General features: G+C 65.6%; 53 protein-coding genes and 1 riboswitch (1 of these 54 cut by a window edge). Of the genes, 43 read left to right on the top strand and 10 right to left on the bottom strand.

What is annotated here, in order from left to right:
- On the top strand, positions 1-1,280 hold the 3' portion of the coding sequence (locus AC27VL_RS14500) for an ExeM/NucH family extracellular endonuclease (protein ID WP_488767090.1). Its footprint begins 160 nt before the window's first position; 1,280 of the gene's 1,440 nt are visible here — the last part of the coding sequence; its start codon lies off the left edge, out of view; it ends in the stop codon at positions 1,278-1,280.
- 316 nt (positions 1,281-1,596) lie between these two features.
- Here AC27VL_RS14500 and AC27VL_RS14495 read toward each other — a convergent pair whose 3' ends face one another.
- A complete protein-coding gene (locus tag AC27VL_RS14495) occupies positions 1,597-2,454 on the bottom strand; it encodes an EamA family transporter (protein ID WP_488767088.1) in 858 nt (285 codons plus the stop codon).
- 43 nt (positions 2,455-2,497) lie between these two features.
- Between AC27VL_RS14495 and AC27VL_RS14490 the strand changes: the two genes are divergently transcribed.
- The 4 genes from AC27VL_RS14490 (at position 2,498) to AC27VL_RS14475 (ending at position 8,329) form a co-directional block, all read left to right on the top strand.
- The gene (locus tag AC27VL_RS14490) at positions 2,498-3,169 is read left to right on the top strand and encodes an alpha/beta hydrolase (protein WP_100554413.1); all 672 of its coding nucleotides are present in this window, start codon (positions 2,498-2,500) and stop codon (positions 3,167-3,169) included.
- Positions 3,166-4,266, top strand: coding sequence for a cell division protein ZapE (zapE, locus tag AC27VL_RS14485; protein ID WP_191078472.1), 1,101 nt, complete (start codon positions 3,166-3,168; stop codon positions 4,264-4,266). Before AC27VL_RS14490 ends, zapE begins: the two co-directional genes overlap by 4 nt.
- Positions 4,267-4,778: 512 nt before the next feature.
- Positions 4,779-7,190 (top strand): ribonucleoside-diphosphate reductase subunit alpha, encoded by a 2,412-nt coding sequence (locus AC27VL_RS14480; protein WP_100554414.1) that lies wholly within the window; start codon positions 4,779-4,781, stop codon positions 7,188-7,190.
- A gap of 119 nt (positions 7,191-7,309) precedes the next feature.
- Entirely contained in the window at positions 7,310-8,329 is a 1,020-nt protein-coding gene (locus tag AC27VL_RS14475; protein WP_089241511.1) for a ribonucleotide-diphosphate reductase subunit beta, read from the top strand.
- Between the two features lie 77 nt (positions 8,330-8,406).
- On the opposite strand, the gene AC27VL_RS14470 is transcribed toward AC27VL_RS14475, so the two are convergent.
- Complete coding sequence (locus AC27VL_RS14470) at positions 8,407-9,042, bottom strand: LysE family translocator (protein WP_100554417.1); 636 nt, start codon at positions 9,040-9,042, stop codon at positions 8,407-8,409.
- Between the two features lie 92 nt (positions 9,043-9,134).
- Between AC27VL_RS14470 and AC27VL_RS14465 the strand changes: the two genes are divergently transcribed.
- The 3 genes from AC27VL_RS14465 (at position 9,135) to AC27VL_RS14455 (ending at position 11,613) form a co-directional block, all read left to right on the top strand.
- The gene (locus tag AC27VL_RS14465) at positions 9,135-9,545 is read left to right on the top strand and encodes an acyl-CoA thioesterase (protein ID WP_089241503.1); all 411 of its coding nucleotides are present in this window, start codon (positions 9,135-9,137) and stop codon (positions 9,543-9,545) included.
- Between the two features lie 43 nt (positions 9,546-9,588).
- Complete coding sequence (locus AC27VL_RS14460; protein ID WP_488767084.1) at positions 9,589-10,395, top strand: NAD-dependent protein deacetylase; 807 nt, start codon at positions 9,589-9,591, stop codon at positions 10,393-10,395.
- 114 nt (positions 10,396-10,509) lie between these two features.
- Positions 10,510-11,613 (top strand): NADH:flavin oxidoreductase/NADH oxidase, encoded by a 1,104-nt coding sequence (locus AC27VL_RS14455; RefSeq protein ID WP_191078470.1) that lies wholly within the window; start codon positions 10,510-10,512, stop codon positions 11,611-11,613.
- 3 nt (positions 11,614-11,616) lie between these two features.
- On the opposite strand, the gene AC27VL_RS14450 is transcribed toward AC27VL_RS14455, so the two are convergent.
- Positions 11,617-12,525, bottom strand: a complete 909-nt coding sequence (locus tag AC27VL_RS14450; protein WP_488767082.1) for a LysR family transcriptional regulator — start codon at positions 12,523-12,525, stop codon at positions 11,617-11,619.
- Between the two features lie 113 nt (positions 12,526-12,638).
- On the opposite strand from AC27VL_RS14450, the gene purU reads away from it, so the two are divergent.
- Positions 12,639-13,490, top strand: coding sequence for a formyltetrahydrofolate deformylase (gene purU / locus AC27VL_RS14445; protein WP_488767080.1), 852 nt, complete (start codon positions 12,639-12,641; stop codon positions 13,488-13,490).
- A gap of 87 nt (positions 13,491-13,577) precedes the next feature.
- On the opposite strand, the gene pncA is transcribed toward purU, so the two are convergent.
- From pncA to AC27VL_RS14425, 4 genes are all read right to left on the bottom strand, one after another.
- A complete protein-coding gene (pncA, locus tag AC27VL_RS14440; RefSeq protein WP_488767078.1) occupies positions 13,578-14,204 on the bottom strand; it encodes a bifunctional nicotinamidase/pyrazinamidase in 627 nt (208 codons plus the stop codon).
- A 57-nt stretch (positions 14,205-14,261) separates the two neighbouring features.
- Positions 14,262-14,933, bottom strand: a complete 672-nt coding sequence (locus AC27VL_RS14435; protein ID WP_191078467.1) for an epoxyqueuosine reductase QueH — start codon at positions 14,931-14,933, stop codon at positions 14,262-14,264.
- A gap of 141 nt (positions 14,934-15,074) precedes the next feature.
- Positions 15,075-15,289: riboswitch (cobalamin riboswitch) on the bottom strand.
- 113 nt (positions 15,290-15,402) lie between these two features.
- The gene (locus tag AC27VL_RS14430) at positions 15,403-16,812 is read right to left on the bottom strand and encodes a nicotinate phosphoribosyltransferase (RefSeq protein WP_488767076.1); all 1,410 of its coding nucleotides are present in this window, start codon (positions 16,810-16,812) and stop codon (positions 15,403-15,405) included.
- Between the two features lie 80 nt (positions 16,813-16,892).
- The gene (locus AC27VL_RS14425; RefSeq protein ID WP_409349575.1) at positions 16,893-17,942 is read right to left on the bottom strand and encodes a bifunctional nicotinamide-nucleotide adenylyltransferase/Nudix hydroxylase; all 1,050 of its coding nucleotides are present in this window, start codon (positions 17,940-17,942) and stop codon (positions 16,893-16,895) included.
- Between the two features lie 338 nt (positions 17,943-18,280).
- Between AC27VL_RS14425 and AC27VL_RS14420 the strand changes: the two genes are divergently transcribed.
- Positions 18,281-20,158: a patatin-like phospholipase family protein gene (locus AC27VL_RS14420; RefSeq protein WP_488767074.1), complete on the top strand. Its 1,878-nt coding sequence runs from the start codon at positions 18,281-18,283 to the stop codon at positions 20,156-20,158.
- 42 nt (positions 20,159-20,200) lie between these two features.
- Positions 20,201-20,638: a hypothetical protein gene (locus tag AC27VL_RS14415; RefSeq protein ID WP_100554428.1), complete on the top strand. Its 438-nt coding sequence runs from the start codon at positions 20,201-20,203 to the stop codon at positions 20,636-20,638.
- A 358-nt stretch (positions 20,639-20,996) separates the two neighbouring features.
- On the opposite strand, the gene AC27VL_RS14410 is transcribed toward AC27VL_RS14415, so the two are convergent.
- The gene (locus AC27VL_RS14410; protein ID WP_205405728.1) at positions 20,997-22,391 is read right to left on the bottom strand and encodes a helix-turn-helix domain-containing protein; all 1,395 of its coding nucleotides are present in this window, start codon (positions 22,389-22,391) and stop codon (positions 20,997-20,999) included.
- Between the two features lie 87 nt (positions 22,392-22,478).
- On the opposite strand from AC27VL_RS14410, the gene AC27VL_RS14405 reads away from it, so the two are divergent.
- From AC27VL_RS14405 to mmsB, 5 genes are read left to right on the top strand one after another with little or no spacing between them, the layout of a single operon-like run.
- Entirely contained in the window at positions 22,479-23,984 is a 1,506-nt protein-coding gene (locus AC27VL_RS14405) for a CoA-acylating methylmalonate-semialdehyde dehydrogenase (RefSeq protein ID WP_100554431.1), read from the top strand.
- Positions 23,985-23,999: 15 nt separating this feature from the next.
- Complete coding sequence (locus AC27VL_RS14400) at positions 24,000-25,166, top strand: acyl-CoA dehydrogenase family protein (RefSeq protein WP_100554432.1); 1,167 nt, start codon at positions 24,000-24,002, stop codon at positions 25,164-25,166.
- Positions 25,163-25,960, top strand: coding sequence for an enoyl-CoA hydratase (locus AC27VL_RS14395; protein ID WP_100554433.1), 798 nt, complete (start codon positions 25,163-25,165; stop codon positions 25,958-25,960). Before AC27VL_RS14400 ends, AC27VL_RS14395 begins: the two co-directional genes overlap by 4 nt.
- Positions 25,957-27,135, top strand: a complete 1,179-nt coding sequence (locus AC27VL_RS14390) for an enoyl-CoA hydratase/isomerase family protein (RefSeq protein WP_488767071.1) — start codon at positions 25,957-25,959, stop codon at positions 27,133-27,135. The genes AC27VL_RS14395 and AC27VL_RS14390 overlap by 4 nt, the downstream gene beginning before the upstream one ends.
- Positions 27,132-28,022 carry a 3-hydroxyisobutyrate dehydrogenase gene (mmsB, locus tag AC27VL_RS14385; RefSeq protein WP_089241468.1) on the top strand — a complete coding sequence of 297 codons (891 nt, stop codon included), beginning with the start codon at positions 27,132-27,134 and terminating at the stop codon, positions 28,020-28,022. The genes AC27VL_RS14390 and mmsB overlap by 4 nt, the downstream gene beginning before the upstream one ends.
- Before the next feature lie 148 nt (positions 28,023-28,170).
- Here the strand turns inward: mmsB and AC27VL_RS14380 are convergent, their stop codons facing one another.
- Complete coding sequence (locus AC27VL_RS14380; RefSeq protein ID WP_004153735.1) at positions 28,171-28,596, bottom strand: organic hydroperoxide resistance protein; 426 nt, start codon at positions 28,594-28,596, stop codon at positions 28,171-28,173.
- A 111-nt stretch (positions 28,597-28,707) separates the two neighbouring features.
- On the bottom strand, positions 28,708-29,664 hold the full coding sequence (locus AC27VL_RS14375; protein ID WP_488767068.1) for a cation diffusion facilitator family transporter: 957 nt from the start codon (positions 29,662-29,664) through the stop codon (positions 28,708-28,710).
- Between the two features lie 382 nt (positions 29,665-30,046).
- Here AC27VL_RS14375 and AC27VL_RS14370 point away from each other — a divergent pair, with 382 nt between their 5' ends.
- The 27 genes from AC27VL_RS14370 (at position 30,047) to AC27VL_RS14240 (ending at position 56,142) form a co-directional block, all read left to right on the top strand.
- Complete coding sequence (locus AC27VL_RS14370) at positions 30,047-30,559, top strand: head-tail connector protein (protein ID WP_488767067.1); 513 nt, start codon at positions 30,047-30,049, stop codon at positions 30,557-30,559.
- Complete coding sequence (locus tag AC27VL_RS14365; protein WP_488767065.1) at positions 30,556-30,906, top strand: head-tail adaptor protein; 351 nt, start codon at positions 30,556-30,558, stop codon at positions 30,904-30,906. Before AC27VL_RS14370 ends, AC27VL_RS14365 begins: the two co-directional genes overlap by 4 nt.
- A gap of 23 nt (positions 30,907-30,929) precedes the next feature.
- Complete coding sequence (gene gp17 / locus AC27VL_RS14360) at positions 30,930-31,286, top strand: tail completion protein gp17 (protein ID WP_100554438.1); 357 nt, start codon at positions 30,930-30,932, stop codon at positions 31,284-31,286.
- 70 nt (positions 31,287-31,356) lie between these two features.
- Entirely contained in the window at positions 31,357-32,016 is a 660-nt protein-coding gene (locus tag AC27VL_RS14355) for a phage tail protein (RefSeq protein ID WP_100554439.1), read from the top strand.
- The gene (locus AC27VL_RS14350) at positions 32,016-32,324 is read left to right on the top strand and encodes a phage tail assembly chaperone (RefSeq protein ID WP_100554440.1); all 309 of its coding nucleotides are present in this window, start codon (positions 32,016-32,018) and stop codon (positions 32,322-32,324) included. The genes AC27VL_RS14355 and AC27VL_RS14350 overlap by 1 nt, the downstream gene beginning before the upstream one ends.
- 50 nt (positions 32,325-32,374) lie before the next feature.
- A complete protein-coding gene (locus AC27VL_RS14345; RefSeq protein WP_100554523.1) occupies positions 32,375-32,632 on the top strand; it encodes a DUF1799 domain-containing protein in 258 nt (85 codons plus the stop codon).
- A gap of 77 nt (positions 32,633-32,709) precedes the next feature.
- Positions 32,710-33,849, top strand: a complete 1,140-nt coding sequence (locus AC27VL_RS14340; protein ID WP_100554441.1) for a phage tail tape measure protein — start codon at positions 32,710-32,712, stop codon at positions 33,847-33,849.
- Positions 33,846-34,175: a phage tail protein gene (locus tag AC27VL_RS14335; protein WP_100554442.1), complete on the top strand. Its 330-nt coding sequence runs from the start codon at positions 33,846-33,848 to the stop codon at positions 34,173-34,175. Before AC27VL_RS14340 ends, AC27VL_RS14335 begins: the two co-directional genes overlap by 4 nt.
- Before the next feature lie 9 nt (positions 34,176-34,184).
- Positions 34,185-35,339: a hypothetical protein gene (locus AC27VL_RS14330; RefSeq protein ID WP_191078460.1), complete on the top strand. Its 1,155-nt coding sequence runs from the start codon at positions 34,185-34,187 to the stop codon at positions 35,337-35,339.
- A gap of 71 nt (positions 35,340-35,410) precedes the next feature.
- A complete protein-coding gene (locus tag AC27VL_RS14325; protein WP_191078459.1) occupies positions 35,411-36,541 on the top strand; it encodes a hypothetical protein in 1,131 nt (376 codons plus the stop codon).
- A gap of 1 nt (position 36,542) precedes the next feature.
- Positions 36,543-36,983 carry a hypothetical protein gene (locus AC27VL_RS14320; protein WP_488767061.1) on the top strand — a complete coding sequence of 147 codons (441 nt, stop codon included), beginning with the start codon at positions 36,543-36,545 and terminating at the stop codon, positions 36,981-36,983.
- A 61-nt stretch (positions 36,984-37,044) separates the two neighbouring features.
- Positions 37,045-38,283, top strand: coding sequence for a hypothetical protein (locus AC27VL_RS14315; protein WP_488767059.1), 1,239 nt, complete (start codon positions 37,045-37,047; stop codon positions 38,281-38,283).
- Between the two features lie 78 nt (positions 38,284-38,361).
- Positions 38,362-39,498, top strand: coding sequence for a hypothetical protein (locus tag AC27VL_RS14310; protein WP_488767057.1), 1,137 nt, complete (start codon positions 38,362-38,364; stop codon positions 39,496-39,498).
- 149 nt (positions 39,499-39,647) lie between these two features.
- The gene (locus AC27VL_RS14305) at positions 39,648-40,343 is read left to right on the top strand and encodes a phage minor tail protein L (RefSeq protein WP_191078455.1); all 696 of its coding nucleotides are present in this window, start codon (positions 39,648-39,650) and stop codon (positions 40,341-40,343) included.
- 62 nt (positions 40,344-40,405) lie between these two features.
- Complete coding sequence (locus tag AC27VL_RS14300; protein WP_100554449.1) at positions 40,406-41,146, top strand: C40 family peptidase; 741 nt, start codon at positions 40,406-40,408, stop codon at positions 41,144-41,146.
- Complete coding sequence (locus tag AC27VL_RS14295) at positions 41,139-41,744, top strand: tail assembly protein (protein WP_100554450.1); 606 nt, start codon at positions 41,139-41,141, stop codon at positions 41,742-41,744. Before AC27VL_RS14300 ends, AC27VL_RS14295 begins: the two co-directional genes overlap by 8 nt.
- 92 nt (positions 41,745-41,836) lie before the next feature.
- Positions 41,837-45,229 (top strand): TipJ family phage tail tip protein, encoded by a 3,393-nt coding sequence (locus AC27VL_RS14290; protein WP_488767054.1) that lies wholly within the window; start codon positions 41,837-41,839, stop codon positions 45,227-45,229.
- Positions 45,229-45,507 carry a hypothetical protein gene (locus tag AC27VL_RS14285; RefSeq protein ID WP_100554452.1) on the top strand — a complete coding sequence of 93 codons (279 nt, stop codon included), beginning with the start codon at positions 45,229-45,231 and terminating at the stop codon, positions 45,505-45,507. The genes AC27VL_RS14290 and AC27VL_RS14285 overlap by 1 nt, the downstream gene beginning before the upstream one ends.
- 1 nt (position 45,508) lies before the next feature.
- Positions 45,509-46,186 (top strand): hypothetical protein, encoded by a 678-nt coding sequence (locus AC27VL_RS14280; RefSeq protein WP_100554453.1) that lies wholly within the window; start codon positions 45,509-45,511, stop codon positions 46,184-46,186.
- A gap of 226 nt (positions 46,187-46,412) precedes the next feature.
- Positions 46,413-47,867 carry a SulP family inorganic anion transporter gene (locus tag AC27VL_RS14275; protein WP_488767051.1) on the top strand — a complete coding sequence of 485 codons (1,455 nt, stop codon included), beginning with the start codon at positions 46,413-46,415 and terminating at the stop codon, positions 47,865-47,867.
- Positions 47,868-48,073: 206 nt separating this feature from the next.
- Positions 48,074-48,943 (top strand): DUF1311 domain-containing protein, encoded by an 870-nt coding sequence (locus tag AC27VL_RS14270; protein ID WP_100554455.1) that lies wholly within the window; start codon positions 48,074-48,076, stop codon positions 48,941-48,943.
- A 54-nt stretch (positions 48,944-48,997) separates the two neighbouring features.
- A complete protein-coding gene (locus AC27VL_RS14265; RefSeq protein ID WP_100554456.1) occupies positions 48,998-49,402 on the top strand; it encodes a lysozyme inhibitor LprI family protein in 405 nt (134 codons plus the stop codon).
- Between the two features lie 41 nt (positions 49,403-49,443).
- On the top strand, positions 49,444-52,218 hold the full coding sequence (locus AC27VL_RS14260) for a peptidoglycan-binding protein (protein ID WP_488767049.1): 2,775 nt from the start codon (positions 49,444-49,446) through the stop codon (positions 52,216-52,218).
- A gap of 108 nt (positions 52,219-52,326) precedes the next feature.
- Positions 52,327-53,358 carry a tRNA dihydrouridine(20/20a) synthase DusA gene (gene dusA, locus AC27VL_RS14255; protein WP_100554458.1) on the top strand — a complete coding sequence of 344 codons (1,032 nt, stop codon included), beginning with the start codon at positions 52,327-52,329 and terminating at the stop codon, positions 53,356-53,358.
- A gap of 212 nt (positions 53,359-53,570) precedes the next feature.
- On the top strand, positions 53,571-53,939 hold the full coding sequence (locus AC27VL_RS14250; RefSeq protein ID WP_089241452.1) for a hypothetical protein: 369 nt from the start codon (positions 53,571-53,573) through the stop codon (positions 53,937-53,939).
- Positions 53,940-54,011: 72 nt separating this feature from the next.
- The gene (locus AC27VL_RS14245; protein ID WP_004136763.1) at positions 54,012-54,695 is read left to right on the top strand and encodes a response regulator transcription factor; all 684 of its coding nucleotides are present in this window, start codon (positions 54,012-54,014) and stop codon (positions 54,693-54,695) included.
- 22 nt (positions 54,696-54,717) lie between these two features.
- Positions 54,718-56,142: an ATP-binding protein gene (locus AC27VL_RS14240; RefSeq protein ID WP_089241450.1), complete on the top strand. Its 1,425-nt coding sequence runs from the start codon at positions 54,718-54,720 to the stop codon at positions 56,140-56,142.
- Positions 56,143-56,224: the final 82 nt, after the last annotated feature.

Genomic DNA, 56,224 nt, shown 5'->3' with positions numbered 1-56,224 from the left:
GCCAGCACGTGCGCATCGCCGCGCCGCTCACCCTGGCCGGCACCGATGGCCTGGAACGCTTCGGCCAGCTCACCGTCGCCTTCGATGGCCGCCTCTGGCAGCCGACCGAAGTGGCCGTGCCCGGCAGTGCCGGTATCGAACAGGTGATGGCCGACAACCAGCGCCGCCGCTTGGTGCTGGACGACGGCAGCGATGCACGTGACCCGGCCAGCGTCGCCTATCTGCCGGGCAACCCGGTGCTGCGTACCGGCATGCAGCTGCGCAACGTGGAAGGCACCGTGCGCGTCGATGCGCAGGGCCGCCCCAGCCTGCAGGTCGACGGCACATTGAAGCTGCCGGAACTGCAGCGGCCGGCCGTGCCGAGCGTGCCCGGCAGCCTGCATATCGCCGCCTTCAACCTGGAGAACTTCTTCAATGGTGACGGCCAGGGCGGTGGATTCCCGACCCTGCGCGGCGCGCGCACGCTGGACGAGCACAAGGCGCAGGTCGGCAAGCTGGTCGCCACCGTCAACGCGCTGGGCGCCGATATCGCCGCGCTGATGGAACTGGAGAACGACGGCTACGGCCCGCAGTCGGCCATCGCTGAACTGGTAAACGCACTCAACGCCGGTCTCGCGGCCGACAAGCAGTGGGCGTTCGTCGATGCCGGTGAAGGCCCCGGCAGCAATCCGATCCGCGTCGGCATCATCTACCGCAGGAGCGAATTCAAGCCGCTCGGCAAGCCGCTGACCAAGCTCGACGGTCCCTTCGTCGAACACAGCCGTGCACCGCTGGCACAGGCGTTCCAGGGCAAGGGCGCGCCATTCATGGTGGTCGCCAACCACTTCAAGTCCAAGGGCTGCCGCGAGGCCAGCGGCGCCGACGCCGACCGCAATGACGGGCAGGGCTGCTGGAACGCCACGCGTGTGGAATCGGCCAGGCAGCTCAACACCTGGGTGCAGGCCGAAGCCGCGCGCATGAAGGTGACGGACGTGGTGCTGATGGGCGACTTCAACGCCTACGCCATGGAAGATCCGATCCGCACCCTGCACGACCTCGGCTGGCAGGATGCCTTCAAGGTAGCGAAGGTCGAACAGCCCTACAGCTACGTCTACAACGGCTATAGCGGCCGCCTCGATCACGCGCTGCTCAGCCCGACGATGGCCAAGCGCCTGCGTGGCGCTGCCGAGTGGCACAGCAACGCCGACGAGCAGGACGCCAGCGGCTACCAGGGCCGCAACGTGCAGGGCCCATGGCGCAGCTCCGACCACGACCCGCTGCTGCTGGGCTTCGACAGATAACCCGGCGCCGGGAATCTGCCTGGGTGGGTGCGGACCTTGGCCCGCACTGACCCTGCTGTTGCTTTTGATCTTCCCGTCCGCCTTCAAGCGAGCCGAGCATCGCAGGGGAATCAAGGGCGAAGAGGCGCCGATGTCTGAGCGCAGCGAGTTTGGCGCCGTCCCCTGATTCCCCGAGAAGCGCAGGGTACCGGTGCACAGCACCGGCTCGTGGTCGGCGGAGCGTTTCTTTGGTTACTTTCTTTGCGCGCAAAGAAAGTGACACCTCTCCGCGGTTGCGGAAACGATTCGCCGGGGATGGCCCGGCGCTACCGATGTCTTACCCCCAGGCGATCAAACCAATCGCCAGCACTGCCAGCGCCAGGCCGGCACGATTCCAGCGCGTGGTCGCCTCGCCGAAGGCGAACACGCCCACCAGCGCACCCAGCACCACCACGCCGATGTTCATGCCGGCGAACACGGTGGCCGGACTGTCCGGCATCGACTGGTGCGCATGCACGTAGAACAGGATGTTGCCGCCGTTGAGCAGGCCCAGCAGCGCGCCGGCACCGAGGTTGCGCCAGGCCAGGCGGCTGCGCCCACTGAAATGCCGCCACAGCTGCAGCGCCAGCATCAGCACGAAGGCCACGCTGAAACTGGCCAGCACCGCCGCCATCGACGGCGTGCCCGACAGCGCCACCTGCTTCAGCAGCACATCCACCACCGCAAAGCCGGCCCACACGCCCAGCAACCAGCCCCAGCCGCCGGCGGAAGCGGCCACTGCGGGGCCGCGTGGACGCAGGCTGATGGCCACCATCGCCAGCAGGCCCAGGCCAAGCCCGGCCAGCTTCCACGGCGTGGCGGTCTGCCCGAAGAACAGGAATGCCGCTGCCAGCGACAGCAGCAGCGACAACCGCTGCGCCACATCACTGCGGACGATGCCGGCCACCGCCACCGCGCGGCCGAGTACCAGGAAGATCGAGGGCAGCATCACCGCCAGCGCCAGCAGTGAAACCCACGGTGCATGCGGTGCGCGCAAGGCATCCAGCGGCGGCTGCAGCACCACTGCCGTCATCGTCGCGGCGACCAGATAGTTCCAGGTCACCATCTGCGCAACATCCAGCTGGCGGCGTCCGGCCACCTTCAACAACACCGAAACCAGCACACTGCAGATCACGGCCAGGGACAGGTAGAGCATGGGGCGGGCACAGGGCAGCGGCGGGGGACGCTATCATGGTGCCATGCACAAGCCCTCGTTCCCCGTCGCCCCCGGCGAAACCGCCTGCATCTCACTGGAAGGCCCGGTTGGCCCGCTGGAAGTGCTCGTCGACCTGCCCAAGGCCGATGTGCCGGTGCAGCCGATCGTGGCCGTCATCTGCCATCCGCTGTCCACCGAAGGCGGCACCCTGCACAACAAGGTGGTCACCATGACCGCCACCACCCTGCGCGAGCTGGGCATCGCCACGGTGCGCTTCAACTTCCGCAGCGTCGGTGGTTCTGCCGGTGAATTCGACCATGGCGTGGGCGAGCAGGAGGACCTGAAGGCCGTCACCGCCTGGGTCCGCCAGCAGCGTCCCGACGACCGCCTGTGGCTGGCCGGCTTCAGCTTTGGCGCGTTCGTTTCGCTGAAGGCCGCTGCCGAACTGCAGCCCGAAGCGCTGATCTCGATCGCGCCGCCGGCGGGCCGTTGGGATTTCGGCGGCATCACGCCGCCGGCGCGTTGGCTGGTGATCCAGGGCGAGCAGGATGAAATCGTCGACCCGCAGGCCGTCTACCAGTGGCTGGACACCCTCGATGCGCCGCATGAGCTGGTGCGCATGCCGGACACCAGCCACTTCTTCCACCGCAAGCTGATCGACCTGCGCGGCGCGCTCACCCACGGCGTCAAGCATTGGCTGGGCACGGCGGCATGAGCGAGGTGGAACTGACCCCGACGCAGCGCTACGCGGTCGGGGTGGAACGCGGCGATTGGCAGAACGACCCGGCCCAGCATGCGGCCCTGGCCGAGCTGGACCGGATCCACCTAGCCCTGGTGGACAGCGCCGAGGACGGCTGGCTGGACCGCCTGTCCTCGTTCTGGAAGAAACCCGAGCCGGTCAAGGGCCTGTACTTCTGGGGCGGCGTCGGCCGCGGCAAGACCTTCCTGGTCGACCTGTTCTACGACGGCCTGCCGATCAAGCAGAAGTACCGCACCCACTTCCATCGCTTCATGCGCAGCGTCCACGAGCGCCTGCGCGAGCACCAGGGCCAGAGCGACCCGCTGGCGAAGATCGCCCAGGAATGGCGCAGCAACCTGCGCGTGCTGGTGCTGGACGAGTTCTTCGTCACCGACATCGGTGATGCCATGCTGTTGGCGCGCCTGCTGGAGCGGATGTTCGCCGAGGGCGTGACCCTGGTCACCACTTCCAACACGGCGGTGGAAAACCTGTACCTCAACGGCCTGCAGCGCGAGAGCTTCCTGCCGGCCATCGGCCTGCTGCAGCGCTACTGCGTGGAGCTGTACGCCGAGGGCACCGAGGACTACCGGATGCGCGCGCTGACCCGTTCGCCGGTGTACCGCGCGCCGCTGGCCGCCGACAGCGACGCCTGGCTGGCCACGCGCTGGGGCGAACTGAGCGGCGGCCAACCGGCCAAGGCCGGCAACATCGAGATCGAGAGCCGCAAGATCCCGGTGCGCGCGCGTGGCAAGAGCATTGCCTGGTTCGACTTCGCCGCCCTGTGTGAAGGCCCGCGTGGGCCGTCGGATTACATCGAGATCGCGCACGAGTTCAACACCGTGCTGCTGGGCGGCATTCCGGCCTTCGACCGCCTGAATGAGGATGCCGCGCGCCGCTTCGTCAACCTGATCGACGAACTGTACGACCGCCACGTCAACCTGGTCTGCACCGCCAGCACCTCGCCGGTAGAGCTGTACACCGGTACACGCCTGCAGGGCGCGTTCGAGCGCACGGCCTCGCGCCTGATCGAAATGCAGAGCGCCGAGTACCTGGGCACCCCGCACCGGGCGTGAGGGGTAGTGCCGGCCGTCCACCGGCTGCCCACTGGCTGCCCACCACCTATCCACAGAGTTGTCCCTCGCCTGCATGGCCCTGTCATGTGAAGCTGTCATTGTTCCGCTGGTGGGGCGCTGATTACCGCCACCACGACGCTTTTCGGGCTTGACTGCGCAGCCCGATCCAGCAGGTCCAAAGCGTCCAAACCGGGCGCCGATGGCACGATCCTTGCGGCGCAAGGGATTGCCGAATTTCACTACATTTGGCGTTGACGGACCCCACTACCCCCACTATCTTGTGGCTGTCGGTTGTGGGGACCCCAAGCCGCCGGGTCCATGGAAGGGATCGCCGGAGCCTCCGGTGATACGCCCTCCATGCCCGCAGCGGCACCGGTCAGCACTGCCAGCAGCAGCCACAGGCGCAGGTCTCAATTCCTGCGACACCGGTCTGCCACCCTGGGGTGTCACGTCCCGGGCCGCGTCATCCGATGCACCGAGCCACCATCCATCACGCCAAGAGGACACACGCCGTGACCACCGAGACCAGCGCCACCATCGAGAAGGAAAGCGAATTCCTGTTGACGTCGCCGCCGACGTCCAACGCGATGAGTGTGACCAAGCGCAATGGCACGACCGAACTGGTGGATCTGAACAAGATCGTCCGCGCGGTGCAGCGTTCCTCTGAAGGCCTGCACGCCGTCGATCCGATGCGTGTGGCCACCCGCACCATTTCCGGCCTGTACAACGGCGCCACCACCCAGGAGCTGGATGAACTGTCCATCCGCACCGCGGCGCTGCTGATCGGCGAAGAACCCGAGTACGGCCGTCTGGCCGCGCGCCTGTTGGCCAACTTCATCGCCAAGGAAGTGTCCAACCAGGAAATCCACGCGTTCTCGCAGTCGGTGGGTCGTGGCCACGAAGTGGGCCTGATCAACGATCGCCTGCTGAACTTCGTGCAGACCAACGCACGCAAGCTCAACGATGCCATCGATATCTCGCTGGACCTGAACTTCGATTACTTCGGCCTGCGTACCCTGTACGACCGCTACCTGCTGCGCCATCCGCACACCCGCAAGGTGATCGAGACCCCGCAGCAGTTCTTCCTGCGCATCGCCAGCGCGCTGAGCGAGGACGTGCCGGAAACCCTGGCGCTGTACAAGCGCATGGGCAACCTGGACTACCTGCCGTCCAGCCCGACCCTGTTCAACTCCGGCACCACCCATGAGCAGCTGTCCTCGTGCTTCCTGCTGGACTCGCCGCAGGATTCGCTGGAATCGATCTACTCCAAGTACGGCGACATCGCCCAGCTGTCCAAGTTCTCCGGCGGCATCGGCGTCAGCTACACCCGTGTGCGTTCGCGTGGCTCGCTGATCAAGTCGACCAACGGCCATTCCAACGGCATCGTGCCGTGGCTGAAGACCATGGATTCGTCGGTGGCTGCGGTGAACCAGGGTGGCAAGCGCAAGGGCGCGGCCTGTGTGTACCTGGAAACCTGGCACGCCGACATTGAGGACTTCCTCGAGCTGCGTGACAACACCGGCGACGAATCGCGCCGTGCGCATAACCTGAACCTGGCCAACTGGATCCCGGACCTGTTCATGAAGCGTGTCGAATCGGACCAGGAATGGTCGCTGTTCGATCCGCGCGTGGTGCCCGAGTTCACCGACCTGTTCGGTGAAGCCTTCGAGGCTGCCTACCTGCAGGCCGAAGCACAGGGCAAGGCCAACCGCACCATCTCCGCACGCAAGCTGTACTCGCGGATGATGCGCACCCTGGCCGAGACCGGCAACGGCTGGATGACCTTCAAGGACAAGTGCAACCGCGCCAGCAACCAGACCCTGCGCGCCGGCAACGTGATCCACCTGTCCAACCTGTGCACCGAGATCCTGGAAGTCACCTCGGCCGAAGAGACCGCGGTGTGCAACCTGGGTTCGATCAACCTGGGCAACCACTTCGACGGCAACGGCGAGTTCGATTTCGACAAGCTGGCCGACACCGTGCGCCTGGCCGTGCGCCAGCTGGACCGCGTGATCGACCTGAACTTCTACCCGATCGAATCGGCACGTCGCGGCAACCTGCGCTGGCGTCCGGTCGGCCTGGGCTGCATGGGCCTGCAGGACGTGTTCTTCCGCAAGCGCCTTCCGTTCGATGGCGCCGAAGCCCGCGCGCTGTCGAAGAAGATTGCCGAGACCATCTACTTCCACGCGCTGGAAACCTCGGTGGAACTGGCCCAGGAACGTGGCAAGCATCCGTCCTTCGCCGACACCCGTGCGGCCAGCGGCGAGCTGCAGTTCGATGCCTGGAACGTGGTGCCGGAAGATGCCGCACGCTGGGATGCCCTGCGTGAGCGCATCAAGGAACACGGCCTGCGCAACTCGCTGATGATCGCGATTGCCCCGACCGCGACCATCGCGTCCATCGCCGGCTGCTACGAGTGCGTGGAACCGCAGGTGTCCAACCTGTTCAAGCGCGAGACCTTGTCCGGTGACTTCCTGCAGGTGAACCGTTACCTGGTGAACGAGCTGAAGAAGCTGGGCCACTGGACCCCGGAAATGCGCGATGCGATCAAGCTGGCCGACGGCTCGATCCAGGCCATCACCCAGATCCCCGAAACGCTGCGCCACGTCTATCGCACCGCGTGGGAGCTGCCGATGCGTTCGCTGATCGACATGGCCGCCGACCGTGGCGCCTTCATCGACCAGTCCGCCTCGCTCAACCTGTTCATGGAAAGCCCGAGCATCGGCGCGATGTCGTCCATGTACATGTACGCCTGGAAGCAGGGCATCAAGACCACCTACTACCTGCGTTCGCGTCCGGCCACCAAGATCGCCAAGACCACGGTCAGCCACGTGGCCAGCGTTGCACCGGAAAAGGTGTTCAGCCCGGAAGAGGCCATCGCCTGCTCGCTGGAGAACCCGGAAGCCTGCGAGGCCTGCCAGTAATACGCGGCACCGCCGCGTGGTAGTGCCGGCCGCTGGCCGGCAACCCCGGCCGATGATCATCACCCACGGTAGCGCCGGGTCATGCCCGGCCGCTCACCCAGGAATTCAAGGAAACACCCATGGCCGACAAGCCCAAGCAGATGCTGCTCGATCCCGGTTTTGAACTGACCCTGCGCCCGATGCGCTACCCGCAGTTCTATGACATGTACCGGAACGCGATCAAGAACACCTGGACGGTGGAAGAGATCAACTTCCAGATCGACATCAGCGACCTGCACAGCAAGATGTCGCCGGGCGAGCGTCACCTGATCCACCGCCTGGTCGCGTTCTTCGCCACCGGCGATTCGATCGTGTCCAACAACCTGGTGCTGAACCTGTACCAGCACTTGAACGCGCCCGAAGCGCGCATGTACCTGTCGCGCCAGTTGTATGAAGAAGCGCTGCACGTGCAGTTCTACCTGACCCTGCTGGACAACTACCTGCCGGATCCGGACGAGCGCGTCAAAGCCTTCGCCGCGGTGGAGAACATCGACTCGATCAAGAAAAAGGCCGATTTCTGCTTCAAGTGGATCGACTCGATCCAGGACCTGAAGCGCATCGAGACCCGCGACGAGCGCCGCCAGTTCCTGCTCAACCAGATCTGTTTCGCTGCGTGCATCGAAGGCCTGTTCTTCTTCGCCGCGTTCGCCTACGTGTACTACTTCCGTTCGCGCGGCCTGCTCAACGGCCTGGCCTCGGGCACCAACTGGGTGTTCCGCGACGAAAGCGCGCACATGGAATTCGCCTTCGAGTGCGTGGACGTGATCCGCGAGGAAGAGCCGGATCTGTTCGACGACAAGATGAAGCAGGATGTCTACGACATGCTGGCCGAAGCCATCGAGTGTGAAGTGCAGTTCGCCGAGGACGTGCTGTCCGGTGGCGTGGCAGGCATTTCCACCCGTGACATGCGCCAGTACCTGCAGCACTGCGCCGACAACCATTTCCATCGCCTGGGCATGGAGCGCAAGTACAACGTGCGCAACCCGCTGAGCTTCATGGAACTGCAGGACGTGCAGGAACTGACCAACTTCTTCGAACGCCGCGCCTCGGCCTACCAGGTGGGCGTGAAGGGCGAAGTCGCCTTCGACATGAACTTCTGATCGAACCGGTCAGGACTGTCGCAACGAGAAACCCCGGCCAACGCCGGGGTTTTTCGTTTCCACGGCATGGCCTGGCGCTACCGCCGCCCATCCACCGCCATGCGCACGGCCAACCCGGCCAGCACCATGCCCATGAACCACCGCTGCACCGCCTGCCAGGTGGGACGCGCAGCCAGGAAGCCGGCAATGCTGCCGGCCATCATCGCGATGATGCCGTTCACGCTCACGCTGACCAGCAGCTGGGTGGAACCCAGCACCAGCGACTGCATCAACACGCCGCCTTCGCTGTCCGGGTGCAGGAACTGCGGCAGCAGGGACAGGTACATCACCGCCACCTTCGGATTCAGCACATTGGTCAGGAAGCCCATCGCAAACAGCTTGCGCGGGCCGTCCACCGGCAGGTCGCGCACCGCGAACGGCGAGCGGCCGCCCGGCTTCAACGCCTGCCAGGCCAGGTACAGCAGGTACAGCGCGCCGCCGATGCGCAGCGCGTCGTAGGCGAACGGCACGGTCATCAGCAGCGCGGTGATGCCCAGCGCCGCGCACAGCATGTAGAAAACGAAGCCCATCGCCACCCCGCCCAGCGAAATCAGCCCGGCCACGCGGCCCTGGCAGATCGAACGCGAGATCACGTAGATCATGTTCGGCCCAGGTGTCAGCACCATGGCCAGCGAGACAAGGGCGAAGGCCAGCAGGTCGGACGTGGCGGGCATGGTGGGTTCACGCAGTGGGGGTGCCGAAGTGTAGCGCCGCCTGCACGCCACCTGCCTTAAAATCCGTCTTACCCCACACCCGAACCGCCCCCATGACCCCCATTCCCGAGACCGTGCCGCCGACCGAAGTGCGCATGGCCGAAATCGTCTTCCCCAACCACACCAACCATATGGGCACCCTGTTCGGTGGCCAGGCACTGGCATGGATGGACAAGGCCGCCTTCCTGGCCGCCGCCCGCTACTCGCGCCGCACCGTGGTGACCGCGCGCAGCGACCAGGTCGATTTCAAGCTGCCGATCCGCATCGGCCAGATGGTGGAGACCATCGGCCGCATCGTCGAGGTCGGCCGCAGCTCGATGAAGGTCGAGGTGGAGCTGATTGCCGAGGACCTGCACAGCGGCGAGCGCAAGCTGTGCACCCGCGGCCACTTCGTGATGATCGCCCTGGGCGAGGATGGCCACCCGGTGACCGTGCCGCAGCTGCCCGGCGCGCCGGCGGCCTGAGCCCGTGCTTGCGGGGGCGCCCACGCGCCCCCATCTGGCTGCCATGACCCTGCCGCTCACCGACTTCATCGACCGCGCCCAACGCCTGTTCGTGCTGACCGGCGCCGGCTGCAGCACCGCTTCGGGCATTCCCGATTACCGCGATGCCGATGGCCAGTGGAAGCGCACGCCGCCGGTGACCTACCAGGCCTTCATGGGCGAGGCCGCCACCCGCCAGCGTTACTGGGCGCGCAGCCTGCTGGGCTGGCCGCGCTTCGACCAGGCCCGGCCCAACGGCACGCATCAGGCGCTGGCCGCACTGGAGGACAGCGGCAAGCTGCAGGTACTGCTGACCCAGAACGTGGATGGCCTGCACCAGCGTGCCGGCAGCCGCAACGTGATCGACCTGCACGGCCGCCTGGATCTGGTGCGCTGCATGGGCTGCGAACGTCGCAGCGAGCGTGAGGGCTTCCAGCAGCAGTTGCTGGACGCCAACCCCGGCTGGGAATCGCTGGAGGCCGGTATCGCGCCCGACGGCGACGCCGACCTGGAAACCGACTTCTCGACGTTCGCGGTGCCGGACTGCCCGCACTGCGGCGGCCTGCTGAAGCCGGACGTGGTGTTCTTCGGCGAAAACGTGCCGCGTGAGCGTGTGGATGCCGTGCACGACCACCTGCAGCAGGCGGATGCGGTGCTGGTGGTGGGCTCCTCGCTGATGGTCTATTCCGGCTTCCGCTTCGTGCAGGCCGCAGCCAAGGCTGGCCTGCCGGTGGCCGCGCTGAACCGTGGCCGCACCCGTGCCGACGACCTGCTGCAGTTCAAGGACGAGCGCGATTGCGCCGAGGCGCTGGCCGGCTGGACCACGCGCTGAGCCAAGCATGGGCTCGGCTGCGCCTTCCCACGAAACAGCGATCTACCCACACGGTTGATCTATCGGCCGTACAGCGGTGCAATACGTCCCCCCTTTGATACACCCCCCACTGCCGTGAGCCAGCTGTTTTCGCCGATCTCCTTCGGCCCCCTGACCCTGTCCAACCGCATCGTCGTCGCGCCGATGTGCCAGTACTCCGCCGAAGACGGCCGCGCCAGCGACTGGCACGCCATGCATCTGGGCAACCTGGCGCAGTCCGGTGCGGGCCTGCTGATCCTGGAGGCCACTGCGGTCGAAGCGCGCGGCCGCATCAGCTGGGCAGACCTGGGCCTGTGGGATGACGGCACCGAAGCGGCATTGGCGCAGGTGCTGGCCAGCGTTCGCCGCTGGTCGCCGATGCCGTTGGGTGTGCAGCTGGCCCATGCCGGCCGTAAGGCCTCTACGGCGCGCCCGTGGGATGGCGGTGGCCAGCTGCCGGCCGACGATGCGCGTGGTTGGGCCACGGTCGCACCGTCGCCGCTGCCGTTCCATGCCGCCGATCCGGCGCCGCAGGAACTGGACGAGGCCGGCATCGCCGAGATCGTTGCTGCCTTCGCCGCCAGCGCGGTGCGCGCCGAGCGCCTGGGCTTCGAGCTGATCGAGATCCATGCCGCGCACGGTTATCTGCTGCACCAGTTCCTGTCGCCGCTGAGCAACCGCCGCACCGATGGCTACGGCGGCTCGCTGCCGAACCGGCTGCGGATGCTGGTGGAAGTGTTCGACGCGGTGCGTGCCGCGGTGTCGGACAAGGTGGCCGTGGGCGTGCGCATCTCCGCCAGCGACTGGGTCGAGGGCGGCTGGGACATCGTGCAGAGCGAGGCGCTGGCACAGGTGCTGGACGCGCGTGGCTGCAATTTCCTGCACGTCTCCAGTGGCGGCCTGCACGAGCGCCAGAAGATCAGCGTCGGCCCGGGCTACCAGGTGCCGTTCGCGGCGGCGATCAAGGCCAAGAAGGTGCGCATGCCGGTGATCGCGGTAGGCATGATCACCGAGCCGGAGCAGGCCGAATCGATCCTGCGCCACAACCAGGCCGATGCCATCGCGCTGGCCCGCGGCATCCTGTACGACCCGCGTTGGCCGTGGCACGCCGCTGCTGCGCTGGGTGACAGCGTGGTGCCGGCGCCGCAGTACCTGCGCTGCGAGCCGCGCGACGCACGCGGCGTGTTCAGTCCGCGCTGAGCATTACACCTGCCAGGCCGGCGGCAGGCCGGCCTGCAGGTGCTCGAACAGCGCGCGGATCTTGGCGGTGAAATCGCGGCGGTCGCTGACGCAGAAATAGACCTCCATCGGCTCCGGCTTCCAGTCGGTAGCGGGCCCGAACACCGCCTGCAGTCGCCCGTCGCGCAGGTACGGTTCGGCCACGAACGCTGCCAGCCGGGTAATGCCCGCTCCGGCAGCGGCCAGTTCGGCCAGCGCATTGATGTCATCGCAGACCATGCTCGGCGGCAGTGCTGCGTCCACGCGTTGACCGTCTTTCAGCAGGCCCCAGCGTAGTGGTCGGCCATCGGTGGGGAAGCGGTGCAGCAGGCCGCGATGGGCGGCCAGCTGCGCCGGCTCCAGCGGCATGCCGTGTGCCTGCAGGTACGCAGGCGATGCGCAGAACACGAACGGAATACGTGCCAGAGGGCGCGCCACCAGCCCGTCCTCCAGCTGCGCGCCGATGCGGATGCTTGCATCCACCGCCTCGGCACCGTGCTGCACGGCGCGATCGGTCAGGCGCAGTTCCAGCTGCAACTGCGGGTAGCGCTGCTGCAGTGAGGGCAGCAGCGGTGCCAGCACGTGCCGGCCGAACGCGCTGCTGCTGGCGATGCGAAGGGGCCCGGCCGGTTCCACGTCGCCGGTGACCATGGCCTGCGCGCGTGCCAGATCCGCTTCGAGATGCCGCACCTGTGCCAGGTACACCGTGCCGGCCTCGCTCAGCGCCAGTTGGCGCGTACTCCGGTTCAGCAGGCGCACGCCCAGGTGGGCTTCCAGGCGGTTGATGTTCTGGCCCACGGCGGTGGCGCTGATGCCAAGGGTGCGTGCCGCAGCGGCAATGCTGCCGGTCTCTGCGGTGCGGGTGAAGCTGCGGATGAGCTGCAACAGGTTCATGACCGACCAGCTTGCCATGCGGAAGGCCAAGTATCGCTTGGGTCTGTACCAAGCAGTCGGTTGCATCGGTGACCATCGTCCACCGCGCAACGATGCTGCCCTACACTCGGGCAATGCGCCCCGATTCCATCCTCACCCTCTCCTGTCCCGACCGCACCGGCATCGTCTATCGCGTGTCGGGCCTGTTGTTCGACCACGGCTGCAATATCCTCGACGCCCAGCAGTTCGGCGATGAGGAGAGCGGTCGCTTCTTCCTGCGCGTGCACTTCGACCGCGATGCGGGCCTGCCGCTGGAGACCGTGCACAACGCGATGGCTGCACTGGCAGCGGACTTCGGCATGGACTGGCAACTGCATGACGGGCGCCATCGCCCACGGCTGCTGGTACTGGTCAGCAAGCAGGGCCATTGCCTGAACGACCTGCTGTTCCGTGCACACAGCGGCCAGCTGAAGGTGGACATCGCAGCGGTGGCCTCCAACCACGCGGACTTCGCAGCGCTGGCGGCGTCCTACCAGGTGCCGTTCCACCACTTGCCGGTGAACGCCGACACGCGCGCGGGGCAGGAACAGCAGATCATCGATCTGGTCGAGCGCGAGCGCATCGATCTGGTGGTGCTGGCGCGCTACATGCAGATTCTCTCGCCCATGCTGTGCCGTGCGCTGGCGGGCAGGGCAATCAACATCCACCACAGCTTCCTGCCCAGCTTCAAGGGCGCGCAGCCGTACCACCAGGCGCACGCGCGCGGGGTCAAGATCATCGGCGCCACCGCGCACTACGTCACCGAAGACCTGGACGAAGGTCCGATCATCGAACAGGACGTGGCCCGCGTGGACCACGCGATGACTCCCCGCGAGCTGGTGCGGCTGGGCAGCGATACCGAATCGCAGGTGCTGGCGCGGGCGGTACGCCGGCACGTGGAGCACCGCATCCTGCTCAACGGGCACCGCACGGTGGTGTTCAGGTAACGGCCGCGTCGCCCGCTCGCCGGGCATGGCCCGGCGCTACCAGGATCGGACGACGGGTAGCGCCGGGCCATGCCCGGCGGAAGCGCGTCAGGCGATCGCAATCCTCGCTTTCGCCAGGGCCTCGCGCACCATGCCGTCGTTGGCATCGGTCACCGGGCGGGTCAGCTCCCACAGGAACTTCACCCGGAAGCCGGACTTCACCGCGTCCTGCGCGCTCCACAGCACACAGTAATCGCGCGCCAACCCGCACACGTGCACCTCGCGGATCCCTCGTTCGTGCAGCCAGCCGGCCAGTCCGGTCGCCGGGCGCGTGCCGTCGGGGCCGTGGTTTTCGCGGAAGGCGCTGTACGAATCCACCTGCTGGCGCGTGCCTTTGCGCAGGATCAGGTCGGCCACGGTCCAGTCCACTCCCGGGTGCAGTGCGGCGCCCGCGCTGCCCTGCACGCAGTGGTCCGGCCACAGCGTCTGCGGCTGCGCGTGCAGCAGGATGGCTTCAAAAGGCAGATGCCCCGGATGCTGGCTGGCAAACGAGGCATGGTCGGCCGGGTGCCAGTCCTGGGTTGCGACCACGGTGCGGTAGCGGCGCTCGGCCAGCAGTGCCGTGATCGGCGCCACCAGCGCATCGCCCTCTTCGCAGGCGAGGGCGCCACCGGGCATGAAGTCCGGCTGCAGGTCGATCACCAGCAGGGCGACGTCAGCGGGCAGGGCGGTCATGGCAGGTCCGGCACAACGGGAGAGGGGCGACCAGCGTGGCCGCCCCTCGCGCGCACGTCAATCGCCGCTGGCGGCGTCGTTGTCCTGCCCGTAATACAGCAAGCCGATCTTGATGCGCTCGCGGCCGTTCTCGCGCCGGTGGCGGTTGGCATCGCGCAGCGAATATACGCAGCCACAGTATTCCTGCTGGTAGAACTGCTCGCGTTTGCTGATCTCGACCATGCGGCTGGCACCACCACCCTTGCGCCAGTTGTAGTCCCAGTACTGCAGGCCTTCGTAGTGCGAGGCGGCGCGCACGCCGCAGTCGTTGATCTGCGCCATGTTCTTCCAGCGCGAGATGCCCAGCGAGGAGCTGATGGTGTCGTAGCCGTGTTCGTGTGCGTACAGCGCGGTGCGCTCGAAACGCATGTCGAAGCACATCGTGCAGCGGATGCCGCGCTCGGGTTCATTCTCCATGCCACGCGCACGGCTGAACCAGTTGTCGGTGTCGTAGTCGCAGTCGATGAAGGGAATGCCGTGCTGTTCGGCGAAGCGGATGTTCTCCTGCTTGCGCAGCTCGTATTCCTTCACCGGGTGAATGTTGGGGTTGTAGAAGAAGATCGCGTAGTCGATCCCGGAGGCGGTGATCGCCTCCATCACTTCGCCCGAGCACGGCGCGCAGCACGAATGCAGCAACAGGCGCTGGCCGTCGTCGGGAAGGGTCAGGGTGGGGCGTTGGAGCTCGGTCATCGTCGGGTGCGTCTGGGCGTGGGCAACGGGTCTGGCCGGAAACCGTGAACAGGACGCGCGCGGCCACGCCGCCTGCACGCGCAGGACGACGACGGCCCCGGCAACCTCCCCGCGGAGATTCCAGGTCGAGTCAGGGGACAGTCGAGTCCCCCGGCCGGGGCCGGTATTCGGGCTGATGGACACGGGCCGCAGCCCACCTACTACCTGCCGCTTCCCAGGCGCGAGCCCAGTGCTGTTGGCAGGATTCGTTTCCATTCACCGCTGCGGGGCAGCTCCGGAATGGGCGCGCGAGGCGCCTTCACCGGATTCCCGTTTAAATCCCTGTCGTCATCCAGACCACGGCAGGGATACCTTCGGCGCGCTCACGGTGGACGTGTTGACGGCGCCGGTCAAGGCCCAGGGGTCGGATCCCGTTGCCCGCAACGGGCTCTGACCCCCAGCTGGATCCACGCCATGCGCGGATGGATCCTCAATGCTGGGCAGCGGCCCGCGCGCGGATGTCATCCAGCCGCTGGTCATGCAGCAGGCGGCCGTTCTCCCACACGGTCACCATCGCATCCTCGAAGCCGGCGGGAAGGGTGTCATCGCCATCGGCCGGCAGCGGCAGCGTGTGCAGGCTGCCGTCGTCCAGGCGGCGCAGCAGGCGCATACGGCCGCGCTTGCTGGCCTTGCCGGCATCGGTGACCGGATTCTTGTAAACGTCGATCCAGTCACCGTCCACCCGCGCTGCCGAACACTTCAGCGCGAACTTCTGGGTATCGCGGTCCAGCCGCTGCAGCAGCGCGCCGCCCATGCCGAAGGCCACGTTGTCAGTCGAGTAGCCATCATCGGTGGTGCGCTGCAGGATCGCGCGGATCGTATCCGGGTTGATGCCATCGCCCTGGATGACGCGGACATGGTTGAGCACCTTGTAGCCCTTGCCGTTGATCGTGTGACCGAACGCGGCATCCAACCGCAGCAGACTCTCGGCGACCACCTCGACCGGGTCGCCAGAATCCGGGCGGATGACCAGGGTGGCGCCGGAAGCGATCACTTCCTCGCGCAGGGTGGTACCCCAGTGTTCGCTGATGGCACGGTAGATGTCATAGCTGTCCGACACCACCGCTACGATCGCACCGGGCGTGCCGAACTGGCGCAGCATGTTGCGGTACGCATCCACTTCGCGCTCGCGGCCCCAGCTGGTGATGGTGCTGTGCTCGGCGGCCGGAATCGAATAGCCCGCCATCGGCGCGTGGTAGTGCGCACGTGCAAGGCACAGCGCCGACACCGTATCGGTGCCGAGGAAGTTGACCAGGTGCGCGGCACCGCCAAGTGCGGCAGATTCCAGGCTGGAGACGCCGCGTGCGCCGAAGTCGTGCAGCTTGAACGGCAGCTGCCCCTGCGGGTCATCGCTGGTCTGCTGCAGGAAGCCGGCGATGGTCTGCCGCGCATGCCAGCTGATGGTCGCCACGGTGACCGGGTACCACACGCGCAGCAGCAGGGTTTCCAGGTAGGACGGCACCCAGAAGGCGGCGGGGTCGGTCGACTCGATGGTCATCAGTGCCTGGTGCGTGGGCACCACGCTGCCTTCGGGTACGGCGCGGATGCGTACCGGCAGATGGCCGCCGAGACGGTCGACGATATCGTGCCAGCCGGCTTCGTTGAACGGTTCGCCATGCGCGGCGAACAGCGCTGCGGCGTCATCGATGTCGGCGTGGGTGACGGGCCGTGCCAGGGCATCCTTGAGGATCGCCTGCAGGCCGAAGAACACCGTGCGATCGTGCAGGCCGCCGCGTGATTCCACGTAGAAGAACGTGGCGTCGGTACCCGGCGGGTACTGCAGCCAGTGGCTGGCCTTGTAGCTGTCGGTGTTGAGGAGAAGGTTATCGAGGTAATGCATGACGGAAGCTCCTTCGCGTCGAGTGGCACCGGCGGTCTGTCCGCCGGTGGGGAAAACGGGTTCTGCAGGGCCCGGTCGGATCAGCCCCGGCCCAGGAAGTACTCCAGGATGTGCAGGTGGTCTTCAAACAGCTGCGGGCCCATGTCCAGCGCCTCGCTGACCGGAATCCAGCGCGCCTTGTCGGCGTCGTCGCCACCGCGCACCGCCGGCAGTTCGCCAGCGGGGAATTCGAAGTGGAAGGCATGGGTGATGGTGCGGCCGCGCTGGCTGCGCTCGGGGTGGTCGAACACCTGCTGGCCCTTCAGCGAGCCTTTCAGCACCGGCAGTGGAATCTTCAGCCGGGTTTCCTCGCGCAGTTCGCGCAGGCAGCTGTCGAGCAGGCTCTGTTCCTGGCCGACGAAGCCGCCGGGCAGCGCCCACAGGCCCTTGCCCGGTGCCGAACGACGGCGGACCAGCAGTACGTGGCCCGAGTGCACCACCACCGCATCGGTGGTGACGAAGGTAGGCGCATATGGCGCATCCTTCCAGGCGGCCTTGTACTGCTCGATGAAACGGTACTCGGCCACCAGCTGCGCGTAGGCCGGTGAGCTTCTGCGGAACGCCTCGAGCATCTCGTACACCGGTGCCGGCACATTACCGCGCAGCATAAGCAGTGCACCGTGGAAATCCACGTCGCCGGCTTCGAACAGGTAACGACGCAGCTCGGTGGCCGACAAGGTAGCAGTGTGCTGCACGTCGACCAGCGGCCATTGCGGGAACTCCCGCAGGTAGTAGCTGGAAGCATCCTTGTCCATGCCGATCAGGCCGACCTTCGCATCGGGTGCGGCACCATCGTTGCGCAGGGCTTCGGCCACATGACGCTGCACGCTGGCGATCCACTGGGCTTCGTTGTACAGGTGGTCACGCAGTGGCTGGATCAGCAGGCGATCGGCGTTGCCATCGAGGGCGGCCTGGATCATCACGGCGCGTTCGGCCACGGTCCAGGGATTGCGCAGGCTGCGGGGGGTATCGGCAGAGCCGACCAGGAAGATCAGCTTGCGGGCCCTGCTCAGGGCAAGGCGGGCAACGGCGGCATGGCCGTTGTGGAAGGGCTCGAAACGCCCGATGAAGACGAGATAGTCGAATTCCATGAGAATCCCTCATGTCGTTGTGGCAGCGAAGGGTCTGTCCCTTGGCTTGCTGCAGATGCTACGCCTTCGGTGCCGCCGGTCAAGTATCCGCCAGTGGTGCCAGACAGCTGCCAGCACGGTGTGGTGGCTGCCTGCCGGCCACGTGCCTGCACAACTGCGGCGGTGGTCTCAGGCGGTGAGAGGGCTCCACGTCATACTGCATTCCTGGCGTTGGATGGGAGCCTTTCACACGTTCCCGTGCCCCGCGCCCAAGCGCTATGGCAATGACAGGCAGGTCTCACCGGTCCAGGGATGGCAGTACGCGCTGCGGCGCGCCGTTGGCAAGCGGAGGAAGGGTAGTGGCAGACAAGTACTGCGATCTGGTCATGAAAGGCGGCATCACCAGCGGCATCGTGTATCCCAACGCGGTGCTCGCACTGGCCCGCGAATACCGTTTCAAGAGCATCGGCGGCACCTCGGCCGGTGCGATCGCCGCTGCCGTGGCGGCCGCTGCGGCATACGGCGACCGCCGCCAGCAACTGGGCGAACACCTGCCGGGCGATGCGGGATATGGCGGCCTGTCGGCGGTGTCGGCACAGCTGTCGCGGCGTGGATTCATCTACAGCCTGTTCCAACCCGCCGCTGGCGCGCGCGCAGCGTATCGGCTGCTGGTGGTGCTGACCGGCAACGCCGGCTGGCCGCGCAAGCTGCTGTGCCTGGCTATCGCGGTGTTCCAGATCGCGCCGCTGGAAGTGCTGGTGTCGCTGGCACTGTTGCTCGGCCTGGGCTGGTGGGGCGGTGGCTGGAGCGGCGTGGCGGCGACCCTGCTGCCGTCGCTGTTGTGTGCCTATGGTGCAGGTGTAGCCGGGGCGGCGCTGCGCGTGGCACGGGTGGCGCGGCGCAACCTGCTGGGCCTGTGCAGTGGACTGAGCCGGGACACAGGCACGCCGGCGCTGACCGAGTGGCTGCATGAAAGCCTGCAGCAGTTGTCAGGCAAACCGATGGATGCACCGCTGACCTTCGCCGATCTGCACGACGCGCCGCGTTATGCGGGCGAGCCGGACAGCCCGCATGCGATCACGCTGCAGATGATCACCACCTGCGTGTCGCACAATGAACCGCGTACCTTGCCGCTGGGCGGCGCGCAGTTCTGGTTCCTGCGCGAGGAATTCGAGCAGCTGTTCCCGGCCAGCGTGGTGCAGTGGATGGTCGACCGCGCCGGCCCACCGCGTGAAGTTGAAGGCCGCAACTACTACCATCTGCCGCAGGGCGCGTCGCTGCCGGTACTGGTGGCCACGCGCATGAGCCTCAGCTTCCCGCTGCTGATCAGCGCGGTGCCGCTGCATGAGCCCTCGCGTCGCGAGCGTCGCTGCGAGCCGACATCGACGGCTGGAGGCGAGGCCGGGCACAACGTGGCCGACAGCATGGAAGGCCTGACCAGCGCAGGCCAGGCCTGTGGTCCGGTGATCACCGCGTTCCGGGTGTGCTGGTTCTCCGATGGCGGCATCAGCAGCAACTTCCCGATCCACCTGTTCGATGCGGCGCTGCCGCGCTGGCCGACCTTCGCCATCAACCTGGTTTACCCGCAACGCCCCGAGCCGGTGGTGCGCGAGAGCGACAGCCGCCAGGTGCTGGAACGCTCGGTGTTCCTGCCCACGGAGAACCGCCATGGATGGCAGCGGCACTACCAGTCCATTGCCACGCCGTTGGCGGCCGGCGAACTGGGCCGCTTCCTGTTTGCGGTGGTGGCCACCATGCAGAACTGGCGCGACCTGCTGCAGGCGCGCGCGCCCGGCTATCGCGACCGCATCGTGCATGTGAGCCTGCAGGGCGACGAGGGCGGCATGAACCTGGACATGCCACAGGAGGTGCTGACCCGCATCGCCGACAAGGGCAGCCTGGCCGGCGCACGCTTCTGTTCGTTCTCGTTCGAGAACCATTACTGGATCCGTTGGCGCAACCTGGCCTCGGCCTACCAGCGCTACACGCTGGAGATTTCGCGCACCGACGATCCGGCGCAGCAGGTGCTGGCCTATCGCGCGGCCTATGCGATGGTGGCCACCGGCGCGCCGCCGCCGCCCTCCTACAAGTTGGGCTCGGAAGACAAGCGGTTGGCGTCGCAGCAGCTGTGGGGGTTGATGGTGGAGCAGGGACGCAGTTGGGATGACCTCGGTCCCGACCTCACCGACGGCTCGCCACGGCCGTTGCCGCAGATGAAGGTGACGCCGATCTATTGAGTGCGATCGATACAATCACTGCCCCTCTGCAAGGAACGCCCGATGTCCGCCCGTCAGCAACTGCTGGATCTGCTCGAACGTCTCGACGCCCGTGACCCGGAACACCTGCCGGTGGTGCCGCTGGTCACGTACTTCGAAGGCAACGATTTCGAAGAGTGCATCGCACCTAACCAGTGGGGCTACGGCCGCCCGCCGATCGCCGAGCTATACGCACGCCTGGCCGCGATTGCCGCAATGCCCGAAGTGGAAGGTGTCTACGTGGGCTTGCACCAGGATTGGGGCAGTGCGCTGGAAGACGACAGCGAATGGCCTGCGGCGGAGAACGTGCACGTGCTGACCAGCACCGACACGGCAACCGTGGAAGGTTGGCTGCAGGGCTTGGAATGCGATGGCGTCGGCGAAGGTTGGCCATATGGACAGCACATCGATGCACCGGTGCCGTCTGCGGGCAATCGCGTGCTGACCGTGTTCTGGGATTAGTAGATCCACGCCATGCGTGGATGAATCTCCATCGAAATCGAATAGTCGACAATTCATCGAAGAGCATCCACGCATGGCGTGGATCTACTGTGTCGACCAAGGTCGACACCCACCAAAAGCAGGCCATGCCGTTCCGGCAGATCGCGGAGATCTGTCGAAGGCGGGGTGGGTCCGGTTACGGGGGTGTCCGCGGCATGGATGCCGCGGCCAAGCCCCCAGGGATGGTTTTACGGCGTCCCCCGCAACCGGACCCACCCCGCCATCCCACGGAATCCCCGCTGTTGCTGTTGAGGTTGCCGGCCAGCAGCCGGCACTACCGCTTCGGCGGGTGCAGGGCGCAGCCCTGCCGAACCAACCCCTACCTTCCCGGCAACTGGGTAAACGCGCGCTGCATGCAGTCCTCGCGCGGGCACACCCGGCAGCCCGGCCCGATCGACACCGAATTGCCCGGGCTCTGCACATCCAGCCCCAGCGAATACACCAGCCTGTCCGCGTGCTGCAGGTCACAGCCCAGTGCCACCGCGAAGGTCTTGCGTGGCTGGCCGTGGCCCACCGGGCCGCTGCTGACCTGCCGTGCCAGCCAGAAATGACGGCGGCCATCGGGCATGCGCGCGGTCTGGGTGAGGATGCGTCCGGGCTGGTTGAACGCCTCGTAGACGATCCACAACGGGCACGAACCGCCCACCTGCGAGAAGTGGAAATCGGTGGCCGAGTGGCGCTTGGACACGTTGCCGGCGCGGTCCACGCGGATGAAGAAGAACGGCAGGCCCGGCGCGCTGCGGCGTGCCAGCGTACTCAAGCGATGGCAGACCGCCTCGAATCCCACGCCGAACTGGTGCGCCAGCAGCTCGATGTCATAGCTGCTGGCTTCGGCCGCGCGCAGGAAGCGCATGTACGGCATCACCAGCGCCCCGGCGAAATAGTTGGACAGGCCGATGCGCGCCTGCGCGATGCGCGCATCGTCAGTGAAGCCGGTGCGCGCGATCACCGCATCGATCTGCGGCAGGTAGCCGCGCAGCGCCAGCTCGACCGCCATCTGGAACGCCTGCTGGCCCGGCTCGAGGTAATCGGGCAGCCACAACGTGCGGCTGCCGGCATCGTACTGGCGCTTCTCCCGGCCGGCCTGCAGCGCGGCCACTTCCACCAGCACACCGTGGCGATCGGCCAGCAACTGGCGCAGCCGGGGTGCCACGTGTCCCGGCGCCAGCCCCCATTCGGCGAACAGCTGCTCGGCCAGTTCATCCAGTTCGGGGATGTGGTTGTGCATCCGGTTGAAGAACTCGCGCACCTGGTCACCGGCCGGCAGCGTGCTGCCCGCGCCTGGCTCGCCCAACTGGAATTCCAGCGCGGCGGCATGCTCGCGCAATGCCAGGTGGCGGCGGTGCAGGTCCAGCAGCGCGCGGCTGACCTGCGGCAGGTTGCCGGCCAGCGCGCGCAGTTCGGTGGCGCTGACGTCGGCCAGGCCCAGGTCGCGCAGGGTTTCGCCCAGCGACTCCTGCAGTGCGGCGGGCTCATTGTCGTCGAACAGGGCGGAAACATCGCCCAACACCTCGCCCAGCTTCTTCTGCACCGCAGGCGTCAGCGGGCGCTTGTTGCGCTCGATCTGGTTCAGGTAGCTGGCCGACAGCCCCAGTGCGCGGGCAAGGTCGGCCTGGCTGTAGCCGCGCTGCTCGCGCAGGCGCAGCAGACGCAAACCGAGTTGGCGCTGGGGGGCTGAATAATTCACAGAATTAACAGGAATCGTGGCAGGCATTGGCCAGATTAAGCGGATTCAGGCCGGAAATCGAGGTGCGTGCTGTGAATAATGCCAAGCATCTTTCGCACCCCGTGGATTGTCGTCATGACTGTTGCAGCGCCCCGTATCCGCATGCTGATCGATGGCCAGTTCGTTGAATCGGCCACCTCCCACTGGCAGGACGTGATCAATCCGGCCACCCAGGACGTGCTGGCCCAGGTGCCGTTCGCCACCACGGGTGAAGTCGACGCGGCCGTGGCCGCCGCCAAGGAAGCCTTCAAGACCTGGCGCAAGACCCCGATCGGTACCCGCGCGCGCATCTTCCTGAAGTATCAGCAGCTGATCCGCGAAAACATGAGCGAGCTGGCGCACATCCTCACCGCCGAACAGGGCAAGACGCTGCCGGACGCCGAAGGCGATGTGTTCCGCGGCCTGGAAGTGGTCGAGCATGCGGCCGCCATCGGCAACCTGCAGCTGGGCGAGCTGGCCAACAACGTGGCCAATGGCGTTGACACCTACAGCATCATGCAGCCGCTGGGCGTGTGCGCAGGCATCACCCCGTTCAACTTCCCGGCGATGATCCCGCTGTGGATGTTCCCGATGGCCATTGCCACCGGCAACACCTTCATCCTCAAGCCGTCCGAGCAGGACCCGATGGTCACCATGCGCCTGGTCGAGCTTGCCCTGGAAGCGGGCATTCCGAAGGGCGTGCTGAATGTCGTCCACGGTGGCGAAGAAGTGGTCAACGCCATCTGCGACCACCCCGACATCAAGGCCGTTTCGTTCGTCGGTTCCACCCGCGTCGGCACCCACGTGTACAACCGCGCCTCGCTGGCCGGCAAGCGCGTGCAGTGCATGATGGGCGCCAAGAACCACGCCGTGGTCTTGCCGGACGCCAACAAGGAGCAGACCCTCAACGCGATGGTCGGCGCCGCTTTTGGTGCGGCTGGCCAGCGCTGCATGGCCGCCTCGACCCTGGTGCTGGTCGGTGAAGCGCGCGGTTGGGTGCAGGACCTGGTCGAGAAGGCCAAGACCCTGAAGGTCAGTGGTGGCACGGTCGCCGGCACCGACGTCGGTCCGGTCATTTCCTGCAGCGCCCGTGAGCGTGTCGAAGGCCTGATCGCGTCGGGTGTGGAGCAGGGCGCCAAGCTGGTGCTCGATGGCCGCAAGCCGCAGGTCGATGGGTTCGAGAAGGGCAACTTCGTCGGCCCGACCATCTTTGCCGGTGTCACCACCGACATGCGCATCTACCAGGATGAAATCTTCGGGCCGGTGCTGGTCATCCTCGAAGCGGAAACGCTGGATGAGGCCATCGCCATGGTCAACAGCAACCCGAACGGCAACGGCACCGCGCTGTTCACCCAGAGCGGTGCAGCCGCACGCCGGTTCCAGGAAGACATCGACGTCGGCCAGGTCGGCATCAACGTGCCGATCCCGGTGCCGGTGCCGCTGTTCTCGTTCACCGGTTCGCGCGCTTCCAAGCTCGGCGACCTGGGCCCGTACGGCAAGCAGGTGGTGCTGTTCTACACGCAGACCAAGACCGTCACCGCGCGCTGGTTCGACGACGAGACGCTGAGCCACGGCGTCAACACCACGATCAGCCTGAAGTAACAGCAGGGAGCAGCCATGAGCCACTCGATGACGACGGAACAGGAAGAAGCGCAGCAGGCGTACCGCGAAGCGGCGCGCGACTTCGCACAGGCCGAACTGGCGCCGCACGCCGCGCGATGGGATGCGGAGGGCATCTTTCCGCGCGAGGCGATCGCCAAGGCCGGTGAACTGGGCTTCTGCGGTCTGTACATGGACCCGGAAGTAGGTGGCAGCGGCCTGAGCCGACTGGACGCCGCCGTCGTCATCGAGGAGCTCGCCAACGTCGATCCGTCGACCGCGGCCTACATCAGCATCCACAACATGGCGTCGTGGATGGTGTCCAAGTGGGGCCAGCCGGCCCTGCGCGATGCATGGGGCAATGACCTGTCATCGGGCAGCAAGCTGGCCTCGTACTGCCTGACCGAGCCGGGTGCCGGTTCGGATGCGGCCTCGCTGAAGACCAGCGCCGTGCGCGATGGCGATTTCTACGTGTTGAATGGCTCCAAGGCCTTCATTTCCGGCGCCGGTGCCACCGAACTGCTGGTGGTGATGGCACGCACCGGCGGTGCTGGTGCAGGCGGGGTCAGCGCGATCGCGGTGCCGGCCGATCTGCCGGGCATCAGCTACGGCCGCAAGGAAGAGAAGATGGGCTGGAACAGCCAGCCCACCCGCGGCATCACCTTCGAAAACGTCCGCGTGCCGGTCAGCCACCTTCTGGGAGAGGAAGGCGGCGGCTTCAAGCTGGCGATGAAGGGGCTCGATGGTGGTCGTATCAACATCGCCGCCTGCTCGCTGGGTGCTGCGCAGGGTGCGCTGGATGCAGCGCGCCGCTACATGGGCGAGCGCCGCCAGTTCGGCAAGGCGTTGTCCGAATTCCAGGCACTGCAGTTCAAGCTGGCCGACATGGCCATCGAGCTGGTCGCGGCGCGGCAGATGGTGCATACCGCTGCGCGCAAGCTCGATGCCGGTGCCAGCGATGCCAACGTGTGGTGCGCGATGGCCAAGCGTTTCGCCACCGATGCGGGCTTCAACATCTGCAACGAAGCCCTGCAGATCCACGGTGGCTACGGCTACATCCGCGAATATCCGATCGAGCGCCTGCTGCGCGACAGCCGCGTGCACCAGATCCTGGAAGGCACCAACGAGATCATGCGGGTGATCGTTGCCCGTCACCTGCTCAACACCGAAGAGGAACTGCGATGAAGGATTGGCGTACCCAGGAGCACGTGGGCCTGAAGGTCGAGGCCGATGGCCACACCGCCGTGGTCACCCTGAACAACCCGCCGGCGCATACCTGGACCGTGCACAGCCTGTCGGCGCTGCGCGACCTGGTGGGCGCGCTCAACGCAGACCGCGACATCTACGCGCTGGTGATCACCGGTGACGGCGAGAAGTTCTTCTCCGCCGGTGCCGACCTCAACCAGTTTGCCTCCGGCGACAAGGCGGCCGCACGCGAAGCGGCGCGCCGTTTCGGTGAAGCCTTCGAGGCGCTGTCTGCGTTCCGTGGCGTATCGATTGCTGCGATCAACGGCTACGCCATGGGCGGCGGCCTGGAATGCGCGCTGGCCTGCGATCTGCGCATCATCGAAGACCATGCCCAGGTTGCGCTGCCGGAGGCCACCGTTGGCCTGCTGCCGTGCGCCGGTGGCACCCAGAACCTGCCGCGCCTGGTCGGCGAGGGCTGGGCCAAGCGCATGATCCTGCTCGGCGAGCGCATCAACGCCGAGACAGCGGTGCGGATTGGTCTTGCCGAAGAAAAGGTCGGCAAGGGCGAATCCAAGGCGCTGGCACTGGAATGGGCGAAGAAGGCTGGCAAGCAGAGCCCGACCAGCATCGCCGCCTGCAAGACCCTGGTGCAGTCCACCCGCACCGGCACCCATGCTTCAGCACTGGTGGCCGAGCGCGAGGCCTTCGTCGATCTGTTCGACACCGCCGATCAGGTCGAGGGCGTGAGTGCCTTCCTTGAAAAGCGCGCCGCGCAGTGGAAGAACGCATGACTGCGGTCGACACGAACGTTGCCGAAGCACCGGTACTGTTCGAAGAACGCGCCGCTGGCAACGGCACGCGCATCGGCATCGCCACGCTCAACGCACCGCGCACGCTCAATGGCTTCTCGTTGCCGATGGCGCACCTGCTGCTGAAGCAGCTCAACGCCTGGGCCGACGATGACGGCATCGCGCTGGTGGTGCTGCAGGGCGCGGGCGAAAAGGCATTCTGTGCCGGCGGTGATCTGCACAGCCTGTACCAGAGCATGCTCGCCTACCGCGAGGCCGGCCACACGGACATCCGCGAGAACGACTACGCCGCCGAGTTCTTCGACGTCGAGTACCGCGTCGACTACCTGATCCATACCTACGCCAAGCCGATCCTGTGCTGGGGCCATGGCATCGTGATGGGCGGCGGCATCGGCCTGATGTCCGGCGCCAGCCATCGCGTGGTCAGCGAGCGTTCCAAGCTGGCCTTCCCGGAAATCACCGTGGGCCTGTTCCCCGATGTCGGCGGCAGCTGGTTGCTGCCGCGTGTGCCGGGCAACGGTGGCCTGTTCCTGGCACTGACCGGTGCGCTGCTCAACCCCGGCGATGCGATCTATGCCGGCCTGGCCGACGTGCACGTGGCCGAGGAACGCCGCAGCGCGGTGTTCGATGCGCTGCTGCAGGTCGCGTGGTCGGCCGATGCTGCACGCAACCACGAACGCCTGTCGCAACTGCTGCTGTCGTTCGCCAGTGATGCGGCTACTGGTCCGCTGCTGGCCAATGCCGCGCAGGTCGATGCGCTGTGCGAAGGCGATGATCTCGCCGCCATCGTCGAACGCATCAGCACCCTGCAGACCGATGATGCCTGGTTGCAGGCCGCACAGAAGACGCTGGCCGCCGGTGCGCCGGGTTCGGCACGGCTGGCCTTCGAACTGCAGCGCCGCAGTGCTGGTCAGGACCTGGCGAGCGTGTACCGGCTGGAATACATCACGGCCCTGCATTGTGCTGCGCATGGCGATTTTGCCGAAGGCATCCGCGCGCTGCTGATCGACAAGGACCGCACTCCATCGTGGAACCCGGCCACGCTGGTCGAGGCCAGCCGCGCATGGGCCGATACGTTCTTCGCTTCTCCCTGGGCCGATGCCGCGCATCCGCTGGCCGACCTGGGCACCCCTGTCGTTGAAAGGAGCCTGGCATGAGCCGCATAGCATTCATTGGGTTGGGCAACATGGGTGGCCCGATGGCCGCCAATCTGGTCAAGAACGGCCACACCGTGCGCGTGTTCGATCTGGTGCCGGCCGCTGTACAGGCCGCTGTCGATGCAGGCGCCAGTGCTTCTGCATCGGCACGCGAGACCCTGGCTGACGCCGAGGTGGTGATCTCGATGCTGCCGGCCAGCCGCCACGTCGAAGGCGTTTACCTGGGCGACGACGGCATCCTTGCCGCGATTCCCGCCGGTGCGCTGGTCATCGACTGCAGCACGATCGCCCCCGCCAGCGCGCGCAAGGTTTCCGAAGCGGCCGCCGCACGGGGCCTGCAGATGATCGATGCACCGGTGTCTGGTGGTACTGCCGGTGCACAGGCCGGCACGCTGACCTTCATCGTCGGTGGTGAGGAGGACGCGCTGGAACGCGCCCGCCCGGTGCTGCAGGCAATGGGCAAGAACATCTTCCATGTGGGTGCCAGCGGCGCCGGCCAGGTCGCCAAGCTGTGCAACAACATGGCGCTGGGCGTGATCATGGCCGTCACCGGCGAAGCCATCGCGCTTGGCGTGGCGCACGGGCTGGACCCCAAGGTGCTGTCGCAGATGATGGCGGTCAGCACCGGCCGCAGCTGGGCCACCGAAGTGTGCAACCCGTGGCCGGGCGTGCTGGAAAACGCACCGGCGTCGCGCGGCTACAGCGGCGGTTTCGGCAGCGACCTGATGCTGAAGGACATGGGCCTGGCGGTGGAAGCGGCGATGAGCGTCGGCGCCTCGATCCCGCTGGGCGAAGTGGCCCGCAATCTGTATTCGATGAATCACCAGGCCGGGCGCGGCAAGCTGGATTTCTCCAGCGTCGTGCAGCTCATTACGAGCGAGAAGTGACCTGGTAGTGCCGGCCGCTGGCCGGCAACCTCATGCCCCCTTGCGGGACAGCGAAGGTGGGATGGGCGGATGCACGGTTTCGACCGGCATCCGCCCATTTTTTTGCCCAGTCGTTTGGTAGTGCCGGCCGCTGGCCGGCATCACCGCATCAGGCAACGATCAGCGTCACGTCGATGTTGCCGCGGGTAGCGTTGGAGTACGGGCAGACGATGTGCGCCTTCTGCACCAGTTCTTCCACCTGCTCGCGCGGCACGCCCGGCACGTTGATGGTCAGCTCGGCTTCGATGCCGAAACCGGTCGGGATCTGGCCGATGCCGACCTTGCCGGTCACGGTGGTGTCGGCCGGCAGCGCGACCTTGGCCTGGCCGGCGACGAACTTCAGTGCGCCGAGGAAGCAGGCCGAATAGCCCGCAGCGAACAGCTGTTCCGGATTGGTACCCGGGCCGCCAGCGCCGCCCAGCTCGCGCGGGGTCGACAGCTGGATGTCCAGCACGTTGTCGGAGGACACGGAACGGCCTTCACGGCCGCCGGTGGAGGTGGCCTGGGCGGTGTACAGAACCTTTTCGATGGACATCGGGATGCTCCTGGTCAGTGGGTGGGTGGTGCGTTGGAGCCTACTTTGCCCGGATTCTGCACACGTTGGGTTACAACAAGTCCGAAAAGCTTGATTGAACGTCCTGTCAGCCTAGATCGTCCATTCCCGGTCAGTGGTGAACATGATGGTCAGCCAGCGGTCCGGCGACGATTCGCCCAACGCATCACCGATTTCATCGCGCAGGTGGTCCCACTCCAGCAGGGGCCGCGGCGGGTCGTCCTCGCGCACCACGAAGAACAGCTCGATCTGTTCACCACGGCCTACCTGGGCCACGTAGCTGCGGTGTTCGACGAAGCCGTGCTTTGCAACGATTCCCCGCGCCACCGCATCCACGTGCGCCTGCAGTTCCGGCGGCGTGACCAGCAGGATGCCGGCCAGCGCGCGCCGCACCGTGCCTAGCGGCGCGATCATCACCAGCACGCAGACGAACGCCAGGATGGCCGGATCGATGTAGGGTCCGACCCATGCCCACGACGTGCCGTGCACCAGCACACCGCCGAGGAAGGCCGCCAGGTAGCAGGCCGACATGCTCGCGGCGATCACCCAGTTCTTCGCATCCAGCGCGATGAACTCCGAGCCGATGCGCCGGTTCGCACGCAGCACGAACCAGGCCAGCGCGCTCTCGGCCACGATCGACAGCGCCGCGAAAATGATCGCGGGGCCAAGCGCGATCTGCCGCCCACCCGACATCAGCGCATCGACCGCATTGACCAGTGCATACAACGCTGCACCAATCATCAACGTACCGCTCACTCCCAGCACGATCGGTTCCAGGTGCCAGAACCCCATGGTGAAGCGCTGGTTGAGGCGCGACTGCAGGGCGTCGGTCTGGGTGGACAGCGCGATCAGCCGCGCGACCAGCAGCGACAACCAGGTCATCACCACGTCGATCAGGCCGTAGATGCCATCGAAGATGATCAGCGAAGAATTGGCCAGCAGGCCGAACACCACCGCCGCTGCAGCCAACAGCAGCGAGCCGACGATGGACAGGCGCAGCACGCCCTGTTCGGTGCGTGTATCGAAGTAGCGTTCGGTGGTGGCAGGCATGCGGGAATCCAGCGGTGAACGCGCTGCGGAAGCGGCGCTACACCATTCTATCCAGACGACCGCACGCCTCTGTGACCGCACTGACGCAGGCCCCGGAAAAGTCACCAGACTGGTGACGGTTTACGGATTGACGGGTGCACACCTGCAGCGTATCTTTTCAACCACGATGACATACAAGCCTCTGGCGACCGCCGGGGGCTTTTTGCGTTTATGCCGCCCGCGGCGCCTTGTCATCGTGCTTGCGGCCCTGCCATTCCTGGTGGGGCCGTTTCTGTTTCCGCCCCGACCCTGCCCCTTTTCGCGCCGTCCTAGATGACAGCGTGCGGCGTAGCCGCGTGCGCAGGGTCGGGGCATCCAACATCCATCAACGAAGGAGGATTCGATGCCCCTGCTGACACTTGAGCAGTGCCGCACGCACTGCCGTATCGACGGCGACTACGACGACGCGATCCTGGGCGACCTGCTGGCGGCCGCAACCGACGCGGCGTCGGCCTACCTGGGACGGACGCTGTTTGCCGACCAGCCGGCACTGGACCTGGCGCTTGACCAGTTGCCGCAGGACATGGCGGCGGCGGTGACCGGGCATGAAGCCGCGGTTGCCGCCGCCAATGCCGAGACCAACGCGGCCAAGGCAAAGGCCATGCGCGACGTTGCGGATCGCCGCTTGGCCGTGGCCACCGAGCGCAGCGCGAAGTTGCTGCAGGGCCTGCCGGCCAACGACAGCATCCGCGCTGCAGTGCGCCTGCTGCTGGGCCACCTGTATGCGCATCGGGAAGCGGTGGTGGTTTCCACATCCGCCATCGACGTGCCGATTGGCAGTGTCGCCATCGCGATGGCGCTGCCGTTCGGCGTCGCCGCGCTGCTCGATCCCTACCGACTGGCGGCGATCCCATGAACGCCGGCCACTTCAACCGTCGCATCCGGGTCGAGCGGCAGGACGGTCGCGTAGATGCGTGGGGACAGCCGCTGGATGCCTGGCAGCCGGTGGCCGAGCTATGGACCGCGATCACCGCCGATGCCACCAACAGCATGCAGCGGCTGACGCTTGATAGCCGACTGCCGGCAACGATCCGCCGCCAGCGGTTCCATGTCCGCCTTGCGGCCGCGCGGCAGGCCGGCATCCAGGCCGGCATGCGCATCGTGCACGACGGCAGGGTCTTCGACATCACCGGTGTTGCCCCGGACTTCAGTCGGCGCCAGACCACGGTGCTGTTCACCGAACAGTCTTCAGGCACGGCCTGAGTGACGCCAACCAGGACACTGCGATGAGTTACGAAGCACAGCTGCATGCGTTGCTGGGCCCCCTGCTGCAGGGCCGGCTGCATCCCGATGTTCCGCCGGAACCGGTCATCTACCCGTGTGCTGTCTACCAGCAGGTGGGTGGACAGTCCGTGTGGTTCAACGAAGGTTCCATTCCCGGACAGAAACACGCTCGCGTGCAGCTGACGGTCTGGGCAGACAGTCGCGCCCAGGCCAACACCCTGATCCGCGACATCGAAGACAAGGTCTGCGCGGGACTGCCGACGGCCGAGTCATTCGGCGCTGCAATCGCCGTGCATGAACCCGTGCTGCGCAAGTACGGCGCGCGGCTCGATTTCGGCCTGTGGTACGCCGACCTGTAAACCGCTTCATCCGTGCAACACCCCAACCCGGCAACCGCCGGGTTTTTCTTATCCAACGAGGAAATACACCATGGCACTCAAGCTTCCCAAGGGCACCCAGTTCGGCTTCGCACCGGTCATCTCCACCGCCATCGCTACCACCGCCATCTCCAAGGCCGCGCCGGCACTGGCCAGCGTCGCCGCCAACAGCGTCGACACCGGCGATGTGGTGGTCATTGAACTGCCGGGCTGGCCGGCCCTGAACAACCGTGCGACCCGTGCCGGTGCTGAAGCCACCGGCAGCGTTGAACTGCTGGGCATCGACACCACCGACAACGTGCTGTTCCCCGCCACCAGCGGTGCCGGCGTGCTGCGCAAGGCCGGTGTCTTCGTCGACCTGGACCAGCAGGGCGACCCGACCACCGCCGGTGGCGAGCAGCAGTACTGGAGCGGCACGCTGCTGGAGGACCCGACCGGCCGCCAGGTGCAGATGCCGACCTTCAAGAACGCCAAGACCATCACCCTGCCGCTGTTCTACGATCCGAAGAAGCCGTGGTACTCGGCCCTGAAGAACGTCGACGCCAAGGGCGAACCGGTGATCCTGCGTGCCAAGCTGGTCGGCGGCGACGTGCTGTACTGGTACGGCTACCTGAGCTACAACGGCGACCCGACCATGGCCGCCAACACCCCGATGGGCACCACCGCGACCTTCACCGCGCTGGCTGACTCCATCCTGGTCGAGGGCGCCTGATGTTCCAGGTAAAGGCGCCGGAGAGTTTCAGGAGCACCCTGACCATCATCGGTCACGGTCGCGAGCAGAAGCTCAACCTGACCTACCGTCATCTGCCGGTGGCTGACTACGCCAGTCTGCTGGAGCGGTTGGCCGAGGACGAGCTGAGCGTGGCACAGGCGATCCTGGACATCGTGGTGGATTGGGATGCCGATGTGGCGCTGGACACCGCCGGCGTCGAGCTGGCGCTGCAGCAGCAGGCCGGCCTCGATGGCGCGATCATCGGTGGCTACACCCAGGCCCTGCAGGTCGCACGCAAGGGAAACTGATCGAGGCGGTGGGGGCCCTGTACTGGCGGGCCCCCACCGAATCCGAGCTGATGCAGCTTGGATTGAAGGCAAAGCACTTTCCGCCACCACAGGTCGAGTTGTGGCCGGAGTGCGTGCTTCCCATCGAACTTTTCTCGCGGGTTGCCACCCAGTGGCGCGTCGGCGCAGGTGGCCCGATCGGGCTGGACTACAACGTGGTCTACCAGGAGCTGGAGCGCGAGGCACTCGCGCCGGACAAGCGCGATGAAGTGATGGCGGGAATCCGCATCATCGAACGCGCGGCTCTGGAGCACATGCAACAGCACTAAGCCGCCATCGGCACCTGCCGATGGCTCTATCATGGCCCCGCCACCGCGCGGGGCCTCCTTCATGCCAGGAGAATTTCATGAGCGATACAACGCTCAGTGACTCGGCTGCCGCTGTCAAGGTCAGCGCGATCGTCGCCTCCGCCGCACAAGCGGCAACGCAGAGCGTGAGCCAGCTCGCCACCGCTGCACAGCAGCTGCCCGTCCAGCTCACCCAGGCCACAGTGCTGCACCAGGCACTGAATACTGTCATGAGCAGCAGTGTTTCCATGATGAGCACACTGGTGCAGCAACTGACCGCGACGGCAATGAAAGCGGCTGCCACGCAGGCAGCTATCGAGAGCCGACAGGCCAACCCTCTGAGCACGGGTGCGCTGGGCGTCGCGCCGTTTGCTTCGATCAACGTACCCGACTTCGTTGAAAAACAGCGGAAGTACGGCAGTGGAATGCTCAACGGCGTGCCCCTGCTTCCGCCCGAGAAGAAAGAAGCGACTGAAGAAGCAGACAAGAAGACGGGCTTTGCCGGTGCAGGAAAAGGTGTGGAGGCTGCATTTGACAGCTATCTGAGCAAGGCTGAAGACACTGCGACAACGACGAAGGCGGCCTTCGACAAGGCCTTTGCCGGCGCCGAGACGGCGCTCTACAAGTTCGTGACCACGGGCAAGTCCGGCTTCCGCGACCTCACCAAAGCCATCATTGCCGATCTCGAACGCATCGCCCTGCAGCAGGCGATCGTATGGGGGGTGAAGACCATCGCCAGCTTCTTTGGCGGAGCCAGCGCAGCACCCAGTTCCAGCTTTGCGAGCGGGTTCGGCAACAACACGGGCTGGTTGAGCGGCGGCAACATGACACCCAATGCACTCGGCGGCGTCTATGCATCGCCCAGCCTGTCGGCTTACTCCGGTGGCATCTACAACACCCCGCAGTTGTTCGCCTTCGCCAAGGGCGCAGGCGTATTCGGTGAAGCGGGGCCTGAAGCGATCATGCCGCTGCAGCGCGGGCCCGACGGGCGCCTGGGAGTGGCGGCACACGGTGGCGGTGGCGGTGTGGGAGTCAACATCCGCATCGACAACAACGGCGGCAAGGAAGTCACCAGCAACGAAAGCATGCTGCAGCAGTTCGGTAACGAGATCGGCCAGTTCGTGGAACGCAAGTACCGCGACCTGCAGATGCGTGACATGAAGGCTGGCGGCGTCCTCAGCAGGAGTGCAGCACGATGACCGACACCTTTACCTGGGCAGCAACCAGTCAGAGCACTGGCACCACCACCGCCACCGTCAAGCGTGCGCGCTTCGGCGATGGATACGCGCAGGCCGCGCCGGATGGGCTCAATGCCCGCCTGCGCAGCTACCAGCTGCAGTTCGTCGGCAATCGCAGGACGATCAGCGAGATCGTTGCCTTTCTGGATGGCCATGTGGGCCAGAGCTTCTTCTGGCGAGGTCCGCTGGGTACCGGCCTGTACGGCTGCGACACCTACACCGACAGCCATCTGGGTGGATCGGTGTTCAGTATCACCGCGACGTTCGAACAGACGTACCAGCCGTAGGAGATGGCAATGGCAAGGAAAATCATCGACCTCGATTCCGTTCAGCCGAACGGAAAGCGGGGTGAAACACAGCGCCCGGCATTCACCAAGATCAATGAGAACTTCGCGGAGGTCTACGATGCCTTGGTCGACGTGGCGAAGATCCCGGAGACCGTGGACGATGCCATTACCGAGCGCGTCCCGGGTAGAAATCTCCTCATCAACGGTGGCCTGCAGTTCTGGCAACGCCGGAACTCTGGCCGGGTCGGCAGCGGGGCAGGAACGCTCGGGGCGGAAACATTCTTCGCCGATCGCTTCTCCAACTCTGCGTTGAACTGCAGCCAGGACATCCAGCGCGTGGTGTATGACGGCCAGCAGATCGGCTATCCGGACGACACCCGCTCCATCCTTGTCTGCACGGTCTCCGGGGCCGTCGCCAGCAGTGGTGCCTGGATGGGGCAGAGGATCGAAGGTGTGCGCAGTGCCGGCGGCGCAATCACGATTTCGGTCTGGGCGAACGGCGACGTGGCCGGCCGCAAGGTGGGGGTGCGGGTCATCCAGGACTTCGGAACCGGTGGGTCGCCTGCGGCACAGACGTCCACCGAGGCGGGTGTGCTGACGTTGACCACCGGGGCAACGCGGCAGTCGCTTACCGTTACGTTGCCGAGCACCAAGGGCAAGCAGCTGGGTAGCAACGGTAACGACCACATCTACGTGGTCTTCGATCTCTGCGCCGGTGGCTACGGAGGTGCACTGGCAGGCCAGAACGGCTCATTCGGTTTCACCCAGTTCCAAGTCGAATCCGGGCGTGCCGCGACGCGATTCGATTGGCGACCACCCGGCGTGGAACTGGCCCTGTGTCAGCGCTATTACGAGAAGAGCTACAACCTGGAGATCCAGCCCAATACGCCGCACAACGAGGGCCGTGAGGCATTCTCGCTGAACACCCAGGGGGTGGCCCACTACCAGAGCGTGCGATTCCAGGTCAGCAAGCGCGCCCATCCGTACGTGATGATCATCTCGGCCGACAACATTCAGCAGGATGGACACATCGCGGAAGACAACATCTCCCGCGTTCCCTGCCTGGTCAACTACGCATCTCCATCCGGCTACGAAGTGAGCTGGACCAACAACCCAGGCCGATGGGGCGGGTGGTGGCACTGGTGGGCCGACGCTGAGCTCTGATCAGGAAAGGCCAGCCCATCAACGGCCACGACGTTGTACCTCGCGGCCATCCAGACTTCAGGAAACCAGCAATGGCAAGAAAGACGATCGACCTTGATTCCATTCAGCCGAATGGAAAGCGAGGTGAAACACAGCGCCCGGCGTTCACCAAGATCAACGAGAACTTTGCGGAGGTTTACGACGGTCTGGATGATGTGCAGGACGCAATCCGAGAGACGTTGGATGGGGCCACCGGCCTGCGGATCTCAGCGGGGAACCGCCTGATCAATGGTGCCTTCCGCTTCTGGCAGCGAGGGTTGAGCAGGACGGTTGTCTCCCCTCTTGCGGTGTATGTTCCGGACAGGTTCCAGATCGTGTGCACCGGTGCCGGGCAGATAGCGGCAAGCCGGCAGGAATTTGCAACGCCGGAGTTCGGTGTAGCCAGCTACATGAACTGCGATCTCTCCGGATCGACGGCCTCCACCGAGGCGTTCTTCACCCAGCCGGTAGAAGGTGTACAGACACTGGCAGGTTCGAAGGTGACGTTGAGCATGCAGACCTGGGCGAGCACGCCCGGGAAGAAGATCGGTGTGCGCTTCATCCAGAATTTCGGGGCGAATGGATCGACCGACGTCATCGTTCACGCCCAGGCACAGGAGATCGGAACGGCAGCATCCCTACGCTCCTTCACTGTTGATCTGCCGAGCATCACAGGCAAGAAAGTGGGGCCGAACAGCAAGCTCCATGTGATCGTGGACCTGGCCGCACCGGCGGCCTACGCAGGTGCGCTCACGGCTCAGTCTGGCTCCTTCTCGTTCACCTGCATGCAGCTGCAGAAGGGCGCCGTGGCAACCGAGTACGAGCATCGCAACGATTCGGAGGAGCTGCTTCTGTGCCAGCGCTACTACGAGAAGAGCTACAACGTCGACGTTGCTCCGGGAACTGCCGATGGTGCCGGTCGAGACAACCAGTTCTATGACCGGTCGGTCGGTGTAGGCAGTACATCGCATATCCGATGCCGGGTGCTGAAGCGGGCGACGCCGGCCTACACCGTCTACAGCGATGTCACCGGCGCGGCCGGAAGAATAGCGGGTGCAGATGGTGGCGTTGGCACAGTTACCGCGATCGTCAATCCAGGCCAGTCCGGCGCGCAGGTCAATTACGTTTCGGCTGCGGGAACCTGGGGTTCTTCCTTCCATTGGACGGCGGACGCGGAGATCTGACATGTATCAACTTACCGACCAAGCCGACATCATCAAGTGCACGGAGACCGGCACCTTCATTCCTCGCGGACACTGGATGTGGGGGGGCTACCAGGAGTGGCTGATGGCCGGAAATGTAGCGCAGCCGGCTCCGCCTCCCTACGCAGTCAATTCGCCCGAACATCAGCGGGTGCTGCGTGGGCACGCGTGGGCATGGATGCTGACGCACATTCAAGCGCGCGGCTACGACTCCATCGAGAGTTGCTGCAGCTACATCAACAGTTCCGTTCAGCGCTTTGCCCAGGAGGCTGTCGCCATGGTCGCCTGGCGTGATGCGGTGAGCATTGCCCTGCAGCGAATGGCGATGGAGTGCACGGACGGAGTGCAGACCTGGGAGCAGCTGAAGGTGTTGTTACCACAGCCCGCGGCATTCGAATGGCCAGCGGCGGACGCTGCCTCGTGACCCACAAACGCCATTGTTGCCATCGTGCCTGAGGCACGTCGTAGGCAACGAGGACCAGAACATGACAAGAAAGATAATCGACCTCGATACCATTCAGGCGAATGGTAAACGGGGTGAAACACAGCGCCCGGCCTTTACCAAGATCAACGAGAATTTCGCCGAAGTGTATGGCGCCTTGGGCAGTGTTGCGACCATCGTGGAAGACGTCGAGCAACTGAAGACGGAGATCCAGGCTGAAGCAGACCAGGCAAAGGCGGAGGTCCAAGCGGCCATCAGAACGCTTCCTGCTGCTGTTGACAATGCCATTCATGGGCGCATTCCCGGCAAGAACCGGCTCATCAATGGCAATTTCGACTTCTGGACAAGAGGAACGCCGGTGACGCAGACCGGCTATGGCCCGGATAGGTGGTTCGTTCAGATTGGATCGATGGTCGACGCTGGGCTTTTTGCAAACAACAACGTGCCAGGGGACGGTGTATTCGGTAATGCGCGTCTCTCGATGGGTGCCAATTCGAACGACAACACCGATGCCTTCGGGCATTACTTTGTGTTCGAACAACGGGTTGAGAATGTCCGCACGTTTGCTGGCGTACTCAGCACTGTGTCCTTCACCGTCTACAACTCAGGGGCGCCTGGGCGAAAGATCGCGGTTGAGTTCCTGCAGAATTTCGGTACCGGTGGCTCAGAGACGATACTTGGGTTGAACGCAGAGGTCTTCAGCCTGGATGTAGGTATCAACCACATCAGCAAGACGACCACGCTACCGTCGGTCTCCGGCAAGACAGTGGCGAGCACGAATCACTACGTGGCAGTGGCCGTATGGCTGTCATCCGGTAGCGGATTCGACGTGCGGAACGCCGGTCTCGGGGCGCAGTCGGGGCAGCTGTTCTTCGGGCAGTTGCAGTGGGAGGAGGGAGGCACGGCGACCGGCTATGACACCCGGCTTCTTTCCCATGAAGCGGCGCTGTGTGGCTGGTACGCGCAGCGCATCGACATCAATGCGGGAGACGCATTTTCGGTGTGTACGGCCCTGGGGCAGTTCGACTGCGTAGGCCAGCTGGCATTTCAACCGATGCGCAGCAAACCCTCGGCGCGGACCCTTGGCAGCGGTGTGAACATGACCGGATTTGGCATCAACGGTGGCAATGCTCCTGGCTCGTCGTTCAACGTCATCCCGGTTTCGGTATCGGGCGCGGCGATCACAGCTGGCGTTGCAACAGGTGGCATGTCACCAGGTGCCTCGGGCTATGTCGCGCCGAAATCCGGTGGCATCAGCATCATCTTCGAGGCCGAGATCTGAGGCACTCAGCGCTGGCCATAGTGGCCAGAGCACCAGGGCCAGCCGCAGTGCGGATCGCCCAGAATCGGGAACACAGCAATGGCTAGAAAGACAATCGACCTCGATACCATTCAAGCGAATGGTAAGCGAGGGGAAACACAGCGCCCGGCGTTCACCAAGGTCAACGAGAATTTCGCCGACGTCTACGCGGGCCTGGACGAGGTCCAGGCAGCGGTCGACAGCCTGGACAGCCGCATGGCAGGCCGCAACCGCCTGATCAATGGCGACTTCCGGGTGTGGCAACGTGGAAGCACCTTCGCGGCCGCGACAGGGGCGCGCTACACCGCAGATCGATGGCTGGTGAATGCGCAGGGCAGCACCATCTCGGCATCACGCGACGATATCGCCGCAGGTGGCGGCGCGGGTGGAAGGTTGCTTGCGGGCTCCAGGCACATGCTGAAGCTCGCCGTTGAAAGCGCTGCAGGTGCGGACAACATGGCACTGGTCCAGCAGCGCATCGAGGATGTGCGGACGTTCGCCGGGAAACGGGTCACGATCAGCTTCAAGGCGCGGGCCACGGTCGATAATTTCAAGGTCGGTCTTGAGTTCCAGCAATCCTTCGGCACCAATGGATCGACGGCCGCTGACAGTATTGGCGGTGCGATCACGCTCGATACGATGTGGCGTTGGCATCAGTTGACCGTGGATGTCCCTGGCATCGCCGGCAGAACCCTTGGAACCAACGACTACCTGCAGCTCAGCCTGTGGCTTGACGCCGGCGCCACCTTCGCCGGCCGCGCCTTCGGGGCGGGGCAGAAGAGTGGCGTGGTCTATCTGGCTGAAGTACAGATCGAGGAGGGCGATACCGCGACCGACTTTGATCGCCGGCCGGAGGCACTGGAACTGCTGTTGTGCCAGCGCTACTACGAAACGGTCGAGGTGAACCGGATCCTGGGCATCACCTACACGGCAAACGGCGATTCACGCGCCTGCATCCCGTTCAAGGTGCGCAAGCGGGTGCCGCCCATTACCGCCTCACCACCTACGGCGCTCAATCTGGTGGGTTTCGGCTCCGAGGGCAGCCTCATCAACTTCAACGGCGGGAATCCCGGCTGGCAGTCCACCGTGGACGCGGCCGTGCTGTCGTCGATGTCCAACAACATGCAGCAGTGGGGCGCTGTGGTGGTGTGGTCAACCACATCGCAGATCCTTGTGTACGCCGATGCGGAGCTCTGATCCATGAGCGAGTCCACCACCGAAGCCGGTCGCATCGCCTGCTTCACCACCAATGCCTCACTGCGCCCCGGGCACCACCTCATCGTGCCATGCGGCCCGTCCGCCCAACCCTTACCACCTCTTCCCGTCGCCGCACAGGAGACCCACTCATGATCACCGCCGATGCCCAGCAACTCGAGCCGGGTGGCCGCATTACCGTCTTCGAACTGGACGCCAGCAGTTTCGGTGCCGACCAGCTGTTCTTCCACGCACACCTGCAGAGCGGTGTGATCACCTGGCAGGGTCAGGAATACGGCCCCTGGCCGATCGAAGCCAGCGGCTTTGAACGAACCAGCGACCAGCCGCCGAACCCGAAGCTTCGGGTCAGCAACATCGATGGCCGCATCACCGCGATGTGCCTGCTGTTCGATGATCTGGTCGGCGCCCGCGTCATACGCCGGCAGACGCTGGCCAAGTACCTGGATACTGCCAACTTCGAAGAGGGCAATCCGACTGCCGACCCCGCCGAGCACTTCCCCGACGAGGTCTGGTTCATCGAGCGCAAGATTGGCGAAGACAAGCAGACGGTTGAGTTCGAGCTGACTACAGCCATCGATCTCAACGGCGAACAGCTGCCCGGCCGGCAGATCATCGCCGGCATGTGTGGTTGGCTGGTACGCGGTGGCTACCGCGGCCCTTACTGCGGCTACAACGGTCCCGCAGTTGCCGATGGCGACGACGTTGCCACCGACGATCCCGCCCGCGACCAGTGCGGCGGCCGTGTGCGCAGCTGCAAGATGCGCTTCGGCCAGGACAAGCCTTTGCCCTATGGCGGCTTCCCGGCGGCCGGTCTGCTTCGCTCCTGATCCAGCGCTTCCGATTCTCCACTTCCAGGCCCGCTCGCGCGGGCTATTTTTTTGGGTGAAACATGCAACCAACAACCCTGCAGGCCATACAGGCACATGCCGTGGCCGAGTACCCGCGCGAGTGCTGCGGGCTGATCGTGGCCATCGAAGGCCGCGAGCACTATCTGCCGTGCCGCAACCTCGCGGGCACGCCCAGTGAACACTTCCGCCTGCCGGCCGAGGACTATGCCGTCGCCGAGGACAAGGGCGAGGTGCTGGCCCTGGTGCACAGCCATCCGGACGCGGCGGCCACACCGTCGGACGCGGATCGGGTGATGTGCGAGCACAGTGGCCTGACCTGGCACATTGTCAGCGTCGGTCAGGTGGACGGCGAGGCGCCCGAATGCGGTGATCTGCAGACCATCCATCCGGCTGGCTATGTCGCGCCGCTGGTCGGCCGCCAGTTCGCCCACGGTGTGCTGGACTGCTACAGCCTGGTGCGTGACTTCCACGAACGTGAACTGGGCATTTCGTTGTCCGACTACACCCGCGACGACGACTGGTGGGACAAGGGCCAGGACCTGTACAGCCTTGAGCGACTGCATGCGGAAGGCTTCGACCTGATCGAAGGCGAGCCGCGGCGGGGCGACATGATCCTGATGCAGATCCGCTCGCCGGTGACCAATCACGCCGGCGTCTACCTGGGCGACGGGCAGATGCTGCATCACCTGCATGGCCGCCTGTCCGAAACCGTGCCCTACGGCGGAATGTGGGCCGAGCGCACCCGTTGCATCGTCCGCCATCGCGAGGTGCGCCATGACTGACCGTCTTCGTACCATCCGCCTGTACGGCAAGCTGGGTGCGCGCTTCGGGCGCAAGTTCCGGCTGGCGGTGAACAGCCCGGCCGAGGCCATCCATGCGTTGTGCGTGCTGGTGCCCGGCTTCCAGCAGTACCTGATGGGCGCCAAGTCCAAGGGCATGGAGTTTGCCGTGTTCAACGGCAAGCAGAACCTGTCGCGGGATCAGCTGCACGATCCGCCGGGACAGGATGACATCCGCATCGCGCCGGTGATGGTGGGCAGCAAGCGGGGTGGTGTGCTGCAGACGATCATGGGCGTCGTCATGGTTGTAGTAGGTGTGATCATGCTCTACACGCCTGCCGCAGCATACGGACCCAACGTCATCGTCGCCGGCGCCAGCATGATTGCCGGTGGTGTCGTGCAAATGCTCTCCCCCCAGCCAAAAGGCCTGGGCGCAAAAGACAGCCCCGACAACGCCCCCAGCTACAGCATGAACGGCACCGTCAACACCCAGGCGCAGGGCAATCCCGTACCCGTCGCTTACGGCGGGCATGACAAGAAAGGCATGTTCATCGGCTCGGCCGTGATCAGCGGCGGCATCCTGGCGGAGGACCAGTTTTGAACCAGATCATTCAAATCAAACCGCGCGAGCGCGGTGCACCCCCGCCTGTACTGGCAGGTGCAAAGAAAGGCTCCAGCAACGCACGTACACCCGTGGAAACGCCAGACAGCCTGCACTCGATGGCGGTTGCCCGCATCATCGATCTTGCCAGTGAAGGTGAGATCCGCGGTCTGGTAGCGGGCAAGCAGTCCATCTACCTGGACCAGGTGCCGATCGAGAATCCGGACGGCACGCTGAACTTCTCCGGCGTGGACGTGCAGACGCGTTCGGGTACCCAGGACCAGGAGCACATCAGCGGCTTCCCCTCGATCGAGAACGAAGTCGGCGTCAACGTCGAACTGCGCAGCGATGCGCCCGTGGTACGCACCGTGTCCGGTGCCGATCTGTCAGCGGTCCGTATCCGTTTTGCGGTGCCCGCGCTGCAGAAGACCAACACCGAAAACGGTGATACCGAGGGCTACCGCATCATGTATGCGGTGGACCTGTCCACCGATGGTGGCCCGTTCAGCACCGTGCTGAACGATGCCTTCAGTGGCAAGACCACCAGCCAGTACGAGCGCAGCCGCCGCATCGATCTTCCGGCGGGCAGCCAGTGGCAGGTGCGCATCCGCCGGCTGACCGCGAACGCCAACAGCAGCACCATCGCCGACACCGTCAATGTGCTGTCGATGACCGAGATCATCGATGCCAAGCTGCGCTATCCCAACTGCGCGTTGGCGGCGGTGCAGGTCGATGCCAGCCAGTTCCAGAACATTCCAACCCGCTCCTATCAGTTGTGGGGGCGCATCGTGCGCATCCCGTCCAACTACGATCCGCTCAGTCGCATCTACAGTGGCGTGTGGGACGGCACCTTCAAGAGTGGCTGGACCAACAACCCGGCGTGGGTGTTCTTCGACATCGTCACCAACGATCGCTTCGGCCTGGGACATCGCATCCCGCTGGACTGGGTGGACAAGTGGCGCCTGTACCAGATCGCCCGCTACTGCGACGAGCTGGTCAGCAACGGCCAAGGCGGCAAGGAACCCCGCTTCACCTGCAGCCTGTATCTGCAGACCCGCGCTGAGGCATACAGAGTGCTGCAGGACATCGCCACCATGTTCCGTGGCATCAGCTTCTATGCGGCCGGGCAGGTCATGGCTTCGGCCGATATGCCCAAGGACCCGCTGCTCACCTACAGCCAGGCCAACGTCATCGAAGGCCGCTTCCACTATGCGGGCAGCAGCCGTACGGCGCGGCATACCGTCGCTCTGGTGTCCTGGATCGATCCGGATGACTTCGGCCGGCAGAAGGTTGAAGTGGTGCAGCATCTGCCTGGTGTTGCCCGCTATGGCATCAACCAGACTGAAGTAACGGCGGTGGGTTGCCATTCGCGCTCGCAGGCGCAGCGCGTGGGCAACCATATCCTGCATACCGAGATGCTGGAGACCGAGACGATCAGCTTCTCCGTGGGGCTCGATGCACTGGGCTGCATGCCGGGTGACGTGATCCAGGTGGCCGACCCGAACCGCGCCGGTCGCCGCAACGCAGGGCGTATCCGCAGCGCGGGTGCCCGTACCTTGGTGCTGGACCAGTTGCCAGAGAAGATTGAAGCAGGTGACATCCTGCGCGCCACCCTCCCCAACGGCCATTCCGAAGCGCGCACGGTGCAGTCGGTTGACGGCGATACGGTCATGGTCACTGCACCGTGGTCGGCAGTGCCGGTCGCGCAGTCGGTCTGGGCATTGGAGTCGCCGGAGCTGGCACTACAGCAGTACCGCGTGCTGTCGATCAGTGAAGGCGAAGAGCTGACCTACCAGATCACCGCGCTCAAGCATGTGCCGGGCAAGTACGCTGCCATCGACGATGGTACGCGCCTGGAGCAACTGCCGATCAGCATCGTGCCACCCAGCGTGCAGCCGCCGCCGAACAACGTGCGGATGGCCTCGCATGTCGTGGTCGATCAGGGTATCGCCACGTCGATGCTTACCATCGAGTGGGATGCGGCAGACAAGGCGATCGCCTATGACGTGGAATGGCGTCGTGGCGATCTCAACTGGGTACGCGCCGGTCGCGTGGGTACGCAGAGCCTGGAGGTGCGCGGCGTGTATGCCGGCCAGTACCTGGCCCGGGTGCGTGCGGTCAATGCGCTGGGTGCGGTGTCGCAGCCGATGGTCAGCGCACTGACGACGATTGAGGGCAAGACCACGCCACCGCCTGCGCTCTCATCGTTGACCAGTACCAGTCGCCCCTTCGGCATCGCACTGTCCTGGGGCTTCCCTGAAGGCGCAACCGACACCGAGCGTACCGAACTCTGGTACAGCACCGGTCCCAACCGTGAGAGCGCGATCAAGCTCGGTGACTTCGCCTATCCGCAGGCGCAGCACCAGATGAACGGTCTGGCCGCAGGCGTGCGGTTCTGGTTCTGGGGGCGCTTGGTGGACCGCAGCGGCAACATCGGGCCCTGGTATCCCCTGGATGTCGGGGTGATCGGCGAATCGAGCAGCAACCCAGACGACTACGACAGCTACTTCGCTGGCCGCATCAACGAAAGCGCCTTGGGTCAGCAGTTGCAGCACAAGATCGAGCGTGTCACCGAGGTATTGCCGCTGGTCTGGGACGCGGCTGCTTCGTACAGTCCGGGCCAGACTGTCATCCACGACGGCCGGATCTGGAGCTGGCAGGGAGCCGCAGCGGGCAACGAAACGCCACCCGGTACCCACTGGAAGGACGTGGGTGATGCCATCGCTGACGCTGGCGCCGTTGTTGGTCGTGTCGACCAGCTTGAGATGGACGTCACCGAGGTTGATGGCAAGGTGGCCGCACAGGGTCAGAAGGTCGACGGATTGTTCGCCCAGGTCAGTGACCACAGCGCGGGCGAGGAGGACTACAACGTCGGTGAGAACGACGTTACTGCCGGTGCCATCACCGTCTACAGCGTAATGGCGGAGAAGGACGCGGCGCTGGCCAAGCGGGTGGATACGGTCGAGGCATCCATCGATGGTGTTCCTGGCAAGATTGAAGGTGTCAGCGCGGCCGTGCAGCAGGTCTCACAGGCCGTGGTCAACCTGGATGGCAAGGTCAGCGCGACCTATACGGTCAAGGCACAGATCACCAGCGCCGGGCAGATCTACATGGCCGGTATGGGCCTGGGCGTGGAGCAGCAGCCTGATGGCAGCTACCAGAGCCAGATCCTGATGCAGGCCGACCGCTTCGCGCTGATCAATGAGAGGAACGGGCAGATCACCACGCCCTTCGTAGTCGAGAACGGGCAGACCTTCATCAGTCAGGCGTTGATCGGCAACGGCAGGATCCAGAACGCGATGATCGGTGACTTCATCCAGTCCAACGCGGTGGGTGCCAAGGGCTTGCCGCGTTGGCGGTTGGACAAGAGCGGTGCGATGACCATGACAGGCCCCGACAACGGGGGCTATCTGACCATCGTCAACAACGTGATCCAGGTATTTGATGCAGCCGGAACGCTGCGCGTACAGATGGGGGTGTGGTGATGCCTGCAGGAATTCAAGTATTCAATGCCGACGGCAGCCTGGGTTACGACCCTCGGGGCAGGCTGTTCCGCGTCCTTGCGCGTATCCAATATAGCGTGGTCGATGGCAGTGCCGCGTTTTCCCGGCAACCGGAGGATACGGATCTGACGCCGGTAGCCCTCGGCTGGTATGCCCCGGACTTCAGCATCGACATGGCTGCCGGCACCATCAGCTGGCGACACGTCAATGTTCCTCTCAACCGCCGCTACGGTGGCACTGTCGAAATATGGACGCGCTGACATGACCGCAGGAATCAAGATCATCAATGACTGGGGTACGGTGTTGATCGACGACACCTTTCCCACGCTTGCCATGCTCGCCCAGGGAACCACTACGCTGGATAGTGAGGGCAGCCGGTACATTGGCAATCATTCAGGCACCGTCGCGGTGCGATCGACGTCAGTTGTGGGCTATCAGTACTTCAACGAGATTGATGGCTATCCCCGAGGACTATTCCTGTTCGGTCCGCCTGGAGCGGTCGTGGAGTGGTATGTCTACGCACCGCCACAGGAGCCACCGAGCAACTTCGGATTGATCATTCGCGACGGTACAGGGCGGTTGACGTTCGATGCGGGCAGGAAGGCTGCACGCGTTGCCGGGTTGCGTTCGTCTTCGAGCCGGCCCGGCTGGCAGGGCACCGCCGGATTCGATCCGGGGCGAGCCTGGGCAGTGATGCCACTGATCTATGCGTTCGATTCGGTCAATACGTTCCGGCGCTGGGGTGATCCGCAGGAGTATCTGCAATACGAGGATGTGAGCATCTCGGGAGGCGCGGTAAATGGTGGCACCATAACCTTCGGGATGACGCAGAAGAGCCGGCGTACCTATGGCCCCTACTACGGGAGTCCCTTGCCAGCCGGATTCACCTATGCCTCGAACAACGCGGCTCTTGCCGTGATCGACGTGACGGGCTATTAGCGCGGCGGGCAGCGGTTTCCTTGGCCGCGCAGCCGGGGGAGCCATTTGAGCCCCCCGGTCCCTTCCCGTAGACTGCGCCCCTCCCACGCTCCCAGACGACGCACTGCAGTGATCACGCCACCCTGAACCTTGCCGCCCTTCGGCAGCCGGCCCATCCGGCTCAGGAACCCGTGTCTTTCCACTGCAGCGCCACGTGGCCCCGCCCGCGTGTGCGCGGAGCTTTTCCATGCAAACGTCCTATCCCCTGCGCCAGCAATGGCTCGGCAATCTCCGTGGTGATCTGCTGTCCGGTGCCGTTGTTGCCCTGGCGCTGATTCCCGAAGCCATCGCGTTCTCGCTGATCGCTGGCGTCGACCCCAAGGTCGGCCTGTATGCCGCGTTCTCCATCGCCGTGATCACCGCCATCGCCGGTGGCCGGCCGGGCATGATTTCCGCTGCCACCGGTGCGATGGCATTGGTGATGGTCGACCTCGTTCGTGATCACGGCCTGCAGTACCTGTTCGCCGCCAGCATCCTGGCCGGCCTGCTGCAGGTAGTGGCCGGCGTGTTCAAACTCGGTTCGTTGATGCGCTTCGTCTCGCGCTCGGTCATCACCGGCTTCGTCAACGCACTGGCCATACTGATCTTCCTGGCGCAGATGCCGGAACTGATCGGCCGCGGCCCCACCGTCTACGTCCTGTGCGCCGCCGCGCTGGCGATCATCTACCTGCTGCCACGGGTTACCCGCGCCGTACCTTCGCCGCTGGTGGCCATTGCCGTGTTGACAGCGGTGGTGATGGGGTTCGGCATCGACGTACGCAGTGTCGGCGACATGGGCCGGCTGCCCGACAGCCTGCCGCACTTCTTCATCCCCGACGTGCCGATGACGTGGGACACCCTGCGCATCCTGCTGCCGGTGTCGGCGACGCTGGCGGTGGTCGGGCTGCTCGAATCGATGATGACCCTGCAGATTGTCGAGGACATCACCGAGACGCCCAGCGAACGCAACCGCGAATGCGTCGGCCAGGGCCTGGCCAATACGGTCACCGGTTTCCTCGGTGGCATGGCCGGCTGCGCGATGATCGGCCAGTCGGTCATCAACGTGACCTCCGGCGGTCGAGGCCGGCTGTCCTGCCTGGTGGCCGGTGTACTGCTGCTGGTGCTGGTGGTGTACGGCAGCGATCTGGTGCAGCAGATTCCGATGGCGGCGTTGGTGGCGGTGATGATCATGGTCAGCATCGGTACCTTCAGCTGGCGCTCGCTGCGTGACCTGCGCACGCATCCGCGCAGTTCGTCGGCGGTGATGCTGCTGACCGTGGTGGTCACCGTGGCCACCCACGACCTGGCCAAGGGTGTGCTCAGCGGCGTGTTGTTGTCCGCCCTGTTCTTCGCCCGCAAGGTGGGCCGCATGCTGGACGTGCAACTCGAAGACGTTGCGGACATGCAGGTCTACCGTGTACGCGGCCAGGTGTTCTTCGCCTCGGCCGGACAGCTCGGGGCGGCGTTTGATTACCAGCATGTGGCAGCGAAGGTCGAGATCGACCTGCGCGAGGCCCACCTGTGGGATCTGACCGCGGTCGCAGCGCTGCAACACGCGCAGGAAAAGCTCGCCGCGCACGGCGCCGAGGTCAGCGTTGTCGGCCTCAACGCCGCCAGCCAGACGCTGATCGAACGGGTGGGAGGGCGCGGCGGCGCACATTGACCGCGCGCCTGGTCCAAACCTGTGCCGGGATCCAGGCATCGGTCTGGCAAGCCGGATTTCTGCGATGCCGTCCGCGCAAGCTGAATCCAGTCAGCCATCTGAAACCGCCGCTGTCGTAGGATTGCCACCGTGATGGGGCCGATGGACGGCCCCTCCCGGCCGGCGACCGCTGGCGACACGCAAGGGAGATACAAGCAATGCAGGCAATGGATGCCCGTCGGGGCAATGAACAGATCGCCTCCGGCCGTCGGTACTGGAAGGTGCTGGCCCTGTGCCTGGCGCTCACCGCGTGCCAGGCACCTTCTTCCCCTGCATCGGCCGAAGCGGCGCCCCCCCCGGCACCGCTCGCCGCGGCCGCGCCGGCAGCGACCCCCAACCCAGCGTCTGGTGATTCCTCCGGGTACCCCGATGCGTCCTACACGGACGGTCGCTTGCGCCCGGCTTATGGCTGGTGCGTGGATGGCGTGGAGGATGCGGGCAAGCTGCAGGCCTGCGGCAAGGACGAACTGGCCTATCAGGAAGGGCGCCTGCAGGAGGGTGCCAGCAAAGCCGTGACCGGGCTCGATGCTGCTGCGAAGAATGCGTTCCTGGCCACCCAGGCGACCTGGCGCAGCGATACCGACCGTCATTGCGCCGCTCCGGCCAATGCCGGGGTGGATGACCTGCAGAAGGCACAGGAGTGCCGCCTGTTCCGCGTGGCCAACCGCGCTGACGCATTGCTGGCGCAGAGTGCGCCGCCGGATACCTCCTATACCCAGGCAACGCTGCGGCCCGAATACACCCGTTGCGTGCAGGATGCCCGGGGCATGGACGACCAGCTGGAAGTCTGCGACACGACCGAGCTCGCCCACCACAAAGCACTGCTGGAAGCACAGGTTGCGCGGCTGATGGACAGCCCTGACGGCCCGGCCAAGGACCGCTGGATGGACGAGCAGGCCAACTGGGCCGAGGACACCGACAAGCGCTGCAGTGCGGCCACGGAGAGCGTGGGTCAGGCGCTGGACGCGCAGTCGTGCCGCATCAACCGCTACGCCAACCGCGCAGTGGAACTGCAGAAGCGCATGCTGGCCCCCTGACGGGGCCTCCGGCGTGTGCAGCGCATCGAAGCATTGACCGGTAGGAAGCAGACCATGGCGAGCAGGACCTTGAGCATTGTGGTGACGGCGATGGTGGTGCTGTGCACCGGCCAGGTGCATGCCGCGTCCGCGCTGAGCGCGGCCTACCAGGCGTGCTCAGGCCGCGCGCAGGGCACCATCGAAGAAGCCGCCTGCCTGTCCAGCGAATCGGACCGGCAGGACCGCCGGTTGAACCAGGCGTACCAGCAGTTGCAGGGACGCCTCGACGCCACGGCCAAGACCCACCTGCTGGCCGCGCAACGGGCGTGGCTGCAGTCGCGCCAACGCGATGGCGAACTGGAAACCGTGCTGTACGACGATTCGCAGCCGGGCAACCTGCAACAGAAATTGAATGACACCGAGCGCCTGCGCGCGCGCGCCGATCAGCTGGAAACCTACCTGCGCCTGATCGGTCCGTAATCCGCAACACGGTCATCCCTCCACGGATCAGGAAGTGAGCCATGCCAAACAACATCGATACCCGTAACCTGGACGCAACCGCCGGCGCGGTGTTTTTCGCCGTCGGACGCGGCACCGAAGGTGGCGGATCGTCGTACCACCTCAGCATCGCCGGCATCACCAAGGGACTGGATGAGCCGAAGTGGGGCACGGTCAGCGCGGTGGCCGCCAACAGTGGCTATTCGCTGGGGACCATCCAGGTCGACTTCGGCCAGCGTGGCAAATGGCCGCTGGGCGCCACCGAAGAGCGTGCGCTGAAGCCCGGCGAGACGACCTACGTGGACGCGGTCATCCAGCAGGCCAGCAGCTACGCCAAGGCGCACCATCTGCCCTTCACCAGCGACCGCGCCGACCTGCGTGCGGACCTGCTCAGCCACGGCGACGGCGAGGGCAAGCGCTCCTCGATCCGCTTCATCGATGTCCCGACCCGCGACAGCATCAACGCTTGGGCCGGGTCGCCCGAAGGCAAGCAGTGGATCCACACCCACGTGGACTACCCGCAGGTGCGCAACGCCACCCGCATCGCCATGACCATGCTGGACAAGCACGGTAGTGGCATTGCAGAAGACAAGCGTTTCGAAGCGATCGCGCTGATCGCCAAGTCCGCCAACCAGTTGCCGGGGACACTGCCGCAGCTGGAAGCGGTACTGAAGCGGGGCGGCGACTACCAGGACCTGCGCGACAAGGCGGCCGAGATCCGCCAGGACAAGAAATACTATGCCGGCCTGGCGGCCGCTGACGTCGCCGCTGGCTATGAAGAGGCCTATCCCCGCCACTCGGCGGAGATGGATCGCGCGCATCTGAAAGTGGGTCGCCGCGACTTCGCGCCGGCCAACGAAGGCAACGATCCCGATATCCGCGTAGCGCTGGAACAGGCGCGCTCGCACAAGAACGGTGGCGCTGGCCCGCAGGTGCTGAAAGAGGGTTCTACCGGCCGCGCGGTGGAGAAGCTGGAGCACAACCTGCATGCCTTGGGTTACGGCGGTGCAGGCGCCCAGGCGATCCACCCTGATCGCCAGTTCGATGCCAGCACCCGGCAGGCCGTCGAAGCCTTCCAGCGCGACCACCGTCTGAATCCGGTCGATGGCAAGGTGGGGCCTGCGACGCTGGGTGCGATCGACCGCGAGGCGCGCGCGCTGCAACGTGACATGGCCGCGCTGGGCCTGACCGATGCGCATGGCAAAGCGATCACCGCCGATGGCTACCTGGGGGCTGGCAGCCAGCACGCCATCAATGTGTTCCAGCAGCAGCACCATCTGCCGGCCACCGGCATGGCCGACGCACAGACGCGCCGCGCCATCGATGCCGAGGCCGCACAGCATCGCCCTGCTGCGCCTTCGCCTGCCGCCCCGGCAGCCCCGGCAGCCCCGACTGCGCCGGCAGCACCGACGAGGGCTGCGCCACCCGCAGCGCAGCAGCACACCGGTCCTGCCGGCGCCGCAGCGCCCGGTGGCGGGCGCATTTCCGTGGTGGAACCCTTCGGCAACGGCAGCAGCAACCGCGTCCTTCGCCATGGCATCAGCGGCGAGGACGCGTTCCGCGAGCTGAAGATCCACCATCCCAAAACCAATGCCGCCGCCGTGCGCGCCGGCGATGCCAGCAAGGTTGACCGCACCGCGGACATGGTTGACGGCGAACTGGAGGCCGTGCGCAAGCGCGAGGACATCAACGGCATTCCGCTGGTGCAGAAGGACCTGATCCTGACTGACCGTGCCGGCGGGCGCAGCCTGATGATTCCCAGTCCGGTGGCTGGCTACGTCAAGCTCAACAACGACGGCACCAATTCCATCAGCATCTACAGCCATCCGGTCGGCGATGCCCGCCGTGAGCTGGTGGGCCAGGTGTTGCACGGCGCTGTCGGCTCCATCCCGTACAAGACCGGCGATTTCGTCGAGTACGGTGCGCCGCTGGTGCGCCAGTCCGATGTGGGATCGCCCGGCGCGGTGCACGCGCATATCGAAGTGGAGCCGGCGCAGTTCCGGCGCTACCTCGGCGACATGCTCAACGACCGCATCACCCTCGGTGGCAAGGTGCAAGCGCAGGGGCCCGAAGCCGCGCAGGCCGCACGCACCACGCAGCAGGCGCCGATGGCCGATGGCATGCTGGTGAAGGGCGAACGCGGTGACGAGGTCAAGGCGCTGCAGGGCAAGCTGGCAGCACTGGGCCACGTGGGCGCCGACGGCAAGCCGCTGGCGACCGATGGCATCTACGGCAAGGACACCTTTGCGGCGGTCAAGCAGTTCCAGGCCAACAACGGCCTCGAGCAGGATGGCAAGGCCGGCCGCCAGACCCTGGGCCGATTGGATGACCCGGCCGCAGTGAAGGCCGCAGGTCAGCCTGCTGCGCCGGCAAAGGCGGAGCCGACCGCACCGGCAGCTCCCAGCATGCGTGACCCTTCGCATGCCGAGAATCCGCGCTTCAACCAGGCGCTGGAGAAACTGCAGGTGCTGCAACAGCAGCGCGTGCAGGCCGGGCTCTGCCCGCTGTTCGCCAACGCGCAGGAAACCGAACGTGCTGCTGGCCAGCTGGCCTACGAGAGCAAGGTCGCCGGCATGCGCCAGATCGACCACGTGGTCGCGCGCCCGGATGGCAGCGGTCTGTTCGCCGTGCAGGGCAACGTCGGCGACCCGGCCGCGCAGCGCACCTTCGTCGACAGCCGACAGGCCGTGTCGCAGTCGGTCGAGGCCAGCACCCGCCAGACCGAGGAACTGGATATCCAGTTCAACCAGCGCGTGCAGGAACAACAGCAGGAGCAGGTGAAGGGGCGCGCGCAGTAAGGTCGCCGCGGTGGGTTCCCGGGCCGGTCGTATGCCGGCTCCGGGCAGTACTCCGGGCGTCGTCGTCGCCGTTCAGCCCAGCGGTGTAAACTATTGATCTCACTGGCAATGCCAGTCTCCACGATCAACCGCCCGATGACGTCCGCCACCGCCCGTTACGCTGATTCCCTGCGCCTGTCCGTCGCCCCCATGATGGACTGGACCGACCGCCATTGCCGGGTGTTCCATCGCCTGCTGGCGCCGGGCGCGCGGCTGTACACCGAAATGGTGCACGCCAACGCGGTGATCCACGGTGATCGCCAGCGCCTGCTTGGTTTCGATGCCAGCGAACAACCGCTGGCGCTGCAGCTCGGTGGCAGCGATCCGGCCCTGTTGGCACAGGCCGCGCGCATCGCCGCCGAGTGGGGCTATGACGAGGTCAACCTCAACTGCGGCTGCCCGTCCGACCGCGTGCAGGCCGGCCGTTTCGGTGCCTGCCTGATGCGCGAGCCGGTGCTGGTGGCCGAGTGCGTATCGGCCATGGTCGAGGCGGTGGACATCCCGGTGACGGTGAAGTGCCGCCTGGGCGTGGACGAGGACGACAACTACGACGTATTCGCCAGCTTCGTCGACCGCCAGGTCGATGCCGGTGCCGCGATGGTGGTGGTGCACGCCCGCAATGCCTGGTTGAAGGGCCTGTCGCCGAAGGAGAACCGCGAGGTTCCGCCGCTGAAGTACGACTGGGCCTATCGCCTGAAGCAGGAGCGCCCGGCGCTGCCGGTGGTGCTCAATGGCGGCCTGGCCAGCATCGAGGCGGTGCAGGCGCAGGCCGCGCACGTCGATGGCGTGATGCTCGGCCGCGCGGCCTACCACGACCCCTACCTGCTGCATCAGCTGGAGGCCCTGCACACCGGCGCGCCGCTGCGACCGCGCGGTGAACTGCTGCGCGCCCTGCGTCCGTACATCGAAGCCCGCCTGGGCGAGGGCCTGGCCCTGAAGCACATCACCCGCCACATCCTCGGCCTGTTCCACGGCCAGCCCGGTGGCCGCGCATTCCGCCAGGTGCTGAGCGAGGGCGCACACCGCCCGGGCGCCGGCTGGGCCCTGATCGAGCAGGCGCTGGAAGTGACCGATCGTGGCGCTGATCGCGCTGCAGCGTGACCGTCGTCACATTCCTGACTTGACAAGCGGAGCGGATTCGTTCCGAATGTTCACTTAGCTGAACGACACGACGGAGCATCCCGAAAAGTTCAGACCGGATTCACCGCCCGAAACCAAGAATTTGCAAAAGATTTGTAAAACGCCGGGTTCCATTCCGGTGCCCGGATTTACGACTTTTGAACGAATCGCCGTGCTCGGCTAGGATCGCATCGATGTCTTCCGCTCCCTTCCACCGCTGTTTTGCCCTGGCCACCTGTGTGGTCCTGGCGGCTGCCCCGCTGTCTTCGGCGCTGGCGCAGGACCCGCAGCGGGAGCAGGGGCGCGCTGAAATGATGGAGCGCGGTGGCCGTGCGGCCAACAACGAGCGCTCGCTGTCCGATGCCGTGCGCCGCGTGCAGCGCACCACCGGCGGCCACATCTTGGGCGCCGAGCGGGTGCCGTTCGATGGTCGTGACATCAACCGGGTCAAATACATGGACGACCGCGGTCGGGTCCGCTACATGGACGACCCCGCCCCGGCACGTTCACAACCGCGCACGCCGCGGTCGGATATGTCATCACTACGCGGCGATAACCCCTGAACAGGGATAGTTGTCGCTATCAACCCGTACCCACAGGCCTCCGGGCCGCACCCAGCACACTAGGGAGAGTTCATGCGTATCCTTCTGGTCGAAGACGAAGCCCCGCTGCGTGAGACCCTGGCAGCCCGGCTCAAGCGCGAAGGTTTTGCCGTCGATGCAGCGCAGGACGGCGAAGAAGGCCTGTACATGGGCCGCGAAGTACCGTTCGACGTCGGCATCATCGACCTTGGCCTGCCCAAGATGTCGGGCATGGAGCTGATCAAGGCCCTGCGCGACGAAGGCAAGAAGTTCCCGGTGCTGATCCTGACCGCGCGTTCGAGCTGGCAGGACAAGGTCGAGGGCCTGAAGCAGGGCGCCGACGATTACCTGGTCAAGCCGTTCCATGTGGAAGAGCTGCTGGCCCGCGTCAACGCGCTGCTGCGCCGCGCCGCAGGCTGGAGCAAGCCGACCCTGGAATGCGGCCCGGTTGCCCTGGATCTGGCAGCGCAGACCGTCAGCGTGGCCGGCAGCAATGTCGACCTCACCAGCTACGAGTACAAGGTGCTGGAGTACCTGATGATGCATGCCGGTGAACTGGTCTCCAAGGCCGACCTCACCGAGCACATCTACCAGCAGGACTTCGATCGTGACTCGAACGTGCTGGAAGTGTTCATCGGCCGCCTGCGCAAGAAGCTGGACCCGGATGGCGAACTGAAGCCGATCGAGACCGTGCGCGGTCGTGGTTACCGTTTCGCGATTCCACGCAACGAGGGCTGAGGCCTTCAGCAGGCGATAAACGATGTCCGGCCGTCTGTGGTTCTTCCGACGCTGGCGGCCGCGCTCTCTGCAGGCGCGCCAGATGTTCGCCGCGTCCGTGGGTCTGGTCGCGTTCCTGGCGCTGGCCGGTTACGCGCTCGATGCCGCCTTCGCCGACACGGCGAAGGCGAACCTGCGTGAGCGCCTGAAGAACTACGCCACCTCCTACGCGGCCGGCATCGACTTCACCCGCGATCGCTCGCTGTACATCCGTGAGCAGCCGCCGGATCCGCGTTTCGACGTGCCCGGCAGCGGCCTGTACCTGCAGGTGGTGATGCCCGACGGCAAGGGCAATTCAATGTCCGCCGAAGGCCCGATGCTGCCCACCGTCGGTGGCGGCCTGCTGGCCCCGCGCCAGGAAGTGTTCGAAGGCCCGCTGCCGATGATCCAGATCGACGGCAGCCAGGGCTCGGTGTACCGCTATGGCCTGGGCCTGGTGTGGGATGCCGACGCCGACCCCGCTACCGAATTCCCGTACACCATCTACGTGATGGAAGACTCGCGCGCGCTGGGTGCACAGCTGCGCGTGTTCCGCAGCCGGGTCTGGTTCTACCTGGGCGGCATCGGCCTGATCCTGCTGCTGCTGCAGACGGTCATCCTGCAGTGGAGCCTGCGTCCGTTGCGGCGGGTGATCACCGAGCTGACCAAGGTCCAGCGCGGCGAGACCGAGCGCATGAGCGAGCGCCACCCGCGCGAGCTGGAGCCGTTGACCGACAGCATCAATGCCTTCATCGAGGGCGAGCGTGAGAACCTCGAGCGGCAGCGCAATACCCTGGCCGACCTGGCGCACAGCCTGAAGACGCCGATCGCGGTGCTGCGCACGCAGATGGACAGCGGTGCCGGTGATGGCGCGCTGCGCGAAGAGCTGGACGTGCAGCTGCAGCGCATGAACAACCTGGTGTCCTACCAGCTGGCACGTGCGGCCTCGTCGGGCCACAAGCTGTTCTCGGCACCGTTGCCGATCGAATCCAACGCCGAGGAAATCGTTCGCGGCCTGGAGAAGGTCTATGCGTCGAAGGGCGTGCTGTGCGAATTCGACATCGACCCGGCCGCACGCTTCCACGGCGAACCGGGTGACCTGCAGGAACTGCTGGGCAACCTGCTGGAGAACGCGTTCAAGTGGGCCAAGCGCCGCGTGCTGCTGACCGCGCAGCCGCTGCCGGCGCCGAACGCGCGTCGCGCCGGTCTGCTGCTGGCGGTGGATGACGATGGCCCGGGCATCGCCCCGGAAGACATCGGCAAGGTGCTGCAGCGTGGCGTGCGCGGCGACGAGCGCGTGCAGGGCCACGGCATCGGTCTGTCGATCGTGCAGGACCTGATCAAGGATTACCGCGGCGAGCTGCAGGTGTCCCGTTCCAGTGAACTGGGTGGCGCCCGTTTCGAAGTGCAGCTGCCGCCGGGGCCGTAAGCCTCCGCAATCGGTACTGCCCGCCACTGGCCGACGCCTTCAAACGGTAGTGCCGGCCGCTGGCCGGCAACCCCCCTCCCCT

The organism is Stenotrophomonas sp. 14P6.2.3 (genome assembly GCF_057799055.1).
Note: the sequence above shows the minus strand (reverse complement) of the source record. Positions and strands in the feature narration are given on the sequence as shown.

What these genes read in the sequence shown, in the direction of transcription:
- AC27VL_RS14495 (WP_488767088.1), bottom strand. Translation starts at nt 2,454, where the DNA reads ATGCTCTACCTGTCCCTGGCCGTGATCTGCAGTGTGCTGGTTTCGGTG.
- AC27VL_RS14490 (WP_100554413.1), top strand. Translation starts at nt 2,498, where the DNA reads ATGCACAAGCCCTCGTTCCCCGTCGCCCCCGGCGAAACCGCCTGCATC.
- zapE (WP_191078472.1), top strand. Translation starts at nt 3,166, where the DNA reads ATGAGCGAGGTGGAACTGACCCCGACGCAGCGCTACGCGGTCGGGGTG.
- AC27VL_RS14475 (WP_089241511.1), top strand. Translation starts at nt 7,310, where the DNA reads ATGGCCGACAAGCCCAAGCAGATGCTGCTCGATCCCGGTTTTGAACTG.
- AC27VL_RS14470 (WP_100554417.1), bottom strand. Translation starts at nt 9,042, where the DNA reads ATGCCCGCCACGTCCGACCTGCTGGCCTTCGCCCTTGTCTCGCTGGCC.
- AC27VL_RS14465 (WP_089241503.1), top strand. Translation starts at nt 9,135, where the DNA reads ATGACCCCCATTCCCGAGACCGTGCCGCCGACCGAAGTGCGCATGGCC.
- AC27VL_RS14460 (WP_488767084.1), top strand. Translation starts at nt 9,589, where the DNA reads ATGACCCTGCCGCTCACCGACTTCATCGACCGCGCCCAACGCCTGTTC.
- AC27VL_RS14450 (WP_488767082.1), bottom strand. Translation starts at nt 12,525, where the DNA reads ATGAACCTGTTGCAGCTCATCCGCAGCTTCACCCGCACCGCAGAGACC.
- purU (WP_488767080.1), top strand. Translation starts at nt 12,639, where the DNA reads ATGCGCCCCGATTCCATCCTCACCCTCTCCTGTCCCGACCGCACCGGC.
- pncA (WP_488767078.1), bottom strand. Translation starts at nt 14,204, where the DNA reads ATGACCGCCCTGCCCGCTGACGTCGCCCTGCTGGTGATCGACCTGCAG.
- AC27VL_RS14435 (WP_191078467.1), bottom strand. Translation starts at nt 14,933, where the DNA reads ATGACCGAGCTCCAACGCCCCACCCTGACCCTTCCCGACGACGGCCAG.
- AC27VL_RS14430 (WP_488767076.1), bottom strand. Translation starts at nt 16,812, where the DNA reads ATGCATTACCTCGATAACCTTCTCCTCAACACCGACAGCTACAAGGCC.
- AC27VL_RS14425 (WP_409349575.1), bottom strand. Translation starts at nt 17,942, where the DNA reads ATGGAATTCGACTATCTCGTCTTCATCGGGCGTTTCGAGCCCTTCCAC.
- AC27VL_RS14415 (WP_100554428.1), top strand. Translation starts at nt 20,201, where the DNA reads ATGTCCGCCCGTCAGCAACTGCTGGATCTGCTCGAACGTCTCGACGCC.
- AC27VL_RS14410 (WP_205405728.1), bottom strand. Translation starts at nt 22,391, where the DNA reads ATGCCTGCCACGATTCCTGTTAATTCTGTGAATTATTCAGCCCCCCAG.
- AC27VL_RS14405 (WP_100554431.1), top strand. Translation starts at nt 22,479, where the DNA reads ATGACTGTTGCAGCGCCCCGTATCCGCATGCTGATCGATGGCCAGTTC.
- AC27VL_RS14400 (WP_100554432.1), top strand. Translation starts at nt 24,000, where the DNA reads ATGAGCCACTCGATGACGACGGAACAGGAAGAAGCGCAGCAGGCGTAC.
- AC27VL_RS14395 (WP_100554433.1), top strand. Translation starts at nt 25,163, where the DNA reads ATGAAGGATTGGCGTACCCAGGAGCACGTGGGCCTGAAGGTCGAGGCC.
- AC27VL_RS14390 (WP_488767071.1), top strand. Translation starts at nt 25,957, where the DNA reads ATGACTGCGGTCGACACGAACGTTGCCGAAGCACCGGTACTGTTCGAA.
- mmsB (WP_089241468.1), top strand. Translation starts at nt 27,132, where the DNA reads ATGAGCCGCATAGCATTCATTGGGTTGGGCAACATGGGTGGCCCGATG.
- AC27VL_RS14380 (WP_004153735.1), bottom strand. Translation starts at nt 28,596, where the DNA reads ATGTCCATCGAAAAGGTTCTGTACACCGCCCAGGCCACCTCCACCGGC.
- AC27VL_RS14375 (WP_488767068.1), bottom strand. Translation starts at nt 29,664, where the DNA reads ATGCCTGCCACCACCGAACGCTACTTCGATACACGCACCGAACAGGGC.
- AC27VL_RS14370 (WP_488767067.1), top strand. Translation starts at nt 30,047, where the DNA reads ATGCCCCTGCTGACACTTGAGCAGTGCCGCACGCACTGCCGTATCGAC.
- AC27VL_RS14365 (WP_488767065.1), top strand. Translation starts at nt 30,556, where the DNA reads ATGAACGCCGGCCACTTCAACCGTCGCATCCGGGTCGAGCGGCAGGAC.
- gp17 (WP_100554438.1), top strand. Translation starts at nt 30,930, where the DNA reads ATGAGTTACGAAGCACAGCTGCATGCGTTGCTGGGCCCCCTGCTGCAG.
- AC27VL_RS14355 (WP_100554439.1), top strand. Translation starts at nt 31,357, where the DNA reads ATGGCACTCAAGCTTCCCAAGGGCACCCAGTTCGGCTTCGCACCGGTC.
- AC27VL_RS14350 (WP_100554440.1), top strand. Translation starts at nt 32,016, where the DNA reads ATGTTCCAGGTAAAGGCGCCGGAGAGTTTCAGGAGCACCCTGACCATC.
- AC27VL_RS14345 (WP_100554523.1), top strand. Translation starts at nt 32,375, where the DNA reads ATGCAGCTTGGATTGAAGGCAAAGCACTTTCCGCCACCACAGGTCGAG.
- AC27VL_RS14340 (WP_100554441.1), top strand. Translation starts at nt 32,710, where the DNA reads ATGAGCGATACAACGCTCAGTGACTCGGCTGCCGCTGTCAAGGTCAGC.
- AC27VL_RS14335 (WP_100554442.1), top strand. Translation starts at nt 33,846, where the DNA reads ATGACCGACACCTTTACCTGGGCAGCAACCAGTCAGAGCACTGGCACC.
- AC27VL_RS14330 (WP_191078460.1), top strand. Translation starts at nt 34,185, where the DNA reads ATGGCAAGGAAAATCATCGACCTCGATTCCGTTCAGCCGAACGGAAAG.
- AC27VL_RS14325 (WP_191078459.1), top strand. Translation starts at nt 35,411, where the DNA reads ATGGCAAGAAAGACGATCGACCTTGATTCCATTCAGCCGAATGGAAAG.
- AC27VL_RS14320 (WP_488767061.1), top strand. Translation starts at nt 36,543, where the DNA reads ATGTATCAACTTACCGACCAAGCCGACATCATCAAGTGCACGGAGACC.
- AC27VL_RS14315 (WP_488767059.1), top strand. Translation starts at nt 37,045, where the DNA reads ATGACAAGAAAGATAATCGACCTCGATACCATTCAGGCGAATGGTAAA.
- AC27VL_RS14310 (WP_488767057.1), top strand. Translation starts at nt 38,362, where the DNA reads ATGGCTAGAAAGACAATCGACCTCGATACCATTCAAGCGAATGGTAAG.
- AC27VL_RS14305 (WP_191078455.1), top strand. Translation starts at nt 39,648, where the DNA reads ATGATCACCGCCGATGCCCAGCAACTCGAGCCGGGTGGCCGCATTACC.
- AC27VL_RS14300 (WP_100554449.1), top strand. Translation starts at nt 40,406, where the DNA reads ATGCAACCAACAACCCTGCAGGCCATACAGGCACATGCCGTGGCCGAG.
- AC27VL_RS14295 (WP_100554450.1), top strand. Translation starts at nt 41,139, where the DNA reads ATGACTGACCGTCTTCGTACCATCCGCCTGTACGGCAAGCTGGGTGCG.
- AC27VL_RS14285 (WP_100554452.1), top strand. Translation starts at nt 45,229, where the DNA reads ATGCCTGCAGGAATTCAAGTATTCAATGCCGACGGCAGCCTGGGTTAC.
- AC27VL_RS14280 (WP_100554453.1), top strand. Translation starts at nt 45,509, where the DNA reads ATGACCGCAGGAATCAAGATCATCAATGACTGGGGTACGGTGTTGATC.
- AC27VL_RS14275 (WP_488767051.1), top strand. Translation starts at nt 46,413, where the DNA reads ATGCAAACGTCCTATCCCCTGCGCCAGCAATGGCTCGGCAATCTCCGT.
- AC27VL_RS14270 (WP_100554455.1), top strand. Translation starts at nt 48,074, where the DNA reads ATGGATGCCCGTCGGGGCAATGAACAGATCGCCTCCGGCCGTCGGTAC.
- AC27VL_RS14265 (WP_100554456.1), top strand. Translation starts at nt 48,998, where the DNA reads ATGGCGAGCAGGACCTTGAGCATTGTGGTGACGGCGATGGTGGTGCTG.
- AC27VL_RS14260 (WP_488767049.1), top strand. Translation starts at nt 49,444, where the DNA reads ATGCCAAACAACATCGATACCCGTAACCTGGACGCAACCGCCGGCGCG.
- dusA (WP_100554458.1), top strand. Translation starts at nt 52,327, where the DNA reads ATGCCAGTCTCCACGATCAACCGCCCGATGACGTCCGCCACCGCCCGT.
- AC27VL_RS14250 (WP_089241452.1), top strand. Translation starts at nt 53,571, where the DNA reads ATGTCTTCCGCTCCCTTCCACCGCTGTTTTGCCCTGGCCACCTGTGTG.
- AC27VL_RS14245 (WP_004136763.1), top strand. Translation starts at nt 54,012, where the DNA reads ATGCGTATCCTTCTGGTCGAAGACGAAGCCCCGCTGCGTGAGACCCTG.
- AC27VL_RS14240 (WP_089241450.1), top strand. Translation starts at nt 54,718, where the DNA reads ATGTCCGGCCGTCTGTGGTTCTTCCGACGCTGGCGGCCGCGCTCTCTG.